The sequence below is a fragment of the Betaproteobacteria bacterium genome (assembly GCA_016720925.1).
Taxonomy (GTDB): Bacteria; Pseudomonadota; Gammaproteobacteria; order Burkholderiales; family Usitatibacteraceae; genus UKL13-2.
The window spans coordinates 1-57,671 of the sequence record JADKJR010000012.1; the positions used below are offsets into that span (position 1 = coordinate 1).

56 protein-coding genes, 1 tRNA gene and 4 pseudogenes (1 of these 61 running past the window's edge) are annotated in these 57,671 nt (G+C 56.3%); 40 read left to right on the forward strand and 21 right to left on the reverse strand.

Translation table 11 applies throughout. The features are described from left to right. From IPP88_15880 to IPP88_15930, 11 genes and pseudogenes are all read right to left on the reverse strand, one after another. A pseudogene (locus IPP88_15880) lies at positions 1 to 879 on the reverse strand (ATP-binding cassette domain-containing protein). A 151-nt stretch (positions 880 to 1,030) separates the two neighbouring features. Further along, complete coding sequence (locus tag IPP88_15885) at positions 1,031 to 1,549, reverse strand: hypothetical protein (protein MBL0124132.1); 519 nt, start codon at positions 1,547 to 1,549, stop codon at positions 1,031 to 1,033. A gap of 250 nt (positions 1,550 to 1,799) precedes the next feature. After that, positions 1,800 to 1,964 carry a hypothetical protein gene (locus tag IPP88_15890; protein ID MBL0124133.1) on the reverse strand — a complete coding sequence of 55 codons (165 nt, stop codon included), beginning with the start codon at positions 1,962 to 1,964 and terminating at the stop codon, positions 1,800 to 1,802. A 174-nt stretch (positions 1,965 to 2,138) separates the two neighbouring features. Continuing rightward, entirely contained in the window at positions 2,139 to 2,663 is a 525-nt protein-coding gene (locus IPP88_15895) for an HlyD family efflux transporter periplasmic adaptor subunit (GenBank protein MBL0124134.1), read from the reverse strand. Next, entirely contained in the window at positions 2,623 to 3,390 is a 768-nt protein-coding gene (locus tag IPP88_15900; GenBank protein ID MBL0124135.1) for a biotin/lipoyl-binding protein, read from the reverse strand. The genes IPP88_15895 and IPP88_15900 overlap by 41 nt, the downstream gene beginning before the upstream one ends. 241 nt (positions 3,391 to 3,631) lie before the next feature. Beyond that, positions 3,632 to 4,192 carry a hypothetical protein gene (locus IPP88_15905; protein MBL0124136.1) on the reverse strand — a complete coding sequence of 187 codons (561 nt, stop codon included), beginning with the start codon at positions 4,190 to 4,192 and terminating at the stop codon, positions 3,632 to 3,634. Beyond that, positions 4,189 to 4,575, reverse strand: coding sequence for a transglutaminase domain-containing protein (locus IPP88_15910; GenBank protein MBL0124137.1), 387 nt, complete (start codon positions 4,573 to 4,575; stop codon positions 4,189 to 4,191). Before IPP88_15910 ends, IPP88_15905 begins: the two co-directional genes overlap by 4 nt. A 167-nt stretch (positions 4,576 to 4,742) precedes the next feature. Continuing rightward, entirely contained in the window at positions 4,743 to 5,258 is a 516-nt protein-coding gene (locus IPP88_15915) for a DUF3857 domain-containing protein (GenBank protein MBL0124138.1), read from the reverse strand. Between the two features lie 610 nt (positions 5,259 to 5,868). Continuing rightward, positions 5,869 to 6,168: a hypothetical protein gene (locus tag IPP88_15920; GenBank protein ID MBL0124139.1), complete on the reverse strand. Its 300-nt coding sequence runs from the start codon at positions 6,166 to 6,168 to the stop codon at positions 5,869 to 5,871. Between the two features lie 52 nt (positions 6,169 to 6,220). Then, positions 6,221 to 6,385, reverse strand: coding sequence for a hypothetical protein (locus IPP88_15925; protein ID MBL0124140.1), 165 nt, complete (start codon positions 6,383 to 6,385; stop codon positions 6,221 to 6,223). Positions 6,386 to 6,495: 110 nt separating this feature from the next. Then, positions 6,496 to 6,870 (reverse strand): hypothetical protein, encoded by a 375-nt coding sequence (locus IPP88_15930; GenBank protein MBL0124141.1) that lies wholly within the window; start codon positions 6,868 to 6,870, stop codon positions 6,496 to 6,498. Positions 6,871 to 8,147: 1,277 nt separating this feature from the next. Between IPP88_15930 and IPP88_15935 the strand changes: the two genes are divergently transcribed. After that, positions 8,148 to 8,348: a hypothetical protein gene (locus IPP88_15935; GenBank protein MBL0124142.1), complete on the forward strand. Its 201-nt coding sequence runs from the start codon at positions 8,148 to 8,150 to the stop codon at positions 8,346 to 8,348. A gap of 17 nt (positions 8,349 to 8,365) precedes the next feature. Here the strand turns inward: IPP88_15935 and IPP88_15940 are convergent, their stop codons facing one another. The 4 genes from IPP88_15940 to IPP88_15955 all read right to left on the reverse strand — a co-directional run bounded on the left by IPP88_15940 (position 8,366) and on the right by IPP88_15955 (position 10,386). Beyond that, the gene (locus IPP88_15940) at positions 8,366 to 8,650 is read right to left on the reverse strand and encodes a hypothetical protein (GenBank protein MBL0124143.1); all 285 of its coding nucleotides are present in this window, start codon (positions 8,648 to 8,650) and stop codon (positions 8,366 to 8,368) included. Positions 8,651 to 8,669: 19 nt separating this feature from the next. Beyond that, positions 8,670 to 9,002, reverse strand: coding sequence for a hypothetical protein (locus tag IPP88_15945; GenBank protein ID MBL0124144.1), 333 nt, complete (start codon positions 9,000 to 9,002; stop codon positions 8,670 to 8,672). 330 nt (positions 9,003 to 9,332) lie between these two features. Further along, a complete protein-coding gene (locus IPP88_15950) occupies positions 9,333 to 10,226 on the reverse strand; it encodes a HAMP domain-containing histidine kinase (protein MBL0124145.1) in 894 nt (297 codons plus the stop codon). After that, a complete protein-coding gene (locus IPP88_15955; protein MBL0124146.1) occupies positions 10,219 to 10,386 on the reverse strand; it encodes a response regulator transcription factor in 168 nt (55 codons plus the stop codon). Before IPP88_15955 ends, IPP88_15950 begins: the two co-directional genes overlap by 8 nt. 550 nt (positions 10,387 to 10,936) lie before the next feature. On the opposite strand from IPP88_15955, the gene IPP88_15960 reads away from it, so the two are divergent. The 24 genes from IPP88_15960 to IPP88_16075 all read left to right on the forward strand — a co-directional run bounded on the left by IPP88_15960 (position 10,937) and on the right by IPP88_16075 (position 33,825). Further along, positions 10,937 to 11,332 (forward strand): ATP-binding cassette domain-containing protein, encoded by a 396-nt coding sequence (locus tag IPP88_15960; protein MBL0124147.1) that lies wholly within the window; start codon positions 10,937 to 10,939, stop codon positions 11,330 to 11,332. A 1,186-nt stretch (positions 11,333 to 12,518) separates the two neighbouring features. After that, positions 12,519 to 13,070: a hypothetical protein gene (locus IPP88_15965; protein MBL0124148.1), complete on the forward strand. Its 552-nt coding sequence runs from the start codon at positions 12,519 to 12,521 to the stop codon at positions 13,068 to 13,070. 70 nt (positions 13,071 to 13,140) lie between these two features. Next, a complete protein-coding gene (locus IPP88_15970; protein MBL0124149.1) occupies positions 13,141 to 13,440 on the forward strand; it encodes a hypothetical protein in 300 nt (99 codons plus the stop codon). Continuing rightward, positions 13,406 to 14,344: an HD domain-containing protein gene (locus IPP88_15975; protein ID MBL0124150.1), complete on the forward strand. Its 939-nt coding sequence runs from the start codon at positions 13,406 to 13,408 to the stop codon at positions 14,342 to 14,344. Before IPP88_15970 ends, IPP88_15975 begins: the two co-directional genes overlap by 35 nt. Before the next feature lie 86 nt (positions 14,345 to 14,430). Further along, positions 14,431 to 15,180 (forward strand): triose-phosphate isomerase, encoded by a 750-nt coding sequence (locus IPP88_15980; GenBank protein MBL0124151.1) that lies wholly within the window; start codon positions 14,431 to 14,433, stop codon positions 15,178 to 15,180. A 29-nt stretch (positions 15,181 to 15,209) separates the two neighbouring features. Next, entirely contained in the window at positions 15,210 to 15,611 is a 402-nt protein-coding gene (gene secG, locus IPP88_15985; protein ID MBL0124152.1) for a preprotein translocase subunit SecG, read from the forward strand. A 137-nt stretch (positions 15,612 to 15,748) separates the two neighbouring features. Then, positions 15,749 to 15,833 (forward strand) — tRNA-Leu (locus IPP88_15990). A 116-nt stretch (positions 15,834 to 15,949) separates the two neighbouring features. Beyond that, positions 15,950 to 16,318 carry an NADH-quinone oxidoreductase subunit A gene (locus IPP88_15995; protein ID MBL0124153.1) on the forward strand — a complete coding sequence of 123 codons (369 nt, stop codon included), beginning with the start codon at positions 15,950 to 15,952 and terminating at the stop codon, positions 16,316 to 16,318. A 141-nt stretch (positions 16,319 to 16,459) separates the two neighbouring features. Continuing rightward, complete coding sequence (locus IPP88_16000; protein MBL0124154.1) at positions 16,460 to 16,936, forward strand: NADH-quinone oxidoreductase subunit B; 477 nt, start codon at positions 16,460 to 16,462, stop codon at positions 16,934 to 16,936. Between the two features lie 6 nt (positions 16,937 to 16,942). Next, the gene (locus IPP88_16005; protein ID MBL0124155.1) at positions 16,943 to 17,539 is read left to right on the forward strand and encodes an NADH-quinone oxidoreductase subunit C; all 597 of its coding nucleotides are present in this window, start codon (positions 16,943 to 16,945) and stop codon (positions 17,537 to 17,539) included. Between the two features lie 3 nt (positions 17,540 to 17,542). Continuing rightward, positions 17,543 to 18,796: an NADH-quinone oxidoreductase subunit D gene (locus tag IPP88_16010; protein MBL0124156.1), complete on the forward strand. Its 1,254-nt coding sequence runs from the start codon at positions 17,543 to 17,545 to the stop codon at positions 18,794 to 18,796. Further along, positions 18,793 to 19,281: an NADH-quinone oxidoreductase subunit NuoE gene (gene nuoE / locus IPP88_16015; protein ID MBL0124157.1), complete on the forward strand. Its 489-nt coding sequence runs from the start codon at positions 18,793 to 18,795 to the stop codon at positions 19,279 to 19,281. Before IPP88_16010 ends, nuoE begins: the two co-directional genes overlap by 4 nt. After that, the gene (nuoF, locus tag IPP88_16020) at positions 19,281 to 20,618 is read left to right on the forward strand and encodes an NADH-quinone oxidoreductase subunit NuoF (protein ID MBL0124158.1); all 1,338 of its coding nucleotides are present in this window, start codon (positions 19,281 to 19,283) and stop codon (positions 20,616 to 20,618) included. Before nuoE ends, nuoF begins: the two co-directional genes overlap by 1 nt. 29 nt (positions 20,619 to 20,647) lie before the next feature. Next, positions 20,648 to 23,017 (forward strand): NADH-quinone oxidoreductase subunit G, encoded by a 2,370-nt coding sequence (locus IPP88_16025; GenBank protein MBL0124159.1) that lies wholly within the window; start codon positions 20,648 to 20,650, stop codon positions 23,015 to 23,017. Positions 23,018 to 23,033: 16 nt separating this feature from the next. After that, positions 23,034 to 24,176: an NADH-quinone oxidoreductase subunit NuoH gene (gene nuoH, locus IPP88_16030; GenBank protein MBL0124160.1), complete on the forward strand. Its 1,143-nt coding sequence runs from the start codon at positions 23,034 to 23,036 to the stop codon at positions 24,174 to 24,176. A gap of 2 nt (positions 24,177 to 24,178) precedes the next feature. Further along, a complete protein-coding gene (gene nuoI / locus IPP88_16035) occupies positions 24,179 to 24,670 on the forward strand; it encodes an NADH-quinone oxidoreductase subunit NuoI (GenBank protein MBL0124161.1) in 492 nt (163 codons plus the stop codon). Positions 24,671 to 24,706: 36 nt separating this feature from the next. After that, positions 24,707 to 25,342, forward strand: a complete 636-nt coding sequence (locus tag IPP88_16040) for an NADH-quinone oxidoreductase subunit J (GenBank protein ID MBL0124162.1) — start codon at positions 24,707 to 24,709, stop codon at positions 25,340 to 25,342. Then, positions 25,339 to 25,644, forward strand: coding sequence for an NADH-quinone oxidoreductase subunit NuoK (gene nuoK, locus IPP88_16045; protein ID MBL0124163.1), 306 nt, complete (start codon positions 25,339 to 25,341; stop codon positions 25,642 to 25,644). Before IPP88_16040 ends, nuoK begins: the two co-directional genes overlap by 4 nt. 123 nt (positions 25,645 to 25,767) lie before the next feature. Beyond that, entirely contained in the window at positions 25,768 to 27,771 is a 2,004-nt protein-coding gene (gene nuoL / locus IPP88_16050) for an NADH-quinone oxidoreductase subunit L (GenBank protein MBL0124164.1), read from the forward strand. Between the two features lie 30 nt (positions 27,772 to 27,801). Then, on the forward strand, positions 27,802 to 29,289 hold the full coding sequence (locus IPP88_16055) for an NADH-quinone oxidoreductase subunit M (GenBank protein MBL0124165.1): 1,488 nt from the start codon (positions 27,802 to 27,804) through the stop codon (positions 29,287 to 29,289). 30 nt (positions 29,290 to 29,319) lie between these two features. Beyond that, entirely contained in the window at positions 29,320 to 30,765 is a 1,446-nt protein-coding gene (gene nuoN, locus IPP88_16060) for an NADH-quinone oxidoreductase subunit NuoN (protein ID MBL0124166.1), read from the forward strand. Next, entirely contained in the window at positions 30,743 to 31,339 is a 597-nt protein-coding gene (locus IPP88_16065) for an NUDIX hydrolase (protein MBL0124167.1), read from the forward strand. Before nuoN ends, IPP88_16065 begins: the two co-directional genes overlap by 23 nt. After that, the gene (gene glpD, locus IPP88_16070; GenBank protein ID MBL0124168.1) at positions 31,336 to 32,844 is read left to right on the forward strand and encodes a glycerol-3-phosphate dehydrogenase; all 1,509 of its coding nucleotides are present in this window, start codon (positions 31,336 to 31,338) and stop codon (positions 32,842 to 32,844) included. Before IPP88_16065 ends, glpD begins: the two co-directional genes overlap by 4 nt. 177 nt (positions 32,845 to 33,021) lie before the next feature. Then, complete coding sequence (locus tag IPP88_16075; protein MBL0124169.1) at positions 33,022 to 33,825, forward strand: HAD-IIB family hydrolase; 804 nt, start codon at positions 33,022 to 33,024, stop codon at positions 33,823 to 33,825. A 45-nt stretch (positions 33,826 to 33,870) separates the two neighbouring features. Here IPP88_16075 and IPP88_16080 read toward each other — a convergent pair whose 3' ends face one another. Then, positions 33,871 to 36,135, reverse strand: coding sequence for a response regulator (locus IPP88_16080; protein ID MBL0124170.1), 2,265 nt, complete (start codon positions 36,133 to 36,135; stop codon positions 33,871 to 33,873). 268 nt (positions 36,136 to 36,403) lie between these two features. Between IPP88_16080 and IPP88_16085 the strand changes: the two genes are divergently transcribed. The 3 genes from IPP88_16085 to IPP88_16095 are packed head-to-tail and all read left to right on the forward strand — an operon-like array spanning position 36,404 to position 39,005. Next, the gene (locus IPP88_16085) at positions 36,404 to 36,790 is read left to right on the forward strand and encodes a diacylglycerol kinase (GenBank protein MBL0124171.1); all 387 of its coding nucleotides are present in this window, start codon (positions 36,404 to 36,406) and stop codon (positions 36,788 to 36,790) included. Between the two features lie 45 nt (positions 36,791 to 36,835). Then, entirely contained in the window at positions 36,836 to 38,563 is a 1,728-nt protein-coding gene (gene hutU, locus IPP88_16090) for a urocanate hydratase (GenBank protein ID MBL0124172.1), read from the forward strand. A gap of 1 nt (position 38,564) precedes the next feature. After that, positions 38,565 to 39,005: a DUF4288 domain-containing protein gene (locus IPP88_16095; protein MBL0124173.1), complete on the forward strand. Its 441-nt coding sequence runs from the start codon at positions 38,565 to 38,567 to the stop codon at positions 39,003 to 39,005. A gap of 195 nt (positions 39,006 to 39,200) precedes the next feature. Here the strand turns inward: IPP88_16095 and IPP88_16100 are convergent, their stop codons facing one another. Beyond that, positions 39,201 to 40,892: an EAL domain-containing protein gene (locus IPP88_16100; GenBank protein MBL0124174.1), complete on the reverse strand. Its 1,692-nt coding sequence runs from the start codon at positions 40,890 to 40,892 to the stop codon at positions 39,201 to 39,203. Positions 40,893 to 40,942: 50 nt separating this feature from the next. On the opposite strand from IPP88_16100, the gene IPP88_16105 reads away from it, so the two are divergent. From IPP88_16105 to miaA, 3 genes are all read left to right on the forward strand, one after another. Continuing rightward, positions 40,943 to 41,146 (forward strand): hypothetical protein, encoded by a 204-nt coding sequence (locus tag IPP88_16105; protein MBL0124175.1) that lies wholly within the window; start codon positions 40,943 to 40,945, stop codon positions 41,144 to 41,146. 1,035 nt (positions 41,147 to 42,181) lie between these two features. Continuing rightward, complete coding sequence (mutL, locus tag IPP88_16110) at positions 42,182 to 44,011, forward strand: DNA mismatch repair endonuclease MutL (protein MBL0124176.1); 1,830 nt, start codon at positions 42,182 to 42,184, stop codon at positions 44,009 to 44,011. After that, positions 44,011 to 44,964, forward strand: a complete 954-nt coding sequence (miaA, locus tag IPP88_16115) for a tRNA (adenosine(37)-N6)-dimethylallyltransferase MiaA (GenBank protein ID MBL0124177.1) — start codon at positions 44,011 to 44,013, stop codon at positions 44,962 to 44,964. The genes mutL and miaA overlap by 1 nt, the downstream gene beginning before the upstream one ends. Positions 44,965 to 45,082: 118 nt before the next feature. Here the strand turns inward: miaA and IPP88_16120 are convergent, their stop codons facing one another. Together IPP88_16120 and IPP88_16125 are read right to left on the reverse strand one after the other, a co-directional pair. Next, positions 45,083 to 45,310, reverse strand: a complete 228-nt coding sequence (locus IPP88_16120) for a dodecin domain-containing protein (protein MBL0124178.1) — start codon at positions 45,308 to 45,310, stop codon at positions 45,083 to 45,085. A gap of 75 nt (positions 45,311 to 45,385) precedes the next feature. After that, positions 45,386 to 46,829: pseudogene (locus IPP88_16125) on the reverse strand (exodeoxyribonuclease VII large subunit). 497 nt (positions 46,830 to 47,326) lie between these two features. Here IPP88_16125 and IPP88_16130 point away from each other — a divergent pair. The 8 genes and pseudogenes from IPP88_16130 (at position 47,327) to IPP88_16165 (ending at position 55,264) form a co-directional block, all read left to right on the forward strand. After that, positions 47,327 to 47,929: pseudogene (locus IPP88_16130) on the forward strand (MotA/TolQ/ExbB proton channel family protein). Continuing rightward, on the forward strand, positions 47,929 to 48,357 hold the full coding sequence (locus IPP88_16135) for a biopolymer transporter ExbD (protein ID MBL0124179.1): 429 nt from the start codon (positions 47,929 to 47,931) through the stop codon (positions 48,355 to 48,357). The pseudogene IPP88_16130 and the gene IPP88_16135 overlap by 1 nt, the downstream one beginning before the upstream one ends. Before the next feature lie 24 nt (positions 48,358 to 48,381). Next, positions 48,382 to 49,443, forward strand: coding sequence for a tetraacyldisaccharide 4'-kinase (locus IPP88_16140; protein MBL0124180.1), 1,062 nt, complete (start codon positions 48,382 to 48,384; stop codon positions 49,441 to 49,443). A 2-nt stretch (positions 49,444 to 49,445) separates the two neighbouring features. Beyond that, positions 49,446 to 49,634, forward strand: a complete 189-nt coding sequence (locus IPP88_16145; protein ID MBL0124181.1) for a Trm112 family protein — start codon at positions 49,446 to 49,448, stop codon at positions 49,632 to 49,634. A gap of 3 nt (positions 49,635 to 49,637) precedes the next feature. Then, positions 49,638 to 50,397, forward strand: a pseudogene (gene kdsB / locus IPP88_16150) (3-deoxy-manno-octulosonate cytidylyltransferase). A gap of 80 nt (positions 50,398 to 50,477) precedes the next feature. Continuing rightward, positions 50,478 to 51,131, forward strand: coding sequence for an adenylate kinase (adk, locus tag IPP88_16155; protein MBL0124182.1), 654 nt, complete (start codon positions 50,478 to 50,480; stop codon positions 51,129 to 51,131). A gap of 123 nt (positions 51,132 to 51,254) precedes the next feature. After that, positions 51,255 to 52,511 carry a 6-phosphofructokinase gene (locus tag IPP88_16160; protein MBL0124183.1) on the forward strand — a complete coding sequence of 419 codons (1,257 nt, stop codon included), beginning with the start codon at positions 51,255 to 51,257 and terminating at the stop codon, positions 52,509 to 52,511. 248 nt (positions 52,512 to 52,759) lie between these two features. After that, positions 52,760 to 55,264, forward strand: a complete 2,505-nt coding sequence (locus tag IPP88_16165; protein ID MBL0124184.1) for a sodium-translocating pyrophosphatase — start codon at positions 52,760 to 52,762, stop codon at positions 55,262 to 55,264. A gap of 88 nt (positions 55,265 to 55,352) precedes the next feature. On the opposite strand, the gene IPP88_16170 is transcribed toward IPP88_16165, so the two are convergent. Beyond that, a complete protein-coding gene (locus IPP88_16170) occupies positions 55,353 to 56,987 on the reverse strand; it encodes a long-chain-fatty-acid--CoA ligase (protein MBL0124185.1) in 1,635 nt (544 codons plus the stop codon). Positions 56,988 to 57,056: 69 nt separating this feature from the next. Between IPP88_16170 and IPP88_16175 the strand changes: the two genes are divergently transcribed. Continuing rightward, a complete protein-coding gene (locus tag IPP88_16175) occupies positions 57,057 to 57,461 on the forward strand; it encodes a hypothetical protein (protein ID MBL0124186.1) in 405 nt (134 codons plus the stop codon). Positions 57,462 to 57,518: 57 nt separating this feature from the next. On the opposite strand, the gene IPP88_16180 is transcribed toward IPP88_16175, so the two are convergent. Further along, positions 57,519 to 57,671 carry the 3' end of an alpha/beta hydrolase gene (locus tag IPP88_16180; GenBank protein MBL0124187.1) on the reverse strand. Its footprint extends 747 nt past the window's final position, so only the last 153 of its 900 coding nucleotides appear in the window; its start codon lies off the right edge, out of view; it ends in the stop codon at positions 57,519 to 57,521.

Below are 57,671 nucleotides of genomic sequence, written 5' to 3' on the forward strand. Positions count from 1 at the left end.
GCGCGTGAGGCTAAGTCCGCGCACGGCATCGTTAACCGCCTTTTCCTTTTTGATGTCAAGCGCGGACGTTGCTTCATCCAGAAACAATACCTTTGGCTCTTTGTACAGCGCCCTGGCCAACAAGATGCGCTGCCGCTGTCCGCCGGAAAGCGCTGAACCCATATCGCCAATCAGCGTGTTGTACTGCATCGGCATCGCCAGTATCTCCTCGTGAATAGCAGCGAGTTTTCCGGCATGTTCGATTTTATCGTGACTGGGCGTGGGGTCGAAGAAGCTGATGTTGTCGGCAATCGACCCGGCGGAACAACTGGTCGTCCTGCATCACGGTGCCAACGATATTGCGATATTGTCGAATACCCAGCTTGTGAATATCGACGCCGCCAAGAATGACCTTACCATCGGTGGGCTTGAGCAAGCCCAGCATGATCTTGAGCAACGTCGTTTTTCCACAGCCGGAGGCACCAACTATCGCGACCGATTCGCCTGGTTCGATTTTGATCGAGCATCCGTTCAACACAAATGGCTCGGTGTCCGAATAGCGGAAACTCAGATCGCGGATTTCAGCGATGTATCCGCCAGCGCAGGCATCGTGCTTTGCGCGGTATCTGGTTCGGACTCGGTGAGTACGATATCCGCTAGTCTCTCGCCCTGCACCGTCAGCATCTTCATTTCGATGAACTTGTCGATCAAACCGGATATGCGGGCGGCGAACTGCTCCTTGTAGGCTACGAATGCGAACAGCATTCCGACCGAGAATGCATTGTCCAACACCAAACTCGCACCCAGCCACACCACCGCAATCTTCTCGGCGCCGAAGACGAACGCATTACCTGAGCGAAAGGCAAGCCCCAGTTTTTGTGTCGACACGTCGCCGTTCATGGTGTCTACAACCAAATTGAGCCAGCGGCTCTTGCGCTCTTCCTGGCGCCCGAAGAGTTTGATCGACTGCACGCCACGAATGGTTTCCAGGAAATGACTTTGCTGCTTCGAGCTATGGATCAACTGTTCCTCGTGCGCGCGTTTGAACGGTTCATAGAACACCCAGCGCAACACGCCGTACAGCGACACGGCGACGATTGTGATCAGCGTCAACATCGGGCCAGATCAGCATCATCGCCAAGGTTGCCATTGCCATGAGGCCATCGATGATGGCCTCACAAAAGCTGGTCGTAAGCGTGCGCTGAATGGAAGAGACGGAATTGAAACGGGAGACGACATCGCCGATGTGGCGTTTCTCAAAATAGCCGATGGGTAGCTTCAACAGGTGACTGAAAACATTCGCGAGCCATTGAAGGTTGAGCGACGTACTCATGTAAAGCACCACCCACGAGCGCAACGCGGTTACCGCAGTTTGAACCGCAACCAATAACAAAAAACCTATGCCCAGTGTCGTCAGCAAATCGCGATCCGACGACACCACCGCGCCGTCCACCACCCATTGCATGTAGAACGGAGTGACCAGCGCGAACACCTGCAAGACCAACGCCAGCAGCAAAATTTGCCAGAGCGAGCGCTTTACGCCGGTCACCTTGCCCATCAATTCGCGCAACTTGACCTGCTGTTTCTCTGTTTTCCTCTCGAAGGACGCGGTTGGCGTAAGTTCAATGCGATACCGGTGAAATGCTTTGAAAGCTCGGAAAGTTCCAGTTTGCGAATGCCGTAGGCAGGATCGTGAATGAACGCGTGCTTTGTTGTAGCGTGCTTCAATACGACAAAATGATTCATGTCCCAGGAGGATGCATGGCATTTGCAGCTTGGGAAGTTCATCCAGTTCCAGCCGCAATGGACGAGCAGCCAGATTAGAGCTGACCCGCCGCCTGCATCACATATGCCAGCGTCGCCCCCTTCATCGAAATCCCAAAGCGCCGGCGTAATGTTGCGAGGTCAGTAACAAGGCCATGAAAGCTCGCAACCATGCCGAGACTGGCCAGACCGCACTCCGCGGCCTCGGTTTGCAGCAGCATCGGCAGCTTATTGGCGGCGCGGAAAAACGGGCACGTGTGCAATGTTTGTCATCTGTTTCACCAATTTCAGGTTGAGTGATCCCGTGGCGATCAAGATCGCGATCGAGGCGGGGGTGTTTATTTGTGAGGCTGCGTCGCGTGACGACTAGCGAGAATCCGGTTTCGGAGCTGACATCAGGTATGTGCCTTCTTGCTGAGGCTGAATATGGGCTCAAAAACCCATTCGATCAGTCTCCTGCGGTCTAGCAATATATCTGCTTCAACCTGCATGCCGGCCACCAGGTTTTGCGGTTTGCCATAGGCGTCCACGCTCTGGGAGTCAAGCGCGACGACAATTCGATACATGGGTTCTCGCACAAATTCGGTTGAACCGGGCGGAATCTCTCCAGGTGACAGGGCCGTTTTGGACACGGAAACCACCTTTCCCGAATATTGGCCAAATTTTTGGTATGGAAAGGCCTGGTATCGCAGCAGCACTTCACGGCCCGGGTCGACAAAACCAATCGCACGTGAGGGTGCGTACAGCGTCGCATGCAAATTGCTGCCGGCGGGCACCAGCGAGGCAAGCGCTGCATTGCCCGCTACGGTGTGGCCGACATCGGCTTGAATGGCGGTAATGGTGCCATCTTCCGGTGCTCGTACGATGTACCGCGGCGCATCATCGATCGCCGGACTCCTGCCGCAGACTGGCGAGCGCACGATCCAGTCCGGCGCGATCACGCATCGCTCTTACCGGCAACTCGCGCGCTTCCTGTGCTAACGCCGCCAGCTCGCGTTGCGCGGCGAACTGGCTACGGGCGATCGCTTGGGTGCGAGCCACTTCATTTAGCCAGTCAGCCTGCTTTTGTTCCAACTGCGTGGGGGATACAAAACCTTTGTCCGACAATTCCTGCACGCGCTTGTTGGCAAGTTCGGCCAGGTGGACGCGTTCAGCCTGCGTGCGGGATTCCACTTCAAGCTGCGCGAGTTGATGCCGGCTTTCCGCAGCCCGGCGCGTGACAGCCTGGAGCTGTTCGCGTAGAAGGCGATCCTGCGCAGCCAATTCGCTCGTCAACGCCGCACGGCGCGAAACAAGCTCGGTCGAGGCGATCGCGTTCGCATCACTGCCGGATGCCGCGATACGCTCTGGTGCCAGCGCGAACAGAATGTCGCCCGACTTTACTTGCTGCCCCTCCTTGATTCGCATATCACGTACCAACGCACTTTCCCTTGCATACAGCTTCACCACGCCCGTTTCAGGGGTCAATTGCCCGGTTACCCTTGCCTTCTTGGTGTACTCACCCCATCCAAAAAAAACAACGACTGCGATTGCAACCATCAAGGCGAGAAGCGACAGCGCCGCGAACGAGATGGGGCGAATGAGAACGATGGTTCCCAGCCAGGTGGTTTGCTTGTGGGCGAGGGCTTCGGGGCGGAAGAGGGACATTTGTGTCAGCCTTATTGGATAAGTATTTGGGCTTTGCTGTCGCGAATGATCGCTGTACGTAGAAGCTCAACCTCTGTCCAGTCCTCCTTGGCACACATGGCAGCCGGCCTCTCCCGCTTGAGCACGCGCCTTACGACAACGCTATTGCCTTTCTGTTCGTATGAAGAAGAAAAACGCTGCGTCTTGCTCTGAAAATTCGCGCCCTTAGGCAAGGCCAATATCTTGAATTCGCCGGGGACGACTATTTCGTAGTTCTCTTCATAGGCGTCGCTTGCGCATCGAAAATCGGTCTGCCGATTGGCGACTCGCGCCCCTGCGCAACCCCACTAATTGCAAAAGGGTTGAATCCAAGCGGGACTGTAATCGCACCAGGACTTTGAAAGTACACTGCGTCTTCCAGCTCGTAGGCTGCCTGAATCTCAAATGCCTTCGACAGGTCTGCGGGGCTCGTGAATGAAAGGCTACCGGCACCGCGTTGCTGGGACTGTGACAAGGTCTCGGCTACCACTCGCGGCAAGATGTTTGGCGCCATGTTAGAAAATTGCGAGCGGAGCACGTTGTCGAACTTCCCGTTTGTGACAATTTTGGTGGTGGCCTTGGACATCCCGTCGCTCTTGAGGTCGAACTTCGTGACCACGAAGATATTGTCGTGAGTGGCCGACGGCGCGGGAAGCTTCAGCAGCGCACCCGACTTGGTGGAAAGCGCCTGCTTTCCTTGCAAGATGCTCGGTATCGCGCCAAATCGCGCGTAGCTGGACGTACCGTCGAGGAACAGTTCGTATTTCGGTACGTGAAGGATCACGTGGTCAAACGCGCCAAGCGCGGCCACTCCCGGCGGTTTGAAAGTCGCGTGGGTAAGATTGACAAGCAGAGGACTGGAATCAACGCCTCTGGCTGCAAGCAGGCCTGCATCAGGGTCGTGTAATCTTTGCAATCGCCGTATTTTGTATCGATGATTGTTTCTGCCGCGCGCGGCACCAGCGGGCCGGTGCCAAGATGCAACGCGACGTAGCGCACGTTGCGAATGGCCCATTCGTAGATCTTGCGTACTTCGTCCCTTTGGTCGGTCGCACCCTTGGTCAATTCCTCAGCCAACTTGCGAATTGACGGTGTCGCCGTCGCCTTGGCGGCGGCACGACTTTCGTAGGCACTACCCAATGCCCCCCAGTTGGCAAAGGTACTCACGGCGAGGCTAGGCGCGTTGTCCCTATCCGCCACCTCAAGTGCTTCGACAGTGCGGGGTGCGAGATTCCGGTGAACCCACGTCAGCGTGCGTTTTCCGTCGGTATGACTATCAGTGGCGGGGCCTAGTCCCTGTTGCCAGGTACGTAGCGGAAGGTCAACCGGCGTAATTACCGTAACCTTGGCATCGTCGATCTTGTCGGTCGTGGAGAAAGGCTGATAGAGACTGAAATTATCGGGGAAATGCGCTCAAGCCGCGTCAGCCGATACTTGAACGTGACAGCCGTGTTCACCGCCACATCGGGAAACACCACAAAACGCAATTTTTGGCTGTTGAACATCGGCGCATTCGACGCGACCGGCGAGGCTTGCGTGAAGATGGCGTCATTCTTGACATCGACTCGTTCGCCGTTTGCCTTGACGGTAAATGCCTCCAGAATCTCGAGCGTTTCCTGTCCCTCGTTCACCGGAATCGGAATCTGCGCGTTTTGTCGCGCAGCTTGCTCGGTGTTAAAACGGATCGTACGCTCCGCCGTGTGGACATAGCTGCCGTCTCTGTTCACCTCAAAGGTATCGTACTGGCGCTCGTAAGTGTAGGCGGTTTTCCCAGGTTGAGCAGGTTGCGCGTTCGCGGAAAAATGCGTTAGACAACAGACGAGCGATAGCAGTAGTGAAGTCGATTTCATGATGGTTCGGAGTTCCTGTATTTCGTATTGTGGTCAAACCAATGTTCTGCGGTTGTGAGTAGTTGGTCGTTTTCAAAAATGCGGCGTCGAGAACTTACTGCCACTTTTGCTCCTTCTTTGAGTTCTTGAGAGTTCGATTAGCCGCTCATCATATCTATCGTCGTGACACAATATGCCGACTAACAGAGCTCCAATACCAGCAGCCATTCCGCTGGCGAGGATAGTGCCATTCAAAAACAATGCCAACACTAGCGAAACTGCGCCGATGCACCAACATTTTTTCCTTCATTGGGCCCCATTTTTCCTTTCCAGTAAATTTTCTCGGGCTATGCGCCGTCGCGAAAATGCTTTCGCGGCGGCGCAGTTCAACATAGCTAGCCTACGCCATTACAATCACCATGACCCGCCTTGCAAGAGGTTGTTGCGTTTGCGGCGCACTGATCCGCAATGGATTGCCCCAAGTAGCGCCGCGTTTACGGAAACCACCAGCCATCGCACCGGCCGGACCCCCAACCACAAAGCCCACAACCGCCGGCCAATCCACCGATTCGACTGCCCAATACTTCGCAACCGCCTCCCCCTGAGATAGTTTCCACTTCGCTAGATGCAATCAACCTTCGTCGCTGCTTTCTCTTTTGTCATGATATTTCCTTTTCAATTGTTTGTGCTGCGGATTTTGTAGAGCGAATTGCGGGCGAAAAGCTAGATGCGCCCCGCTTGCCGCCGTTGCAAATACTGTTCTCGCCGAACTAGCAAGGTAGTCCTCGTATGGCGCAGGCGGAAGCGGATCCGGAAATGGGAACGGATTCAGATACGGCCAACCCGGCTGTGGAATGCAGCCGCCCTCCGGCGTGGGCATAACGCCGCCTGAAATTTCGTTTACTTGATTGTTGTCGAGTTGCTTTGGCATGGTGATCTCCTGTGTTGGAAAAGATACGTGGTATGTGGTGTGCGCTGCAGTGTCAGACTGGAAAGAGCGGGCCATCCGGATTTGGGCCGTCCGGGTTGTATGGTGGGGTGCCGCCGGGATTGCCGGGCCAGAGGCCGTTTTCGAAGATTTCGCCGAGTGTCCCCGGAAGCGCGCCGCCGGAAATTTCATTTACCTGCTCAACTTTTACATCTTTCATCGCTGTAACTCCTTCAGGGTGGGTGTTTGCATCGGTTGCTTCATTACCGCCGGGTCGATGCATGCCTGGCGGGTTGTCCAAAAAACGGGTTGGCGGATTCTTGGAGCGTTTCAGTGGAACATGGGATTCGGCCAGTCCCATACAGGCAAGTTTGTCGGCTCGGGTGCAGGCGCCGCTGGTGGCGAATCCCACCAATCGCCTTCAAACCAATTTGGCTCCCGTTGCGGAATGGGACCTGGTATGCGACTCGTAGTGGGAAAATCGAGATAGGAACTCATGGCTGTCTTCATGTGTATTTGATCCGCCGGGAACCGCGCTACCAGGCGAGGCTCGCTGCGGATACTGCGCGATAGTTGCAGCATCTCCGCCAAATAGCCTTGCTCCTGTTCCGCTTGGCTGATATCTGCAAGCATGACGTCGTAGTCGAGAATCTCTGGGCGACCGCCGGAAATGTTGAGTACGTCGCGTTGATCAAGCTCTCTCATGTTCGTCTCCATTCGGTGGAAGATGCGGTTCGTCGATGGAGTGCATCGTAGGGCCGAGCGAATCGCGCGGCCAGTGAGAATCGGATAAACAAAAGTCCAATTTTCCTGTTGAAACGGTATATGAAAGTCGGATAAATTTGAGGGTTTGCTCGTGACTCCGTGTCGGCGACGCGCGAATGAGCATTGCCGGGATAGAGTGGTCGATGCGGTGCCTGGCTACTCGCGGGAGCGGCGTGATTGCAGTGTGCTGATCCGCACTGACGAGGGGGTGATTGGCCTCACGCGGCGGCGATTCACCGGCAAGTCCCAAATTTCGTTATGCGCGCGTGCCGGCGGAGATCCGAATCAATGTGACTTTGCGACGCAGATCAGAACTTCGATTCCTGCCGCGACCAGCGGAAGTCGCATGGGATGCGCGAGCGGCAGTAACCGTGATTCGATAAAACGCTAGCATCGGCGCGGCTCGCGGGCCAAAAATGACTGGAAAAGCGCGCCAGTGCTAGTTTCTACAGGTTATGAAGGCCGGCAAATTGTCAAGGCGACAATTGGACCTTTCTTGCTCCCGATTTTGACGATGGGTGCAAGAGTTCAAAAGTTATGATGCCGCCATTGTCAATTTGAAGGATGAGTGATTGCAGAACTTACTACCGTGTTCGACCGAGTTGCCTCCATCTATCGATCGACGCATTCAATTCCGCCTCCTTGGGCTGGGACTAAGCCGTTGGGCGATTCCAATCCAGGATTGGCAGCAGCGCTTTCGCGGCTTGGAAAAATGGCTTACCTTGGGCCACAGGTCGCCGATGTTGACGATTCTCGGCCTGCTCGGTCGCTATCAACGAGCGAGGGTGTGCCCCCGTGACGAGTTAGTCGCGACCGATCTTGCGCATCTGGATTTCAATTATTGGCATGCTCGTTGGCCACGTTGGGTGACACTGGGGCAGCCGATGCGCTGGCAGCCACTGGAATCCACGTTTTCCGACTTTGAACGGCGATTTTCAGGCGGAAGCGTGCCGCAGGTTTGGGCTTCAGATTCGCCAGTTGTCGACCCGTCTCAAGCTTCATTGCACATGCTCGGGTTGTTACCAAGTGCTGGGTCCGATGAAATCGAAAACCCTGGCTCGCGCAATACGTAAGTTGCTAGACTATGCGCAGTGAATCAATTCTAACTTTGGATTACCTTGCGATGAGTACACCCTCGATTGCGTACGTTTACGTTGGTACGGACGGAAAGGTTGCCGCCCATGCGGTCGACGTTCGCAGTTTTTGTGAATCGGTACTTGGGCAAGCACAAAAGTTTCGCACTGGCTTGGGCGCAGTTCGACAAGCGCTGCCTGTTCGCGCGCTATGCGACTTCGCCGCATGAGCTTTTGGAGGTTGTTATCCAGCAGACTAGCCAAATTCCGGATCTCTACCGCGACGCAGTGAGGCGAGAGGCCCAACGAATCGCAGACTGGGGTGAATTTGATGCGCGCCGCTAAATTCGCGGGTGGGAAAACTAAGTGGGCAATAGCAGAATTCGATCGACCTCGGAAGTAAAGGCGCTGAACCAGGTTTCTGGCGTTTCCAGTCCCACGGACACTCGATCTCTATAGTCGCAGAGCCGTGCAAGTGACGTGTATCCGGCGAGGTAAGCAGAAGACTTCAAGTTGTGCGTAAGTGCAATGACGCCACTTTCATCAGACGCATTCATCCGCTCATAGATCGCCAGAACGTCATTTGGCAAATGGATCAGGATCGCCGCCTGAATATCTTTTACGACGTCTCCAAGACCTTGGGGCATGTCCATGTCGCCGAAGCGCTCAGCGATTGGTGTGGCTCCCGCCGGGGCCTGGCTTTGCAAGAAAGAAGTGAATAGAACTCCTTCGCCTGCAGTGGTTTTGAAGCAATCCTCCGACTTTGTCTTCAACACCCGCGATCATCGCCGGTGTAATGGTGTCCGCTGACATGAGTATCACCCACGGTGGATCAAAGGCAGAGTCCAAGAATTCCGTTTCGAGTGCGGTGAGAATTTCGGCTGCAGTGCGGTTTGGCAGGTAGTAGTCAAGCAAGACGGTATCGAAATTGCTGTCCGGAGATTTCAACAGCATTAGCGCGTGGTCGCCATCAGACGAGTACGCAATCAGCACCCGCATTGGTCGCCAATAGTTCGCATAGCCGTAGGTGTTCGCGATTGTCGTCCACGATTAGGACACGTTTGCCCCTTAGCACGTCCGTGCGCCGCGCCTCGAGGTCCGGCATTCGGCGCGAATCGTTGGCGAAAAGAACTTGTTGGGCAAGAACAAACGGTAGTTGTTCTTCTAGCCGTTGTATCGATAGCGTACCGTTGAAACCCTTCCTCGCCCAGTCCTCAGCAGCATTGGCTTGCGGATTCCGCAGAAGTGCGAGACAAATGGCTTGGCGCCCATCTGGTGCGCCTAATACGCCGCCTGCCACCAGCGCCTTTCCGCAGTCTGAGTCGACGTCTACCAGCAGCACTCTTGGACAATCCGATCCGAATGCTGCCAAGAAATATTCGTCGACCGACCGGGAAGCAACCCGCTGTTCGCGACCGCAATATGTGCCACTCTTGAACAACGCCTTGAGGAATCACCAAGATGTTCGTCGTTCGATACCAGCACGATACTCATTTCTTCTGCGAAGGCAGGCGGAAATGCCTGCGCCATTTCGGCTGGAATGGTGATCCCGAAATAGGCTCCCGCTGCATCGGCACGGTTATGTGCGATCAACGTACCGCCGACACTGCTCAGCCATTGAGCCAAGCTGGCGAGCCCAATCCGCTCGCCGGTGGCTGCGGTAATACTATCGCCCGGAATGACTCCACGCGCGATCGAGTTTTGCTCCTCTCGCGTCAGCCCGAATCCATTGTCCATTACCCCAAATGAAACGAGACATTTGTCACCGTCATTACAAACAGGCTTATTCACGCTTGCGGTGATCAATATGGTGCCGGCAGGCGAGTATTTGATGGCGTTGTCAATCAAGTTGAGAAGTGCCCGCACTACTCTATTTCTGTCCAACAAAACGCGCCCGTCGAAGCCGTCTATGAATATATGGGTACGAAGGCCTTTGCTTCGCGTTGCGGCGCTCAAACTGGTGGCGGCAGAATGAAGGATTGTTCCAAGATCGCACGCCGTGCGCGGGTTTGAGTGGGGATCCTCGATTAGCGCCGAGCTGAGAATATGCTGTAGCTCAATGGAGGAGCAGGACAGGGAATTCACCCATTCCAGCGCGTGCAGCGGTAGGCTTTCGCGTTTGAGCTGATCCACCGCAATTCGGATGGCGGCAACCAAGTTCTTGGCATCGTGAACGGCGGCTCTGGAAAAACCGAATTCGCCGTTGTTTCTCGCTTCAGTCATATTTGGAGAGGCGCTTGAATTCCAGAACCGCCTCGGTTCGATTGGTGACGCGAAGGGCCTTGAACAATCGCTGCGTGTAGACCTTTACTGTATTCGGCGAAAGGCCCATGTCCTTTGCGATGGTTTTGTTCGCCTTCCCTTTCGCAAGCAGTTCCAACACAGTTCGTTTCCTGGCCGGAGATCGATGCAATCGATTCATTTGCAGCCTTCTTTGTTGCGACGAGGGGCGCATGACTGACGCCGTGTTTCACGACCAATGTCAGGAGTGTCGCGAGCGCCTCGGCAGAAACGGTCTTAGTCAGGTAGGCGCACGCACCATGTCGCGCCGCGGATTCAATCAGGTCTGCATCGGTTGAACCGGATAGCACCGCACAGCGTACGCCTAGTCGGCTGCAGGAAGACAAAATCTCGAAGTCTGGTTCATTGCCACCAAGATGGAGGTCCGACAAGACAAAATCGAAGGGGTTCTGTTTGAGTAGTTGTAATCCTTCCGCGCAGGACTTCGCGGTAAATACTTCACACATTTCGAATCGACGATCTGTAACACCTTCTTGATGGAAAGGAGGATCAGCTCGTGATCATCAACAATCAGTACGCGCATTGCGGTTAGGCTCAGAACATGGCTAGGAAAAGCAAATGATATGACATTACCGACGCGTCAGCCTGAATGACGATGGTGCATAGAATATCGTGCACGGGTGGGCGCGGTAATGCAGGACGATCAGCTTTTTGTCGGAACCATCGAGGACAATATCAGTTTCTTTGACGCCGACCACGATCCCGAGAGGGTCCGTGCATGTGCGCGTCTTGCGCAAATTGATACTGAAGTTTCGGCAACTCCGATGGGCTACAACACCATCGTGGGATCTTTGGGGATGAGTCTGTCGGGCGGTCAAAAGCAGCGCGTCATGTTAGCCCGCGCGTTATACCGGCGTCCGTTAATACTATTTCTGGATGAAACCCTGGACCAGGTCGATGCGTCGCAAGAGACGGCAATCAACCAACAAATATCCAGCAGGATCCTGAGTACTGTGTTCGTCAGTCATCGGGCTGAATCGGTTAGTGGGGCGAGGGTGATTAATCTTGTGGTGACTTCGGCGACTTAGAACAAGACACCGGCTTGGCCGCCACCGACAAGTGCCAGAGACAGATCGTCGAGTTTGATCATTTCAGGCTGGATCGCGATTTCCGAGTTTTCGGTAACGAGGGTGTCAACAACATTCAGTTCTTTGCTCATGATGTGCTCCAATAGGTAAAGGATTGTGCGGAGAAAGGGTTGGTATCTGTTAGAACAAGACACCGCCTGGGCCGCCACCGACAAGTGCCAGAGACAGATCGTCGAGCTTGATCATTTCAGGCTGGATCGCGATTTCGAGTTTTCGGTAACGAGGGTGTCAACAACATTCAGTTCTTTGCTCATGATGTGCTCCAATAGGTAAAGGATTGTGCGGAGAAAAGGGTTGGTATGCTGTTAGAACAAGACACCGGCTTGGCCACCACCGACAAGACACAGGGCCAGATCGTCAAGCTTGATCATTTCAGGCTGGATTGCGACTTCGGGGGTTTCGGTAACGAAGGTGTCGACAACATTCAGTTCTTTGCTCATGATGTGCTCCAATAGGTAAAGGATTGTGCGGAGAAAGGGTTGGTATGCTGTTAGAACAAGACACCGGCTTGGCCACCACCGACAAGTGCCAGAGACAGATCGTCGAGTTTGATCATTTCAGGCTGGATCGCGATTTCCGAGTTTTCGGTAACGACGGTGTCAACAACATTCAGTTCTTTGCTCATGATGTGCTCCAATAGGTAAAGGATTGTGCGGAGAAAGGGTTGGTATGCTGTTAGAACAAGACACCGGCTTGGCCACCACCGACAAGTGCCAGAGACAGATCGTCGAGTTTGATCATTTCAGGCTGGATCGCGATTTCCGAGTTTTCGGTAACGAGGGTGTCAACAACATTCAGTTCTTTGCTCATGATGTGCTCCAATAGGTAAAGGATTGTGCGGAGAAAGGGTTGGTATGCTGTTAGAACAAGACACCGGCTTGGCCGCCACCGACAAGTGCCAGAGACAGATCGTCGAGTTTGATCATTTCAGGCTGGATCGCGATTTCCGAGTTTTCGGTAACGAGGGTATCGACAATGTTCAGTTCTTTGCTCATGATGTACTCCTTCAGGTTTAGTTGCATAGAATGGATCGAATTGTGAACTAGTTCACAGTTTTGTCGAGCATACTGTGGCTGTATTATGCTTTGCAAGGGGTTTTTTGCTAATGGATTCGGCGAATTCAATCTTGGAATCGGAAGACAAAGCGCTTTTTAATCAAGCAAATAGCGTCATCACGCTCGCTCTTCGTGAGGGGGTTTGTCCTGATCTGCGGCTGATGGAAGCGCTTGCCCTTCAACTCGCGAACATCCGGATAGATGTACCCGCGCAGTTGAAGCTCATGCTTGACGCTGTGAGGTTCCTTTATGTATCGGGACAAGCATTTCGTGCGATTCCGATTGCCCAAAAAGCACGAGCGCTTGGCTTGGAAACTTCGCAGCCCAAAGCAACGCTCGATGCCCTCATTGCATTGGGAATTTGTTCTGCCGACTCTGGGGGGCTACCAGATGCTATGGAAGCGTATGCGGACGCATTATCCTTGGCGCAGGGGCTTTCAGATACGATTGGCCAGGGTAAGGTATGGCTCAATTTGGGGGCTGCTTTAATTTATAGTGGACTGTATCGCGAGGCATTAGCCTGTTTCGAAAAGGCTGATGCGTTCGCTTCTGTTGAGGGCGGTTTGGCCGCCTCGCCCGATAATCTTCGCCAACATTGCACTTTGCCATTTGAATCTCGATGAAATTCGCCACGGCCTTACTGCAATTGAGAGGGCCGTCGAGTTGTCACGGGAACCAAAGGACGCGCCCGCCATGCTCAATCGCGCACTTGCGGAAAACCACTACACCCGCCTTTTGTTGGAGGTGAACAACTACGAGGGAGCGAAGGAGCATGCCAAACTCGCCCGGCAGTTTGCGGCTGAATCCAAATCGCCACGCGCGGATATTTCCGCAGCGATTGCAGAAGGCCTTACTGAGGTGTTTGCCGGCCAAACGGATGTTGGCATTACGCGGCTGACAAATACCCTCGACCGTGCAAGAACGCTGAAAAATCACCACACGGGAAGTTTTGGTTGCATTGGTCAAGGCATTCGAGTTTGTCGGCAAACCTGATCAGGCTTTGTTTTACCTGCGACAGCTACTGGAGTTTCAAAGCGCCACGCAGAAACAAAACGTACTTCAGCACGTAAAGCTCCATCTTGAACAGCTTCATCCCGCACTTGAAGATGAAGCAAATGCAATCCGCCGTCTGACCACGCGCGAGGAAGTTCTCGAAGGCAGAATCGCCAAGCAGGCGCTGTTCAAGGCGCAGGTCGAATCGATGGAGCGCATGGCCGTGGTCGCGGAATTGCGCGACGACTCCACCGGCGCGCATTCATATCGCGTGGGCAGGCTTGCTTCCCTGCTTGCGAAAGAGTCGGGCTGCGATGAAGAAACCATTTTCATGATCGATATCGCGGCACGCCTTCATGACATCGGCAAGGTTGGCATTCCGGATGGCATCCTGCTGAAACCGGCAAAGCTCAACGCCGCCGAGCGTGAAGTGATGAAGACTCACACCACGATCGGGGCGGAAGTGCTTGCCAACAGCAATATCGCGCATATGCAAACCGCCGAGGAAATTGCCCGGCATCATCACGAATGGTGGGACGGAACCGGATATCCACATGGCTTGTCCGGGACAAACATACCACTGGCAGCACGCATTACAGCGCTGGCTGATGTATTTGATGCGCTTGCACATAAGCGACCGTACAAGGAAGCCTGGACGCTGGATAGTACACTGACTGAAATTCTGGCACTACGTGGGCGCCAGTTTGATCCGACATTGACAGACATATTTCTTGGTCTGGTCGCGAATCTTCGCCGCGAGCATCTTGATCTTGACGCGTTTCTCGGTGAAGCGGCGCTCGCGTCCCCATTTCTTCAGGCGCGCGACAAGATTAAGAAAACCCTGCAGCACATTGACAACCCTTTCGAAGAAGGGGCTGAAAGCCGCCTCGACCTGCAACGCTAGGTTCAGGTCGCGCACGCTTTCATTGTTTACCCGGTGCGCCGATACGGTCTATAATTGCAGACTTTGTCAGCCTCATGGATATCCACGTGCGCAACCGCTTTGTCATCGGCAACTGGAAACTCAACGGTAGCCTCACGTTCAACGTCGGCTTGTTGAATTCCCTTGCTGCCGCCGTCAAACCAACTGCGGGAAAATTCTGTGGTGTATGCGTGCCGACGCCTTATCTGGCTCAGGTTGAAGTGCTGTTGGGCGGTTCAGCGGTGGGGTGGGGATCACAGGATGTCAGCCGGTTTGACGCGGGGGCATACACTGGGGATGTTTCCGCAAGCATGGTGGCGGAATTTGGGAGCCGCTACGCGATTGTCGGACATTCGGAGCGGCGTGCAATTTTTGGCGATACGGACGCCATGGTGGCCGAGAAATTTGGCCGGGCCAAAAAAGCCGGACTGACGCCCATTTTGTGTGTGGGGGAGAGTTTGGCAGAGCGTGAGGCCAATCAGACTGACCGCGTGGTGTCGCAGCAGTTGAAGAGTGTCGTTGACGTACACGGGATTGAGTCCCTCAACGGGGCAATTCTTGCCTACGAACCGGTGTGGGCAATAGGTACGGGCAAGACCGCGTCGCCGGCGCAAGCGGAAGAGGTGCATGCATTTCTTCGTAGTTTGGTGAAGGGATGGGATGCAGGCGTTGCGGATGCGTTGCCTATTCTGTATGGCGGTAGTGTCAAGAAGTCCAACGCGGCTGAGCTTTTTGCAATGCCGGATGTTGATGGTGGACTTATTGGCGGTGCGGCGTTGATCGCCGATGATTTTTTGGGCATTTGGAATGCGCTGTAGGGCATTCAATATAGGTTAAGGAAGCGTTCATGTTGGCAAATATTGTTTTAATTGTGCATGTAATTGTCGCGGTGACCATCATCGTGCTGGTATTGCTGCAGCATGGCAAAGGCGCCGATATGGGGGCGGCCTTTGGCAGCGGCTCGGCGGGAAGTCTTTTCGGCGCATCCGGGGCGGCAAATTTTCTTTCGCGTTCAACAGGTGTTTGCGCCGCGGTGTTTTTCGCAACCTGCCTGACGCTGACGTATTTTCATGCACCCAAGTCAGCAACCGGCGTGATGAGCGGTGGTGTGATGCAGGATGCGCCAGTGAGCACGGATGGTGGCGCCAGCAGCATCCCGGCCCCATCGACCGCGCCGGCGCCAGCAGTTCCCGTTCCGGCAAACGCGCCTGTTTCGGGCGATTCTAAGTCTCAGCAGATCCCGAAGTAAATCCGCAGTAAAATTCGTTGTTTGTTTCGTAGGCCCGAGGTCGTTTTGTTTTCGGGCCCTCCCTTACTTGGTCACTCTCACCAAGTCATAGGGGGAGGAAAGTGCAATATCGCATCATTGGTGCGGAAATTCGCAAAGCCGTCGTGGTGGAATTGGTAGACACGCTGTCTTGAGGGGGCAGTGCGGAAACGCGTAAGAGTTCGAGTCTCTTCGACGGCACCAGTTGTGTGAAAAAAGCAAGATTCAGTATTCTTGGTTTGTTCTAGATCAAGACAGTGCAGACAAATACGGGATGAAATGTGGCTATTCGTGTTGTTCTCAACACGGCACTCTAAAATATGCTCGAAAACTACTTTCCTATTCTCATATTCATCGCCGTAGGCATTTCGGTCGGCGTGGGGCCGTTGGTCATGAGCAAGGTTCTGACGATCCTGCTCGGCGACGATAACCCTGACCCTCAAAAACTGTCCCCTTACGAGTGCGGATTTGAAGCATTCGAAGATGCGCGCATGAAATTTGATGTCCGCTATTACCTCGTTGCCATATTGTTCATATTGTTTGATCTGGAAATCGCGTTTTTTTTCCCGTGGGCAATCGTCTTGCAGGAAATCGGCTGGTTTGGTTTCTTGGCAATGATGGTGTTTCTGGGGATTCTCGTTGCCGGATTCATCTACGAGTGGAAAAAAGGAGCGCTGGATTGGGAATAAGCAGCCTGATGTCGGCTGGCGCGATTTTGTGTCGGGTGCCGTGTAGCGATCCGGACCAGATTGATATCGAAGCTGCTTTGGCTACGCCGGCAGTCGACGTCATTGTTTCCGGTGGATTGAGTGGTATCAATGGAGTCACCTATGCCTGAAGGCGGAATTTCCAATCAAGGGTTTGTGACGACGCAGGTCGATAGCCTGCTTAACTGGGCACGTACGGGATCGATGTGGCCGATGACATTCGGTCTCGCCTGCTGTGCCGTCGAAATGATGCAGGCGGGTGCCTCGCGTTACGACCTCGACCGCTTCGGCGTGGTGTTTCGCCCGAGCCCTCGACAATCCGACGTGATGGTTGTCGCGGGTACGCTATGCAACAAAATGGCGCCAGCGATGCGAAAAGTTTATGACCAGATGGCGGAGCCGCGCTGGGTAATCTCGATGGGTTCCTGCGCCAATGGTGGCGGGTACTATCACTACTCTTATTCGGTGGTGCGTGGTTGCGATCGCATCGTTCCGGTGGATATATACGTTCCTGGTTGTCCGCCGACGGCTGAGGCTTTGCTCTACGGCATCATCCAGCTGCAAAACAAGATCAAACGCACCAACACCATCGCGCGCTGAATCGACATGTCCGCAAAACTCGAAAAGTTGAAATCCAGTCTGAGTGCGATCCTCGCCGACAGGATGGTTAGCCTGAAGGAAGAAAAGGGCCAGCTTGTTATTGAGGTCAAGGCTTCGGAGTTGACCTCGGTGATGACAACCCTACGTGATGACCCTGCGCTGGCCTTCAATCAGTTGATGGATGTCTGTGGCGTGGATTATGTCGAGTATGGCGGCAACTGGAACGGCGCGCGATATGCCGTCGTTTATCCGTTGCTCTCGCTTCAGTACAACTGGCGCGTGCGGGTACGGACATTCTGTGCTGACGATGCATTCCCAATGGTCGATTCGATGATTGGTCTCTGGTCATCGGCCAATTGGCACGAGCGTGAAACGTTTGATCTTTTCGGTATCGTGTTCAATGGACACCCGGATTTGCGGCGCATCCTGACCGACTATGGATTTGTCGGCCATCCTTTCCGCAAGGATTTCCCGATGGTCGGTACGGTCGAAATGCGCTACGACCCGGAGCAGAAGCGGGTGGTTTATCAGCCAGTGACGATTGAGCCGCGCGAAATCGTGCCGCGGGTCATTCGCGAAGAAAACTATGCAGGGCGCAAGTAGGCCATGAACGAGATCAAGAATTACACAATGAACTTTGGGCCGCAGCATCCGGCCGCTCATGGTGTTTTGCGCCTCGTGCTGGAGCTTGACGGCGAAGTTGTACAACGTGCCGATCCGCACGTCGGATTGCTGCATCGGGCGACTGAAAAGCTCGCCGAGACCCGCACTTTCCTGCAAAGCGTTCCATATATGGATCGTCTCGACTACATGTCGATGATGGTCAACGAGCACGCGTATGTGATGGCAATTGAGCAATTGATGGGGGTAAAAGTGCCGCTGCGGGCACAATACATCCGCGTCATGTTCGATGAAATCACGCGCATCATGAATCACCTGCTGTGGATTGGCGCGCATGCGCTTGACGTGGGTGCAATGACAGTTTTTCTCTACGCGTTTCGCGAGCGCGAAGACTTGATGGACGCATACGAAGCGGTTTCCGGCGCGCGTCTTCACGCCGCCTACTATCGTCCCGGTGGCGTATATCGTGATTTGCCTGAGCGGATGCCGAAATACGAGTTCATGCAAAGCCACAATGCGAATGCCATCAAGCAAATGAACGAGAATCGCCAGGGTTCTCTGCTCGATTTCATTGATGATTTCACGCGGCGTTTCCCGGGATATGTTGACGATTACGAAACACTGCTGACGGATAACCGTATCTGGAAACAACGCTTGGTCGATATCGGCATTGTTTCTCCCGAGCGCGCGATAAACCTCGGATTTACGGGGCCGATGCTTCGCGGATCAGGGGTCGCCTGGGATTTGCGCAAGAAGCAGCCTTACGAAGTCTACGACCGCCTCGATTTCGACATCCCGGTGGGCACGAATGGAGACTGCTACGACCGATATCTGGTCCGCGTGCAGGAATTTCGCGAATCCAACAGGATCATCAAGCAATGCGTGGATTGGCTGCGAAAGAATCCTGGCCCGGTGATAACGGACGACCACAAAGTCGCTCCGCCTTCGCGTGAAAACATGAAGGCCAATATGGAAGAGCTGATTCACCACTTCAAGCTCTTTACCGAAGGTTTCCATGTGCCAGCAGGCGAGACTTATGCCGCAGTTGAGCATCCAAAGGGTGAGTTCGGGATTTATCTCATGTCCGATGGCGCCAATAAGCCGTACCGCCTGAAAATCCGTCCCCCCGGTTTTGCGTGTCTGGCGGCGCTCGATGAAATGTCGCGCGGCCACATGATCGCCGACGTGGTGACGATCATTGGAACGCAGGACATTGTGTTTGGGGATATCGATCGATGAGTACGACGGCAATTTTGTCCGACGCGGCCAAGCGCAAGATTGACCGTGAAGTGACCAAGTACCCTGCTGACCAGAAGCAATCTGCCGTAATGTCCGCGCTTGCCATTGCGCAGGATGAACATGGCTGGCTACCCAATGAATTGATGGATGATGTCGCGACATATCTGGGCATGCCATCCATTGCCGTGTATGAAGTAGCGACGTTTTACAACATGTACAACCTGAAGCCGATGGGCAGGCACAAGATTTCCGTGTGCACCAATTTGCCGTGCGCGTTTTCAGGTGGGGTGGAAGCGGCCGAGTATCTGAAGAAGAAGCTTGGCGTTGGCTGGAAGGAATTGACCGCAGACGGCAGAATCACGCTGGTAGAGGGCGAGTGCATGGGCGCGTGTGGAGATGCGCCGGTATTGCTGGTCAACAACAAGCGGATGTGCAGCTTCATGTCGCCTGAAAAGCTCGACAAGTTGATCGAGGAGCTCAAGTAATGGCCATGATTGACTACGGCCCTGACGCCATCATTCTCAAAGGCCTCGATGGCAGCAACTGGCGCCTCAAGGACTACGAGGCGCGCGCGGGCTATCAGGCGCTGAAGAAGATCCTGAAAGACGGTGTCAAACCTGAAGATGTTACGGCTGAAGTGAAGAAATCTTCGCTGCGCGGTCGTGGCGGCGCGGGCTTCCCAACCGGTTTGAAGTGGAGCTTCATGCCGAAAGCATATCCGGGCGCCAAGTATCTCGTGTGCAATACCGACGAAGGCGAACCTGGTACGTTCAAGGATCGCGACATCATCCGCTACAACCCGCACATACTGATCGAAGGCATGATCATCGCGGCATATGCGATGGGCATCGAGGTAGGCTACAACTATATTCACGGTGAAATCTGGGCGGAGTACGAGCGTTTCGAGGAAGCGCTCGAGGAAGCGCGCGTTGCCGGATATCTCGGCAAGAATATTCTGGGCAGCAATTTTTCGTTCGAACTGCATTCGCATCACGGATTCGGCGCGTATATCTGTGGTGAAGAAACCGCCTTGCTTGAATCCATTGAAGGCAAGAAAGGGCAGCCGCGCTACAAACCGCCGTTCCCGGCGAGTTTTGGTCTGTATGGCAAGCCAACCACAATCAACAACACGGAAACTTTCGCGGCGGTGCCATACATTCTTCGCGAAGGTGGCGAGGCATTCCTGAATCTCGGCAAACCGAACAACGGCGGCACCAAGATTTTCTCGGTCGCGGGTCACGTTACCCGGCCCGGTAACTATGAAATCAGGATGGGTACGCCGTTTGCCAAGCTGCTTGAAATGGTCGGCGGTGTTCGTGGTGGCAAGAAGCTCAAAGCCGTCATCCCTGGAGGGTCTTCGACGCCGGTAGTCAAGGGCGACCTGATGATGACCCTCGACATGGATTACGACTCAATTGCGAAGGCAGGCTCGATGCTCGGTTCCGGCGCGGTAATTGTCATGGACGAGACCGCCTGCATGGTGCGAGCCGCCGAACGACTTGCCTATTTCTACTTTGAAGAATCCTGCGGCCAATGTACGCCGTGCCGCGAGGGTACCGGTTGGTTGTATCGGATTGTCCATCGTCTAGAACATGGATTGGGCCGAATGGAAGATCTTGATCTGTTGTTGAATCTTGCTGATCAGATTCAGGGTCGGACAATTTGTGCGCTCGGTGATGCTGCAGCGATGCCGGTGCGGGCGTTTGTAAAGAATTATCGCGAAGAGTTCGAGTATCACGTCACGCACAAACGCTGTATGGTTGGCCCCGGTGGGTTTTCGACGGCGTCGGGTAATGAACCGATGGCCATGGCGGCAGAATAAGCGACCAGGTAAGACAAAAAAAACGACAAATGATCAACTTAGAGATAGACGGCAAAGCCGTCCAGGTAGAAAACGGTGCAACGGTGATGGATGCGGCCAACAAGGTCGGCACCTTCATTCCGCATTTCTGCTATCACAAGAAATTGTCGATTGCGGCGAACTGCCGCATGTGCCTGGTGCAGATCGAAAAAGCGCCCAAGCCCATGCCCGCTTGCGCGACCCCTGCAAGCGAAGGCATGAAAGTGCAGACCAATTCCGAATATGCCAAGACCGCGCAAAAAGGTGTAATGGAATTCCTGCTGATAAACCACCCGCTCGATTGCCCCATCTGCGATCAGGGTGGCGAATGCCAGTTGCAGGATCTGGCAGTGGGCTATGGCACTTCCGCTTCGCGTTATCAGGAAGAAAAGCGCGTGGTGGTGAACAAGAATCTGGGGCCACTGATTTCCACCGACATGACGCGCTGCATTCATTGCACCCGCTGTGTTCGTTTCGGCCAGGAAATTGCCGGCGTGATGGAACTGGGCCAGGCGGGCCGCGGCGAGCACTCGGAAATCCTCGCCTTTGTTGGCAAGACGGTCGACTCGGAATTGTCCGGCAACATGATTGACTTGTGCCCCGTCGGCGCACTGACCTCGAAGCCATTCCGCTATAGCGCGCGCAGCTGGGAATTGTCCCGCCGCAAGTCGGTATCGCCGCACGACGGACTGGGTTCCAACCTGGTGGTGCAGGTCAAGCAGGATCGCGTGATGCGCGTCTTGCCGCTTGAGAATGAGGCGATAAATGAATGTTGGTTGTCAGACAAGGACCGTTTCTCGTATGAAGGTCTGAATTCTGAAGGTCGCCTCACCAAGCCAATGATGAAAGTCGGCGATGTGTGGTCCGAGGTGGATTGGCCGATTGCCCTGCAGGCCGCCGCTGAAGGTTTGAAATTGGTGAAAGAAAAGCATGGCGCCGAATCGGTTGGCGCATTGGCTTCGCCGCACCAGACGCTGGAAGAGATCTATCTTTTTAACAAGCTTGTTCGTGGGCTGGGATCGAACAGCGTCGATACGCGCCTGCGTCAGGCAGACTTTAGTGCTGACGGTAAGATTGCCGGTGTGCGCTGGCTTGGCATGAAGTTCGCCGATATAGGCGGCCTGCAAAGTGTGCTGGTGGTCGGGTCCACGCTACGAAAAGAACACCCGCTGATAGCCAATCGCTTGCGCCAGGCTGCAAAGAAGGGCTTGCAAGTCAATATCGTGCATATCGCCGATGATGACCTGTTGATGAAAGTTGCCAACAAGTCGGTGGTTCGTCCCAGTGAAATGGTTGCTCTGCTGGGTGCAATCGCCAAGGCGTTGGTGGAAATCAAGAAAGCGTCACTACCGAGCGACGTGGCCAGTGCCGTTGCCGGGCTTGTCATCTCATCGGATGCCAAAGCCATCGCACAAAGTCTCGCCGACAAAGAAAAAACGGCAGTGGTGCTCGGTAACTTTGCGCAGCATCATCCGCAGTACGCGCTATTGCATGTCCTGGGCCAGGAAATCGCTCGTTTGTGTGGCGGCACTTTTGGCCTGCTAAGCGAGGCCGCAAATAGTGTCGGTGCCGCGGTGGTTGGTGCTGAGCCAGGCAAAGGCGGATTTGATGCGCAAGGCATGGTTGACCAGTCGCGCAAGGCATATGTGCTGATGGGGGTTGACCCTCAATTGGATTTCGGTAATCCCGTCGTAACGATGGCAGCACTTACGACTGCGGAATTCGTGGTGTCGCTCGCCACGTTCAAGGGAGAGTCGGCAGATTTTGCGGATGTCATATTGCCGATTGCGCCATTCACCGAGACTGCGGGTACTTTCGTCAATGCCGAGGGAACCGTGCAATCTTTCAATGGCGTGGTGAAACCGCTGGGTGAAGCGCGTCCGGCATGGAAAGTATTGCGTGTCCTTGGTAATTTATGTGGGCTGCAGGGTTTCGATCAGGAGAATGTCAATTCAATCCGCAATGAGATTGCTCCCGATTTGCAGGTTTTCGTCAATTCGCGGCTCAACAACACGATCAGCGGTGTCAAGTTGGAGATTCCCGCATCGGCTTCTGGTATTGAGCGTGTTGCGGATGTGCCGATCTATGCCGCGGATTCACTGGTTCGCCATGCGGTGAGCCTGCAAAAATCCACTGACGCCAGAAACGCGAAGCGCATCCTGCTCGCCGGGGACGTTGCGGAAAAGCAGGGCATTCGTGACGGGATGGTTGTGCGCGTCACCCAGAATGGAAACAGCGTGACGTTGATTGCAGCAATCGATGTTGGGTTAGCGCCCGGATGCGCGCGCATTGCGGCGGCGTTGCCCGAGACGGCAGCCCTCGGCCCGATGTTTGGTTCAATCAGTATTGAAAAGGCGGCGATGGCTGCCGCGGCGGAATAGGCGAGCAACGAACTCCATGGACGCACTCCTGCAAACCCTGAAACAAACTTTCATGAGCACACTCGGTAACGAGTGGGGGCAGCCGGCGTGGGCGTTGGTCTCGGCAAGCGTGATGATCGTGATGATCGTCGTGCCATTATTGACTTTCGTACTGTATTTTCAGCTCGTCGAACGTTGGGTAATCGGCTGGATGCAGGTGCGCAGGGGCCCGAATCGCGTCACATTTTTCGGCATCAAATGGCTGGGCGGTTTCGGTCAACCGGTGGCTGATGCCATGAAGCTGATGCTCAAGGAGCAAATTGTTCCGACGGGTGCGAACCGGTGGATGTTCCTGATTGCGCCGGTGCTATCGGTCACGCCGGCGATGGCAGTTTGGGCCATGATTCCGTTTACGCCAACCTGGGTGGTTGCAAACGTGGATGCGGGATTGTTGGTGATACTTGCGATGGCCTCGATGGGTGTCTACGGCGTTATCGTGGCGGGCTGGGCATCGAATTCCAAATATGCCTTTATCGGTGCGATGCGCTCGGCCGCACAAGTGGTTTCATACGAAATCGCGATGGGCTTCGCGCTGGTCTGCGCGCTGATGGCCGCGCAGAGCATGAATCTCACCCAGGTTATTGCGCGACAGGACGGGCCCTACGGCGCGCTTGAGTGGTTCTGGATTCCGCTGTTCCCCATGTTCATCGTTCAGTTCATTGCCGGAGTCGCCGAAACCAACCGGCATCCGTTCGACGTGGCGGAAGGCGAGTCCGAAATTGTCGCCGGGCCGCTGGTGGAATACTCGGGCATGACCTGGTCGCTGTTCTTTCTGGCCGAATACGCCAACATGCTGATGGTCGCGACGCTTTCGACCATTCTGTTCATGGGCGGCTGGCTGACTCCCATTCCACACAGTGTTGTGGAGTTGATCCCGGCGGGCTTGCTGAGAATGCCGTTTGATTCTGGCATTCACTGGATGTTCATCAAGATGATGGCGCTGATGATGATCTTCGTCTGGATTCGTGCCTCGTTCCCGCGCTATCGCTACGATCAGCTAATGCGTTTGGGTTGGAAGATCTTAATTCCCATCACAATCGTGTGGATTGTAGTGACCGGCGTCAGGTTGACGGAGGCGATCAATAATCTGCCAGTGATGAATTGGTGGTTTGGAAAATAGCCATGTGGGATAGAACCAAAGAATTTCTGGGAAGCCTGCTGCTGGCCGAATTGGTGCAGGGTCTGAAATTGACCGGACGACACCTGTTCGCGCGCAAGATCACTGTGCTGTTCCCGGAAGAGAAGACCCCGCAGAGCCCGCGTTTCCGCGGACTGCATGCGTTGCGCCGTTACCCGAACGGCGAGGAACGCTGCATCGCCTGCAAGTTGTGCGAAGCAGTGTGTCCAGCCTTGGCGATCACGATCGAATCCGAGCAGCGCGAAGATGGTTCACGCCGCACCACCCGTTACGACATCGATCTCATGAAGTGTATTTTTTGCGGCTTTTGCGAAGAATCGTGTCCGGTGGATTCGATTGTCGAAACACATTTACTGGAGTATCACGGCGAAACACGCAGTGATCTTTACTACACCAAACCCATGCTGCTGGCTATTGGCGACAAGTATGAAGCCGAGATTGCCAAGCGACGTGCAGAGGACGCGGCCTACCGTTAAGAACAGGTGAGAGGCCTCGTTCCTCACATTCAAAAAATGAACTTTCAATCCATTATCTTTTACGCCTTTGCCGCCATGCTGATCTTTTCAGCTTTGCGTGTCATCACGGCCCGGAACCCGGTGCATGCAGCCATGTTCCTGGTGCTGTCCTTTTTCACCGCCGCGGCGCTGTGGCTGCTGATCTACGCCGAATTCCTCGCGATCACGCTGATTCTGGTTTACGTCGGTGCGGTGATGGTGCTGTTCCTGTTCGTGGTGATGATGCTCGATATCAACTTCGACAAACTGCGCGAAGGTTTCTGGAAACATCTGCCGGTTGCGGCAACGGTCGCGGTGTTGATGGCGGCACAGATGGCGTTGCTATTGTGGGGAAGCGCGCTCAAGTTGCATACGGTTTCGCCCGGTGCGCCCGCGGCGACGGTGTCGAATACCAAGGCGTTGGGACGACTGTTGTATTCCGAGTATCTGCTGCCGTTCGAACTCGCGGCGGTCGTGCTACTGGTGGCGATGGTGGCGGCCATCGCGCTGACGTTCCGCGGCCGCAAGGACGTGAAATCGCAGAACATTGCTGCTCAGGTACGCGTGAAGAGTACGGATCGTCTGAAAATCATTTCCATGCGTGCTGAGGTGGAACCGCCGGATGAGCCGAAGAATGAGGAGAAGCAAGCGTGATTGTCTTGTCCGACTACCTGATGCTATCGGCCGTGCTGTTCGCGATTTCCATCGCCGGTATTTTCCTGAACCGCAAAAACATCATCGTACTGCTCATGGCGATCGAGCTGATGTTGCTCGCCGTGAACATGAACTTCATAGCCTTCTCGCATTTCCTGAATGACATTCACGGGCAGGTATTTGTATTTTTTATCCTGACAGTCGCGGCAGCAGAGTCGGCGATTGGCCTTGCGATTCTGGTGGTGCTGTTCCGGAACCACAGGTCAATCAATGTCGATGACATCGGCACCCTGAAAGGCTGACGAGGATGGGTTTACTCGGGACACAAATTGAAATGCAAACTCCCCTATTGGCGGGCGTTTCAAGGCATTATTGCCACGAAAGCCGCGCCAGTGCTAGAGTTTGTCTAAAGTGATCGAATGACAATGATCGAAAACAAACTCGTCCTGCTCGCGGTTCCGCTACTTCCGTTGCTGGGTGCCGTGCTGGCCGGCTTTCTGGGACGCACGCTGGGCCGGACGTTTGCCCATACGGTTACCATCTTTGGCGTACTTGCTGCGTTCATTCTCTCTGTTCTCATTTTCCAGGACGTTCAGGCGGGCAAGACCTTCAATGGCGCGATTTACACCTGGCTGGTGACGGATGGCATCAACCTGCAAATCGGCTTCCTGATCGATTCACTTACAGTCACGATGATGATGGTCGTGACCTTTGTCTCTCTGATGGTGCACGTCTATACCATCGGCTACATGGCCGAGGATGACGGGTACACGCGCTTCTTCGGCTACATCTCGCTATTCACCTTCTCGATGTTGATGCTGGTGATGTCGAACAACTTCCTGCAACTGTTCTTCGGTTGGGAAGCGGTAGGGCTTGTGTCTTATTTGCTGATCGGTTTCTGGTACACACGGCCGACGGCGATCTACGCAAACCTGAAAGCATTCCTGGTCAATCGCGTTGGCGACTTTGGTTTCCTGCTCGGTATCGGATTCGTATTCGCCACCTTTGGTTCGCTCGATTACGCGACAGTATTCAAACTTGCCCCCAATTTCGCCGATGCGCTGATCGAAGTCGTTCCCGGCTGGCACTGGTCGCTGCTGACTGCGATCTGCATTTGCCTGTTCATTGGCGCGATGGGCAAGTCCGCGCAGTTCCCGCTGCATGTGTGGCTGCCGGATTCGATGGAAGGCCCGACACCGATCTCCGCATTGATCCATGCGGCAACCATGGTGACGGCTGGTATCTTCATGGTGGCACGCATGTCGCCGCTGTTCGAGATGTCGCAGGCGGCACTGTCGTTTGTGTTGATGATCGGTGCGATCACTGCGTTCTTCATGGCGCTGATCGCCATCGTGCAATATGACATCAAGCGCGTCGTGGCCTATTCCACGCTTTCTCAGCTCGGGTTCATGACGATGGCTCTAGGTGCGGGCGCCTATTCAGCCGGCATCTTCCACTTGATGACGCACGCGTTCTTCAAGGCGGTACTGTTCCTCGGTGCCGGTTCGGTGATCATCGCCATGCATCATGAGCAGGACATGCGCAAGATGGGCGGTCTCCGGAAATATATGCCGATCACCTATTTGACGATGTTGATAGGCGCGCTGGCCAACGCGGGCTTCCCGCCGTTCGCCGGCTTCTTCTCCAAAGATTCGATCATTGAAGCGATTCACGCTTCGCATACGCCGGGGCATGCTATCGCTTACTACGCCGCGCTGGGCGGCGTATTTGTCGGTGGCTTGTATTCGTTCCGCCTGATATTTTTCGCATTCCACGGCAAGGAACGATTCGCGGAACATAGCCACGACGCGCACGGCCATGACGAGCACGATGCCCATCACGGTTTGCCGCCCGGCCAGAAACCGCATGAAACTCCGTGGGTGGTATGGTTTCCGCTGATCTTGCTCGCGATTCCGTCGGTCGTGATCGGTTGGATGACGATTGAACCGATGTTGTTTGGTACCTATTTCGGCGATGCCATCAAGGCGACCGAGACGATGGCTGACCTGAAGAAAGAATTTCACGGCGCGGGCGCAATGGTCATGCACGGGCTGACTGCGTGGCCATTCTGGCTGGCATTGGCCGGCGCGGTCACCGCGTGGTACTGCTACATCATCAAGCCAGAACTGCCGGGCAAGATTCGCACCGCGTTGGCGTTTCCCGTAAAAATTCTCGAAGACAAATACGGCTTCGATCGCTTCTACAGCTGGTTTTTTGCCTCGGGCGCTCGCAAGCTCGGCCAGGGTCTGTGGCGATTCGGCGATGTCACCATCATCGACGGCATCATGGTTAACGGTACGGCGAAACTGATCGGCTGGTTCTCCGGCGTGGCGCGCAGCGTACAAACCGGTTATGTGTACACCTATGCATTCACCATGATCTTCGGGGTGTTCGTGGCCCTCTCACTCGTTTACATGAAGCTTGGCTGATCCAAAAATCAGGGACGCGAAAAGCAAAAAATGCAAAGCAGCTCGATCATTCTTAGTCTGACAATCTGGGTGCCGATTCTGGCGGGCATCCTCACGCTATTCCTGAATGGCGACCAACAGAAATCGTCCGCACGCTGGGTGGCGTTGGTGGGTAGCGTACTCGGCTTCGCCGTCGCCATTCCGCTGTGGACCGGCTTCGACAACGCCTCCGCCGCCATGCAATTTGTCGAGCGCACGCCATGGGTGTCGCGTTTCAGCATCAACTACGCGCTCGGTGTCGACGGTATCTCAATGCTGTTCGTGGTGTTGAACAGCTTCATCACGGTCATCGTCGTGATCGCGGGCTGGGAAGTGATCAAGGAGAAGGTTTCGCAGTACTTTGCCGCATTCCTGATCATGTCCGGTCTCGTGAATGGCGTCTTTGCCGCCACCGATGCCATCCTGTTTTATTTGTTCTTCGAGGCGATGCTGATCCCGATGTTCCTGATCATCGGTGTCTGGGGCGGCCCGAATCGTGTCTACGCCGCCGTCAAGTTCTTCTTGTACACCTTGCTGGGCTCGCTGCTGATGCTGGCCGCGTTCATCTATCTGTACAACGTCACCAATGGCAGCTTTGATATTCTCGACTACCATCGTGTACCGCTCAGCAAGGACGTGCAGATCATGCTGTTCTTCGCCTTCTTTGCATCGTTCGCGGTAAAGGTGCCGATGTGGCCGGTGCATACGTGGTTGCCGGATGCTCACGTCGAGGCGCCCACGGGCGGTTCTGTGGTGCTGGCGGCCATCACGCTGAAGATCGGCGCATACGGCTTCCTGCGTTTCAACCTGCCGATCACGCCGGACGCGAGCCACGTGTTAACCGGCTTCATGATCACGCTGTCGCTGATTGCGGTCGTGTACATCGGCTTGGTGGCACTTGCCCAGACAGACATGAAGAAGCTGGTGGCATATTCGTCGATTGCGCACATGGGATTTGTGACGCTGGGATTTTTCATCTTCAATGTGCAGGGGATGGAAGGCGGGTTGGTGCAGATGGTTTCGCATGGCTTTGTGTCCGCAGCCATGTTCCTGTGCATCGGCGTGCTGTATGACCGCGTCCATTCGCGGGAAATATCCGCCTATGGTGGGGTGGTGAACACCATGCCGAAATATGCATTCTTCGCGGTGTTCTTCGGCATGGCCAACGCGGGCTTGCCGGCGACATCCGGTTTTGTCGGGGAATTCATGGTGATCCTGGGCGCCATCAAGGTGAACTTCTGGTATGCATTCCTGGCCGCGACGACGTTGATCCTCGGCGCTGCTTACACACTGTGGATGGTGAAGCGCGTGATCTTCGGGGAGATCGCCAACGATCATGTGCGCAAACTCACCGATATCAATGGCCGCGAAATGCTGTTCCTCGCGGTGCTGGCGGCAGCGGTGCTGATCATGGGTATCTATCCGCAACCGATGACGGAAGTGATGCACACAACGGTTGACGCGCTGCTGAAGCATGTCGCAGCCGGAAAACTGAATTAGCAACATAAGCAGAATGAAGAAAGCGATGTCATGACGGTTTCATCCCTCAATCTTGCACTGGCGGCACCAGAGATCTTCCTGCTGGTCATGACCTTGATCGTGATGATCGTGGATCTGTTCTCTGCCGCGGAAAAGCGTGAAGGCCGCTTGTTCTTCCTGTCGATCTTTACCCTGATCCTGGTGGCATTGAGCCTGTATGCGCCGCTGGATGCGCCACGCTACGGCTTCAACGGCATGTTTGTCGTCGACGGCATGGCGGTGATTTTGAAAGCGGCGATTGTGGTTGCCGTTGCCCTGGTCATCATCTACAGCCGAGCCTATCTGGTCGCGCGCAACCTGTTCACCGGTGAGTTCGTCCTGCTCGTGCTGTTCGCGACCCTTGGCATGATGGTCATGGTCTCGGCCAATCACTTCGTGTCGCTCTATCTCGGCCTGGAATTATTCGCGCTCTCCACCTATGCGATGGTCGCGCTCAATCGCGATTCAGCCACCGCATCCGAGGCGGCGATGAAGTACTTCATCCTCGGCGCCCTCGCGTCGGGATTGCTGTTGTATGGCTTGTCGATGATCTACGGCGCGACCGGTTCGCTCGACGTGGCCAAGGTCGCCAAGATCATTGAAGCCAGCCGCGCCAACGATCCGCTGATCACCTTCGGCTTGGTGTTCGTGGTGGCGGGGCTCGCGTTCAAGTTGGGCGTAGTGCCGTTTCACATGTGGGTGCCAGACGTTTATCAAGGTGCGCCGACGGCGATGACGCTGTTCATCGGCTCTGCGCCGAAAATCGCCGCGTTTGGGTTCATCATGCGCATTCTGGCGGATTCCATGGGGGGCGCGGTCGGTGACTGGCAGGGCATGCTGGTGATCATGTCAGCGCTATCGTTGGCACTCGGCAACATCGTCGCCATTGCCCAGACCAATTTGAAACGCATGCTGGCGTATTCGACGATTTCACACATGGGTTTCATGCTGCTGGGTATTCTGGCCGGCACCAAGAACGGTTATTCGGCGAGCATGTTCTACAGCATCAGCTACGCCCTGATGACACTGGTCTCCTTCGGCATGATCATGCTGCTGTCGCGTGCCGGATTCGAAGCGGAGAACCTTGAGGATTTCAAAGGGCTCAACCAGCGCTCGCCGTGGTACGCCTTCCTGATGCTGATCGTCATGTTCTCGATGGCGGGTATTCCGCCGTTCCTGGGTTTCTGGGCGAAGTTGACGGTGCTCGAAGGCGCGCTCAATGCTGGCTACACGTGGCTGGTCGTATTCGCGGTGCTGATGAGTGTCATCGGGGCGTTCTACTATCTGCGTGTCGTCAAGCTGATGTATTTCGATGCGCCCACCGATTCAACACCTATCGTCGCAGCCGCCGGTTTCCGCAGCCTGCTCGCCGTCAACGCATTCGGCCTGCTGGCCCTTGGCCTATTCCCCGGCGTCCTGTTGACGGCATGTTTGAATGCCATCCAGCGCTCCTTCTAGTTTCCCCGACCTGACCGAACACACACTATCCAGCGAACGCCTGCTGGATGGGAAACTGATTTGCGTGCAGCGCGATCGCGTGAGCCTTCCCGACGGCAGTGAATCGTGGCGGGAATATGTGCTGCATCCCGGTGCGGTCGTCATTGCCGCGTTTGTGGACGATGACACCCTCATCTTTGAACATCAGTACCGCTACCCCGTGCGTCGCCATTTCATTGAGCTGCCCGCTGGCAAGATCGATCCGCACGAGCCCCATGGCGAGACCGCGCGGCGCGAATTGCTGGAAGAAACCGGGTATACCGCGATCCACTGGCAACACGGCATTACCATGCACGCCGGAATCGGCTATTCCAACGAAACGATCGAGCTTTACGTCGCGCGGGATTTGAGCCACGTCGGGCATCAGCGCGATGCAGGGGAATTCATGGAGGTATTCACGATGTCGCTCGATGAGGCGGTTGAAAAGGTCGGGACAGGCGAGATCACGGATACCAAGACGGCGTTTTCGCTGCTTTGGCTGGATAAGTTTCGTCATCGTCTCATTTCAACAATGTCTACAGGCCTGCCCACATGAGCGAACCCCTCTACGACCTCGCCATCATTGGTGGCGGCATCAACGGCTGCGGGATCGCCCGTGACGCCGCTGGACGCGGCCTGAAGGTCCTGCTGGTTGAGCAGGATGACCTGGCATCCGCCACCAGTTCCTGGAGCTCCAAACTCATCCACGGCGGCCTGCGGTACCTCGAACAATACGAGTTCGGCCTGGTGCGCGAAGCGCTGCAGGAACGCGAAGTCATGCTGCGGATTGCCCCGCACATCATCCACCCGCTGGAGTTCATTCTGCCGCACGACAAGCACATGCGGCCCGCGTGGATGGTGCGCATGGGGCTCTTCATGTACGACCACATCGGCGGCAAGATTACGCTGCCCGGTTCGCGCACCGTCATGTTTCCCGACGAAACGTATAGTGCCGGATTGAATCCCGCCATCCGCCGCGGATTCTTCTATTCCGATGCGCGGGTAGACGATGCACGTCTAACGATACTGAACGCCGTTTCCGCGCGAGATCACGGCGCCGACGTTCGCGTTCGTACACAGTTGGTCAAGGGCACTCGTGCCAACGGTGCGTGGGAATTGACGCTGCGCGATGTCGATCGCCAGACCGATGCGGTGGTCAAGGCGCGTGGCGTGGTCAATGCCGCCGGTCCGTGGGTGAAACAGTTGCTCGACGACGCCCTTAAAGTGCAGATGGACGCGACTGTCCGTCTTGTGAAAGGCAGCCATATTGTCGTGCCGCGCATCCACGACAAGGCACATGCCTACATCCTGCAGAACAGCGACAAACGTGTCGCGTTCGTGATTCCGTTTGAAGAAAAATTCAGCCTGATCGGTACCACCGATGTGAGCGTCGAGCGGATCAGTGATGCAACGGGAATTACGCCGGAAGAAACGCGTTACCTGGTGCAGGCCGTCAACCGTTCCCTTGCCAAGCCGATACACGAATCCGACGTGGTGTGGAGCTATGCCGGCGTACGCCCCTTGTACGACGACGGCAGCACGAACCCGTCAGAGATCACGCGCGATTACGTGCTCAAAGTCGCCGATGAAGGCGGCAAGCTGCCGCTGCTGTCGATCTTTGGTGGCAAGATCACCACCTATCGGCGTCTGGCCGAACACGCGTTGCGGGAGCTGCAGACGTACTACCCGTCGATGTCCGCCGCGTGGACCGACAGTGAAGCATTGCCGGGTGGCGATATCGATTCACTCGATGAGGTCGTGAATGCGGCGAGCAGGAAACATCCCGGCTTGCCGATCGATTACCTGCGCCGCCTCGCGTCGCGCCACGGTTCACGCACGGAGCAGGTGCTAGCGGGCGTGCGCTCGATGTCCGATCTGGGGGAATTGTTTGGCTCCGGCGCGACGCTGTTGTCCGAGCGCGAAATCGATTTCTGCATGAAGGACGAGTGGGCGCGGATGCCCGATGACATTCTGTGGCGGCGTACCAAGTGCGGATTGCACATGGATGCGGCGGAGCGGGAACGGGCGGCGAATTTCATTCTAGACAAGGCAAAAGTCTAGCATCCATGAGACTTTTCGAGCATAAATGGCCTGGAAGCCGCGCCAGTGCTGGTGTTTCATGTATGCGACAAACAAAGAATGCTAACCACACGACAGAGACCGCGGAGAAATTCACACGGCCGCCTCCTTTTTCTCCGTGTTCTCTGTCGTCCCGGTGGTTCAGCGCATTTGTCTCCGATGAAATCGCTATCGGAATTTCCGGTCGCCGATCTGCGCCAGATTCGCGGCGTGCTGTTCGACATCGACGACACGCTCACCACTGACGGGCAACTCACGCCAGACGCCTACGCCGCGATGGCGTCGCTCAAGTCCGCCGGCTTCATCACCGTCCCCATCACCGGTCGACCCGCCGGCTGGTGCGACCACATCGCGCGCATGTGGCCGGTCGATGGGGTCGTCGGTGAGAACGGCGCGTTCTATTTCCATTTCGATTCCGTCGAAAAAAAGCTGAAACAGCGCTTCATCAAGGATGACGCCACCCGTCAGCGCGACCGCGAGCAACTCACTGCCGTCGCCACGCACATCCTGCAAGCCGTCCCCGGCACCGCGCTCGCCTCCGACCAGCGCTATCGCGAAGCCGACATCGCCATCGATTTTTGCGAGGACGTGCCGGCGTTGCCGCGCGCGGAAGTCGAGCGCATCAAGACGCTGATGGAATCGGCCGGGCTGACGGCGAAGATCAGCTCGATTCACGTCAATGGCTGGCTGGGCCGCTACGACAAACTCTCGACCACGCAGCTATTCATGAAGGAGCGTTTCGGCATCGACCTGGATGCGCACAAGAGCGAATTCGTGTTTGTGGGCGATTCGCCGAATGATGCGCCGATGTTTGGCTGGTTTCCGCACTCGGTTGGGGTGGCCAATGTTCGTGATTTTTTCGACTTGATGGCGTCCCGACCTGCTTATGTTACGGAGGCAAGCTGCGGCAAGGGATTTGCGGAGTTGGCAAGTCGTCTGATCGGCGGAAAAAGAACACGTTGATCAATGCCATGACTTGTTCATCGCGGTATTCGGTCGACCATCAGCCTACGCCGTCGCCTTCACCGGAATCAACCCCGCCACCTTCTGCAGCAACACCTCTTTCTCATACGGCTTCGTCAGCATCCCGCTGAACCCGAACTCGACCGCCGAGATATCCTCTTCCACCGCGAGCAGCACTGGAATCGATGTCGAGGTCAGCGCGAACTTTTCCTGCAGGCGGTCGGCAATGCCTTCGATGCCGAGTTCGGCAAAACCTTTCGCTGTCGGGTCGATGATCACCAGGTCGAACACGTCCTGGCTGAGCTCCGTGTAGGCCTCGTCGGCGGTATCGGTATGCACGACGCGGTAGTCTTTCTTCCGCAGCGCGCCGATGGCGACGATGGCGTGTTCGCGATTCGGGTCGACGATGAGCACGCTGCCGGCCTTGGCTTCACGCAGCGAGTGGCGCGTGATCAGTGTCGATGTGGCTTCGGCATCATCGTCCTGCGTGCCCATCACGGCCGAGATGGCCTCGTTGATCTGGTTGGCGGCAATCGGGTGGCGCAGGTAGGCGCTGATGCCATTCTCGCGGCAGGCGATGGCGTCGCCGGGCTTGCCGCCTTTTGCCAGCATCATCACTGCGGTCTGCTTCAGGCGCGCGGAATGCCTGATGCGAAATCCCAACAGAAAACCGTCCTGGATCGGCAGTTGATTCGAGGTAATCACCAGTGGAATCGGGCTGAATTCAAACGCCATGCGCGTGAGCAGCTGCAACGCGAAGCCTGCGTTGTCTGCTTCGCGCGGGTGCATGCGCCAACTGCGCGCGAGATCCGCCAACTCCTTGCGTTGCACCGGGTCCGCGCTGACGATCAATACCGGCAAACCGGTGAGCGTGACGAAGGTCGGGCGCGTACGCGGCTCCTTCACGGCGCGGTAAGGGAAAACGGCCGTGAACTGGTGAATGGTGGTTTCTTTCTTCTCGCGCACCTCGATCTTGCCCGCGCCCCCGCTCCCCATCGCGCGCACGATCTGTCGTGCCAGCGACAACTGCATCAGCGCGGTCGCCGACGTGTTCTTCTGGCGGGCGCCGCCTTTGGGGGGGATGGTCTCGACGCGAAAACTCAAGTGAATTTGATTCTCCGCCGAGTACTCGGGCTCCACGACCAGCGCCAGTTCACCGCCACCTTGCGCGCTCGACATGCCCGCCTCAAGCAGACTGCGCAGGACCAGCATCAAACGCGCACCGTCACCAATCAAGAGATCGGGAACATCCTGTTCGACGGCGAGGCGAAACGGGATGGATCGTTCCTCAACCATCGGCACGATGCTCTCCAGCATGTTCGCGATGCGGTCGCGCAAGTGAAATTCCATCGATTCCAGTTTGAGTTCGCCGCTTTCTATCTGCGGTAAATCCAGCAAGCCGGCAATTTCGGAGAAGGCCGATTGCGCGGCGGATTCTACGCGCCGGAAATTCTCAAGCACGGCCACCGGCAGATCCAGTTGTTCGGCGCGATGGATCGCGTTGCCCGCGCTTTCCAGTGCAATCGCCAGGCTGCGTGCAATCTTCTCGACCAGCTGCGATTTTGCCGCAATGGTGGCCGAGCCTGCTGGTGCGACCGCACTTGCTTCCAGCGCACGAAAAATATGCAGGCGGCCCGCAATGCCGTCCTCACCGGAGACGGGCATCGAGTGTTGCTTTGCCCGTTTGCCGCCGGCGAAAGTGAACTCGAAATCATCGTGCTGTTCCGAATCCAGCGGAAAATAAATCGGCGCGACTTTCTGCTCCGTGGCGTCGGAAGCTTGTGCAAAAAGTTCGCGGCAGGAAATACCCACCAGCGATTGCGGCGCGGCTTCCACGCGGAACAGTTCGCAGAATGCCACGTTGACCATTTCGATGGCGCCCTGGCCATTCTCCACTACGCACGCGTCGGAGACATTCTCAACCAGGTCCAGCAGGTGGGTGCCTTGCACGTTGGCCGCGGCTTCCTTGGCCTTGTCCATGCTGATGTCGCGAAACCAGCCGGCGACAGTGGCGACTTTGCTGCCCCCGCGCTGGCTGGACGCCAACTTCAATTCAACCGGCACCTGCGCGCTTTCTGTCGTCAATGTGACTTCGAGCAGGGCGGTCGCGGTCTTGCCCTCGAGAATTCGCGTCAGCGTTTGTTTGAAGCGCGAGCGATCTTCCGGTGCGAGGACGTCGGCGATCGCATAATCCGTCTCGCGTCCGACCCATCGCGCGAGCGCCGCCGTGGCGTAAACAACACGACCGTCCGCATCGATTTCGAATACGGGTTCGTCGAGGGCTTTGATGAGTTGTTCCTGGGTCGACACGATGCAATGTTGCCAATGGAGTGATAGCCGATTATAGCCTCCGGGGTTTACTGAACGGCCCGTCACTATTGTCAGACGGTAAACATTAAAAACCCTAGCGCTGGCGCGGCTCGCAGCGCGAAAATGTCCCGGGAGCCGCGCCAATGGGCGACCTTCGCGGCGGCGCGCGGGGACACACGCAAACGAAAATCCGCCGATGCCAAATCCATCGAATACACGGATGCTCGATACAATGAGTGGTGGCTGAACAAGATAACGGGAGCACAGTTTGAAAAGCACGCACAAGAGCAAAAGTGGTTTGCAGCGAATCTGGCGCGCGATGTTCTATTCCATGGCGGGATTTCGCGCGGCGCTCAAGAACGAACATGCCTTTCAGCAGGAAGTCTTTCTGTTCGTGGTGTTGCTGCCGCTCGCGCTGTGGCTGCCGTTGACGCCCCTGGAGCGCGTGATGCTGATTGTTTCGCTGTTGCAGGTATTGGCTGTGGAACTGCTCAATTCGGCCATCGAAGCAGTCGTTGATCGCGTCAGCCTGGAAGATCACGAACTATCGAAGCAGGCCAAGGATTTTGGCAGCGCGGCGGTATTTGTGAGTCTGACCATTGTGGTGGTCGCGTGGGCCCTGATTGCCGGCCCGGCGCTCGCGAAATTGATGTAGCCGCTGACGCGCAAAATTCCGGATCCGCGAAAGAAAGGAACAATCATGAACGATCTATCCGCCCCCAAACTTTCTCCCTTGGCAATCGACCCGCACCACGACGCGTCGCGCGTCATTCGCGCTCCGCGCGGCACGACGATCACCTGCAAGAACTGGTTGATCGAAGGCGCGTACCGGATGATTCAGAATAACCTTGACCCCGACGTGGCCGAACGTCCGCAGGATCTTGTCGTGTATGGCGGTATCGGTCGTGCGGCGCGAAACTGGGAATGTTTCGATGCCATTCTGGTGGCATTGAAAAAGCTCGAACCGGACGAAACGCTGCTGATTCAATCCGGCAAACCCGTTGGCGTATTCCGCACCCATGAAGATGCGCCGCGCGTGCTGCTGGCCAATTCAAATCTGGTGCCGCACTGGGCGACGTGGGCGCACTTTCACGAGCTCGACCGCAAGGGCCTGATGATGTTCGGGCAGATGACGGCGGGTTCGTGGATTTATATCGGTTCGCAGGGCATCGTGCAGGGCACGTACGAAACTTTCGTGGAAATCGGGCGCCAACATTTCGGTGGCAATCTGAAAGGCAAATGGATTCTCACGGCCGGCCTCGGTGGCATGGGCGGCGCGCAGCCGCTGGCCGCGACCATGGCGGGCGCCTCGATGTTGGCGGTGGAGTGCGATGAGACACGCATCGATTTCCGTTTGCGTACACGTTACGTCGATGCCAAGGCGCGATCACTCGACGAGGCATTGCACATCATCGATGTCGCGCATCAGAAGGGCCAGGCGATTTCGGTAGCCTTGCTCGGCAATGCCGCGGATGTGTTTCCTGAAATCGCCAGGCGCGTGAAAGCCGGCGATGCCAGGGCCCGGCCGGATGTGGTGACTGATCAAACCTCGGCACACGATCCGCTCAACGGATATTTGCCACAGGGCTGGACCATGGAAAAGGCGGCATCATTGCGCGTGAGCGACCCCGATGCTGTGATCCGCGCCGCTCGCCGCTCGATGGTGGGCCACGTGCAAGCCATGCTCGCGATGCATCACGCCGGCATCCCCACGCTCGACTATGGCAACAATATTCGCCAGGTTGCCATGGAAGAGGGCGTTGCCAACGCCTTCGATTTTCCCGGCTTCGTCCCGGCCTATATCCGCCCGCTGTTCTGTCGCGGCGTCGGCCCGTTTCGCTGGGTGGCGCTGTCGGGTGACCCCGAGGATATTTACAAGACCGATGCCAAGGTCAAAGAACTGATCCCCGATGACAAACACTTGCACAACTGGCTGGACATGGCACAGCAGCGCATCGCGTTTCAGGGTCTGCCGGCGCGCATCTGCTGGGTGGGATTGGGGCAGCGGCATCGGCTGGGGCTGGCGTTTAATGAAATGGTGAAGTCGGGCGAATTGAAGGCGCCCATTGTCATTGGGCGTGATCATCTCGATTCGGGATCGGTGGCGTCACCCAATCGCGAAACCGAAGCAATGAAGGATGGATCGGATGCGGTGTCGGATTGGCCGCTACTGAATGCGCTACTCAATACCGCGAGCGGGGCGACATGGGTGTCGTTCCATCACGGTGGCGGCGTGGGGATGGGGTTCTCGCAGCATGCGGGGGTGGTGATTGTTTGCGATGGCACCGACGCGGCGGCGAAACGCATTGAGCGGGTGTTGTGGAATGATCCGGGGACCGGCGTGATGCGGCATGCGGATGCGGGGTATGAGGAGGCTCAGGTTTGTGCGAGGGAGATGGGGTTGATGTTGCCGATGGAGATTCGCTGATATGGGCTACCTGCCGAAGGACGCGCGCTGGTTCATTGCGGAGCTCGTAATAAAAATTGAAGTCGAGGGAGAGCCACGGAATGTAGTTCACGTAAATTCGGTTTTGGTCAACGCCGATTCGGCGGAACATGCATATGAACGTGCGATTGAGCTTGGTGTTGCGTACGAATCGACCGATGAGAATGAGGCGGGAAAAGCAATCCAAACGTCCTTCGTCGGGCTTAGCGATCTTTACGTGATGTACGATGAACCTGCACACGGTGCGGAGATATTTTATGAAGAGAGAATTGGTGTTGAACAAGAAGAGCTGAAAACACTCGTAAGAAATAAGGCGGTATTGACTGTGTTTACGCCATGGGAGCCGCCATTAGCCGACAAACCGGACTACGCGATTGGACGGATCGTGCGCGACATGCGTGAGGACTTGAAAAGCAAGTCTTAGTGCAGCGCTTCAACTAAGCGATGAGTGGGCCGGCATCGGTATTGGCCCGCGCAGATGCCGGCGTGACTTGCGGGAAACTTGGATTCCCGTCTTCACGGGAATGACAGATTGGTGAGAAGGGCAAACTCAAGCACTGGAGCGGATTCCAGGCCGAAAAGCCGCCAAACACCTCGCCAAATGGCGTTCTACGCAAAATTACGCAGGTAAAGTCGCCACCCGTTGCGACTTCAGCAGCGCCGTCGTCTCCGTCGTCGTCAACGGCTTGGCGTACAGGTAACCTTGATAAGCATCGCAAGCATTGGTGCGCAGAAAATCAAGTTGCGCCTGCGTTTCCACGCCTTCGGCGACCACGCGCAAATGCAGGCGTTTGGCCATGGCGATGATGGCTTCGGTGATCGAGCAGCTGTTGGGGTCGTCGGGAATCTGCGAAATGAAGCTGCGATCGATCTTGAGTGTTTGCGCGGGCAGGCGGCTCAGTTGGCCGAGTGACGAATAGCCGACGCCGAAATCATCGATGGAAATCGTCGCGCCGATACGTCGCAGTTCGGTGAGGATTTCGATTGACTGCTCGAGGTTTCGCATCGCCACCGTTTCGGTGATTTCCAGGTCGATGCGCCGGGCATCGATGCCGGTTTCCAGCAGCGCGGATTTCATCGATGGCAGCAGTTTGCGCGAAATGAACTGGCGCGGCGAAAGATTCACCGATATGGTCAGGTCCTTGTAGCCTTCATAGTCCCAAAGCTTGATCTGCTGGCAGGCGGTGCGGAATACCCATTCGCCGAGCGGAACGATGAGGCCCAGTTCTTCGGCGATGGAAATGAAATCCTTCGGATAGATCTCACCCTGTTGCGGATCGTTCCAGCGCAGCAACGCTTCGACGCCGATGATGCGCCCGCTTTGGACGTCAACTTGCGGCTGGTATCGCAGGAAAAATTCGCTGCGCTCGATGCCTCGGCGCAAGCGTGATTCCACTTCGAGGCGTTTAGAGAGCAGGAAATTCAGATCGCTGGTGAAGAAGCGCGCCGTATTGCGGCCGGCGTCCTTGGCCTGATACATCGCCGAATCGGCGTGCTTGAGGAGATGTTGAATGTCGGTCGCGTCGTTCGGATAGTGCGAAATGCCGATGGATGCGGTGACAGTCAGTTCGTGCCCCGAAACATCGATCGATTGGGATAGCTCATGGAGTATCTTGTTGGCGACCAGTTGCGCGGATTCCGGTTTCTCCAGATCCGGCAGGATGATGACAAATTCGTCGCCGCCTTCACGCGATACCGTGTCACCTTCGCGCACCACTTTCATCAGGCGCTTGGCGATATCGCGCAGCACATAATCGCCGGCCTCGTGTCCGAGCGTGTCGTTGACCAGCTTGAAGCGATCCAGATCGAGGAACAGCAGCGCGACATGGGTCTGGTTGCGCCGCGCCTGCAGGATGGCCTGGTTGAGGCGATCCTGCATCAGGCGGCGATTGGGCAGGCCGGTCAGCGCGTCGTGGTGCGCCATGTAATGAATGGTGCGCTCGGTATTGAGCCGCTCGGTGATGTCCTGCACCAGCGAGGCCACACCGATGACTTTCTGATCGTTATCCACCAATGGTGTGTTGTACCACTCGGTGTGAATGATTTCGCCGCGCTTGGTTTTGTTCGCCAGCGTGACGCGCGTCGAGCTGCGCGATTGCTGCAATTCCATCCACATGGCGGCCATGCGTTCGCTGTCCTGCACGCCTTCGACGAGCATGTAGCCGGATTCGCCGATGGCTTCCGCAGCCGCATAGCCGAAAATGCCGTCAGCGGCCGGGTTCCAGGTGGTAATGCGAAATGCCGGATCCCATTCGATGACGCCGAGCGGTGTGCGTTCCAGATGCAGGCGAAGGCGCTGCAGCGCCAGCAATTCCGCGCGTTCCGCCTTGCGGCGTTCGGTTGTTTCAACGTAAGCGCGTGATGGGCCTTTTCGACACGCAGCTTTTCTTCTTCCAATCGCATCGCGATGAGCAAATTGTCGAAGCGCGCGGTCAGCGAGTCCATCAGCGCCTTGTGTACCTTGCTGTGCACGGCGACCAACAGGCCCGCGAACATGATAATCGACGCGCCAACGGCGGAACTGGACCGGTCGCCAAAGCCAAAGTTCATCACGCCCATGGGTAATAGGGACGCCATGGCGGTGTAGAAAAATAGCGTCCTGTGCGGTGAGTAATAGGCGACGGAGCCTAACGTAAGCAACGCCACAAGCATCATTACCGGCATTTGGGTCGGGCCGGATTTGGGCAGCAATAGCGAGCCCATTACGCCCCACAGGAGGCCAATCACAATGCTGCCGATGAAAATGCGTCGCTCCCAGACGGGCAACTTTTCCGGACGCGGATTGGCCCGGATAAACCATTTGTAGTTGCCGTAGCGCAGGATCATCACCACAAACATCGCGGTAAACCAGGCGAACAATTCAGGTCGCGTGCCGAGCGTGTCCCACAAAATGACGCCCAGCAAGAACGTGACAATCAATTCCGCCAGGTAGCCCACCAGCGAAAAGCGGTAAAGCAGCCGAACCTGCTCTGAATAAATATGCTTACCAACAAAGGCGCGATCTTGCGCGGCAACGGGAGCGGCCAGCGAGAAGGTGTCCGCATCGAGTGCCAGCACGGATGGCCGGGACGCGATGAATTCGGACGTTAAGTCGGGCGATTCAGATTCAGATAGGGGTTTGCTGCTCACGCAAAAATCTCACTATGACTGCAACGGACCACACACAAATTCTCGGGTTAGTCACACGCGATGCCTGACGCAATCCCACAGTCTTCAAATGACCGCACTGAATGCCACCGAACAAAAAACGCGACGACGTACCGACCCCTTACCGAATGAAGCGCAGAAAGCTTGATGTCCCGCCCACGTCAAGCTATCCATTTTCTACATTTTCATTGTATCTATTTGTTTTTGTTTCACTAACCTTAGACACAACCAGCGGTTTCGTCAAGTAATGTAATCGGCCTCTCATCTTGCCACAACGATTCGCCACCGGGCCAGGCAGTACAAGTGCAACGACGGCGGTTTATCCCGGTGCTGCGCGCCGGGCAATTTTCAACTGGCGTGGTCGCATCTTGAGCCGGCAGGCTAGAATTCCAACCTTGACTGACCGTCATGAATTGTATCTTGCCTTCACGTCTTTGCCGGCATCAAGGCCCAATGTCCACTCATTCCGCCATCAGAATTCTCCCTGAGCAGCTGACCAACCAAATCGCCGCGGGCGAGGTGGTGGAGCGTCCGGCTGCGGCCGTCAAAGAGCTGCTGGAAAACAGTCTTGATGCAGGCGCGCTGCGGATCGATATTGACCTGGCACAGGGCGGAATCAAGCGCATTCGCGTGGCCGACAATGGCGCAGGCATCGCCGCCGATGAGTTACCGTTGGCACTGGCACGCCATGCAACGAGCAAAATTCGAACACTCGATGATCTTGAGCGCGTGGCCAGCCTCGGCTTTCGTGGCGAAGCGCTGGCGAGCCTGGCGGCCGTGTCGCGTCTGTCAATTGCCACGCGCCAGTCGATTGCGCCGCACGGCACCCGCATTGAGGCGGTGGGCGGTGCGCTATCCGCGATGGAGCCGACCGCGCTTGAAAGCGGCACGGTGGTGACCGCCGAGGATCTGTTTTTCAACACCCCCGCGCGCCGAAAATTCCTGAAAACCGATAGCACGGAATTTGGCCACTGCGAGGACGCAGCATTACGCATTGCCATGGCCGTGCCGCACGTGGCCTTGACGCTGACGCATAACGGACGCCGCCTCTGGCAGTTCGACGCCGGAGAGGCGCGCGCGCGGGTCATTGCCATTCTGGGTGAAGAGTTCATCGGGGCCAGCACCGGCATTGATGTAAGCGTGCCCGCCTTTGGAATTTCCGGCTGGGCGGGATTGCCGCGCTATTCGCGTGCCGGGCGCGATCAGCAATACCTGTTTGTGAATGGCCGCTTTGTTCGCGACAAGTTGCTGAATCACGCGATTCGGGAAGCGTATGCCGACGTACTGCACGGTCACCGTCACCCGGCCTATGCACTATTCATTTCGCTCGACCCGACCATGGTCGATGTGAATGTGCATCCGGCCAAGGCCGAGGTGCGTTTTCGCGATTCACGCGCGGTGCATCAATTTGTATTCCACGCCCTCAATAAGGCGCTTTCCCAACCCGCCACGGCGGCGGCCACACCCGCCGCGAATCCATTTGATTGGGTGAGTGGCAATGCGGCGGTGGAAAATCGGTCGCAGGCATCGCGTGCCGCGCCGGCATCTGGCGCATGGCAGGGTGCGCGCCAAGCGACCTTTGGCGCGTTGGCGGCAAATGAACCGCATGCTTTCTATGAACGTCTGCGCGGCACCGATACCGAAAGCGCTGGCGGCACGATTACGTCGTCTGAACGCGAGGTTTCGGCCCGCACGGATATTCCACCGCTGGGATTCGCCCTGGCGCAGTTGCATGGCGTCTACGTTCTTGCGCAGAATACGAACGGCTTGGTGCTGGTGGACATGCACGCCGCGCACGAGCGCATCGTCTACGAAAAGCTGAAATCAGCGCTCGATTTGAATCAGCTCGCTTCGCAACCGCTAATTTCACCGATTCCGGTACCGCTCGGCGAGCGTGACATGGCGCTGGTGGAAGCACACCTTGAGTTCTTTGCGCGATTGGGATTTGATCTGGCGCCACTTTCGACTCGCGAAATAGCCATTCGCGCGGTGCCGGCCATGTTGCCGAGTCTCGATGCGCCCGCGATGCTGCGGGAACTGTTAAGCGACCTTGCCGAACACGGTGCATCGCGGGCGCTCACTGAAAGACGCGACGAAATACTCGGCACCATGGCCTGTCATGGCGCCGTGCGCGCCAATCGTATGCTGACGGTTCCGGAAATGAATGCGCTCTTGCGTCAGATGGAGGAAACCGAGCGTTCGGGCCAGTGCAATCATGGTCGTCCGACCTGGTATCAGTTTTCGGTGGCGGATCTGGACAAGTTGTTCATGCGTGGTCGCTGATGCCGACGGCGCCGATGAGCGGCCCGCCGGCGATCCTGTTGCTCGGGCCTACTGCCGCCGGGAAGACCGCGCTGGCAATGCATCTGGCGGATCGTTTTCCGGTGGAAATTATCAGCGTTGATTCCGCGCTGGTCTATCGCGGCATGGATATTGGCACCGCGAAACCGGATGCCGCTACACGCCAGCGTTATCCTCATCACCTGGTCGACTTGATTGACCCGACCGACTCGTATTCGGCGGCGCGGTTTTGCGCTGATGCAAAGGTGGCGATGACCCAGATCGTGGCTCGCGGCAAGGTACCGCTTCTGGTCGGCGGTACCATGTTGTATGCGCGGGCGCTACTTGGCGGGCTCAGTGATTTACCTGAGGCAAATGCCAGCGTGCGCGCGGAACTTGAATCGCGGGCTCTGAAGGTCGGTTGGCCGGCGATGCACCAGGAGCTTTTGCGTGTCGATCCACAAACTGCGCAGAGGCTGAAGCCTGCGGACTCGCAAAGAATTCAGCGCGCTCTCGAGGTATTCATGATCACTGGCAGGCCAATTTCGGAACTCCAGATCCGCGCCGCCCAGCCGACACGCTTTGCGTATCGCACACTGATAATCGGCCTGATACCGGGCGATCGTGCGGTGTTGCACCAGCGCATCGCCGATCGCTTTGATGCGATGCTTGCCGAGGGGATCGTCGACGAATTGCGAACACTGCGTGACCGCTATCCGTTGTCGGCGGACATGCCCTCCATGCGTTGCGTCGGTTATCGTCAGGCGTGGGAATTCATCGATGGCAATGTCGACGCGAAATCGCTCCGGGAAAAGGGCATCGCGGCAACGCGTCAACTTGCCAAGCGGCAGATGACATGGCTGCGTTCGATGCGGGACGTTCAGAATGTCGATTGCCTGCACCGCGAACTGACAGGCGTTGTCAGCGAGTGTTGCCTGGAATTCCTGAGTAATTGACGACTCGCCGGGCACCAAAATGGCGCACCGGATGGTGTCGCGCGCGGATGCCAATTTCGGTTGGCGCGGAAACGTGCACCCGCGCGATTGCATTTCGACGAACTAATGCGGCGAACTACTACTCGCCGTGATATTTGAAAGAAAGTTTCATTTTGGCGCGAAATTGAATTTCGCCGGTCTTGCCAACCTTGACATCCAGTTTGGACACTTCCGCGACGCGAATATCGCGCAGTGATTTGGATGCGCTCTTGATCGCGTTGCGGGCCGCGTCTGCCCATGAATCGCTGCTGGTGCCGACGAGTTCGATCACCTTATAGACTGACGAACCTTTTTCTTTCTTGGCCATGTTGTCCTCTTGATTGTTTGCGTTATTCGGACAATCAAATTTACGCCTCGATCGCGCAACTGGCAAGCGGTGCCGTCATTTCCGGGGCGATGACTTTCCGGTTTCAGTTTGCGTGCCGGTGGGCGCGGAGGTGACAGATGCCTCCAGCGTTCCATGCGCGAGGCGAATATTCAGCAGATCCCCGGTCGCTACGCGGCCCGCGTCGCGTAGCACCATGCCCTGATGTTCGACGATGCTATAACCGCGTTCAAGCACGCGTGCCGGATCCAGAAACATCAATGCCTGGTGCGCTGCAACGAATTGCGATCGTATGGAGGCCATTATCGTGGTTCTCACCTGGGTAATTTGTCTTTGCCTTTGTTCGAGGTTGGTTCGCAAACGCCTGATATCAATAACGTTGGCCACAAAGCGCTGACGCAGGATTGCCCGTTGAAATTGGGATGATTCAAGTTGCGTGCGGACGGCACTCCGGGTGCGCGCCGCAATCAGCGCCAGGCGATCATGTTCGCGATGCAAACGCTCGACAGGGGAAATCAGGTTGCGCGCCGCACGATCAAGGCGCTGGCCGGCCGCATCAAGCAAACGGCGCAACGTGCGAGCAAGCGCGACCCGCATGGCGATGGCTTGTGTTCGTAGCTCGACGACATCCGGCGAAACGAGTTCGGCAGCCGCGGTCGGCGTGGGAGCGCGCTGATCCGCGACAAAATCGCAAATCGTGAAATCTGTTTCATGTCCGACACCGGAGACCACGGGAACTCCCCCGTCGTCCTGCAAACGCACGATGGCTCGCGCGACTATTTCCTCATTGAAAGACCAAAGGTCCTCAATGCTTCCACCGCCGCGACAAATAATCAGCGCCTCAATTCTGTCGACGCTCAACCGTGTTCGCACGCTATCGATGGCTGCCGCGATTTCCTGGGCAGATTGTGTTCCCTGCACCGAAGCCGGATAAACGATCACCTGAATCATTGGTGCGCGTCGTTGCAAGGTAGTCAGCACATCACGCAGCGCGGCAGCCTTCAGCGAGGTGACAATGCCCAGCACACGCGGAAACGACGGTAGCGGAAGCTTGCGTTCCATGCCGAAAAGTCCTTCGGCCTGTAGCCGGGCCTTCAGCTGTTCGAAGGCTTCATACAAAGCGCCAAGCCCGGCGCGACGCATGTTTTCCACGCCGAGCTGGAATTCACCTCGCGGCTCATATAGCGAAGGCAGGGCGCGAACTTCCACTTGCATGCCGTTCTCCGGCGTGAATCCGATCGCGGCCGCGCGATTGCGGAACATCACGCAGCGCACTTGTGCGGCGGCATCCTTGAGCGAAAAATACCAATGGCCGCTGGCCGCCCGCATCACATTCGACAATTCCCCCTGATACCCAAAGCAATTCCAGGCTGGCCTCAAGCATATGACGCACCCGCCGGTTTAACTCGGAAACGGCGATCACATTGCGTTGGCGTCCCGCTGTGGCGGCGGGTGCTTGAAACAACGGATAGTCGGCGTCGGAGTCAGGGACAGAAGGCATACGCGATGGTATCACTCGCGCAGTCGATATGAATTGGATAGTGAGCACTTCGGAATTCGGCTGTATCGAAAAACAATCTTGGACGCGACATTGCCAATCGACAGGCTGGAACTCTTTAAGTGTTTGAAAAATATATATATTTCGGGAGTGCAAAATTTAGGCGAAGAAGAAAAAACCGTTACAGTTTCAAGACTTAGGTGATCTGCACCGATGCAATGCACAGAGTTATCCACAGCCACTGTGGATGAATTCTCCGCAATGAGCGTACGCAATTGCTGAGCTTTGTCAGCATTAGTATTTACCAGCCGCGGGCTCGGAATTTGCGTCAACAATTGACGACAAATATTTGTCTCCATTGGAAAAGTTCAGCTTTTCTCGGGGATTTTTTTCGGGGCCAAATTGCATTCGCTACTTGTGAAGGCGGCACGGGTTACGCTAAAGTGCGTGCACTGTTTCCAGCTTTGCGCAGTTACATCCTTTACAAATGGAGTCCGAATTTGCTCACTCTCATTCAAGCGGCCGGTTGGCCCATATGGTTCATTCTTCTGTGTTCGGTTATCTGCGTGGCAATTATTGGCGAACGATTCTGGACGTTGCGCCGTTCCGTTGTCCTGCCCCCGACCTTGTTTCAGGATACCGTGCAGGCTTTTCGCACGCAGGGTCCAAGTGCGGATCTGATTGCCAAACTGAATGAGAATTCTTTTTTGGGGCGCGTATTCGCCTCTGGCCTCGCGAACGTCAAAAGCCCGCGTGAAGTGATGAAAGAATCCATGGAGTAAGCGGGTCGTGCGGTGCTTGTCGATATGGAACGATTCCTGAACGGCCTGGGCACGATTGCGACGGTCTCTCCACTGCTTGGCCTGTTCGGAACCGTGATTGGCATGATCGATATCTTCGGTTCCTCCGGTGCGCAATCACAGAACCCGGGCCAGCTCGCACACGGCATCTCGGTCGCCCTTTACAATACCGCCGGCGGCATCGCCGTGGCGATACCGGCGCTGATTTTTTATCGTCACTTTCGCAGCAAGGTCGATGTAATGGTCGTGGACATGGAGCAGCAGGGCATTCGCCTGGTTGAAACGCTGCACGGTGAGCGATAGTGAACTTCAAGAAAGGCCGTAGCCGCGAAGAGCCGGAAATCAACTTCATTCCGTTGATTGACCTGCTGCTTGTCATCCTGATTTTCCTGATGGTGACGACGACCTATTCGAAATATGCGGAGTTGCAGATCAATTTGCCCGAGGCGTCGGCGGAAAAGGTTCCAGATCGGCCGCAGGTGATCAATATCGGCGTTGATGCCAACGGTAAGTATTCGGTAAATGGCAATGCGACTCCGTTCGCGGGCGTGGATGCATTCGCCAACATACTCAGGGACACCGCCGCCACCGGCAATATGAAAGACCCGGTTATCGCCATTGGAGCTGACGCGGGAGCGACCCATCAGGCCGTGGTCAACGTCATGGAAGCGTCGCGGTTGGTGGGCTTCACCAAGATTTCCTTTACCACTCAGGGCAAGCCCGGCAAGTAGTTTCCGCTGCATCCATTCCATCCCATGGAAGCGTGGCTCCTTCGCGAGTGGCAACGCCAGAGTCCCTGGCAAATATTGCTGCGTCCGATGTCGTGGATTTTTGCCGTGCTGGTTGGTGTGCGAAGCGGACTCTATCGCGCGGGGCTTCTGAAAAATGCGCGCATCACAGTCCCCGTTATTGTTGTCGGCAACATTTCTGTTGGCGGCACCGGCAAGACGCCGGTGGTGCTGGCGATTGCGCAGATACTTGCGCGGTCTGGTCACCGTTGCGGGCTCATTTCTCGCGGCTATTCGCGGCGCGTCGCCGCGGATGTCAGGCACGCGCACGCCGCGAATGTGATTGAGGTCGTTGCCGATAATGCGGGATCCGCCCTGATAAGCGATGAAGCGCAGCTACTGGCGCGGCGTTCCGGCGCACCCGTCTACATTTCGGCTGATCGCGCCAACGCGGCGCAATCATTGCTGCGTGACCATCCTGACGTCGACGTACTTGTTTGCGATGACGGTCTTCAGCACTATGCCCTGCGACGCGATATCGAGATCTGCGTGATTGATGCCACACGCGGCTTTGGCAATGGCGCAATGCTGCCGGCCGGACCGCTGCGCGAACCGACGACGCGGCTGGCGCGGGTCGATGCCATCATCGTCAATGGTATTGCCGCGCTGGAGCAATTTAGTCTCGACGATCTGGCACCCGACGTCCCCGCTTTCCAAATGAAGCTCGGTAGTGAGTGGCTGGTGCATGTACGTGACGGCACTGTCATTTCGATTGAACAAGGACTCGCCGAATTTTCCACCAAGCGCATTCTTGCCTGCGCGGGCACTGGAAATCCTGCGCGCTTTTTTTCGCATCTGGGGGACCTCGGATTCAACGCGGTCGAAACCCGCGCCTTTGGAGATCATCACCCGTTTGTCGAATCTGATTTTGCCCGGCAGAATGCCGAGATAATCGTGATGACGGAGAAGGACGCGGTAAAATGTGGTGCATTCGCCGATGACCGTATGTGGTTCATGCGTGTGGACGCGATCCTTCCCGAGGCGTTTGCTGAATTTGTCATCAAACGATTGTCTGAACTGAAAAAATAGCCATGTCACTTGATCCCAAGCTGCTTGAAATCCTGGTTTGTCCCGTCACCAAGGGGCCGCTGACCATGTCGCCCGACAAGACCGAACTGTTCTCTTTTTCCGCGCGGCTTGCTTATCCGATTCGCGATGGAATTCCGGTGATGCTGGCCGATGAAGCACGAGAATTGCGGGTCGATGAAGTGCGTGGCTGATTGATGTCAGGCAGTTTCATTGCGGTCATTCCCGCGCGGTTCGCGAGTACGCGCCTGCCCGGCAAGCCATTGGCCGACATCGCCGGCAAGCCCATGGTGGTGCGGGTCGCCGAACAGGCTGCAAAGAGCGGCGCACAGCAGGTGCTGATCGCCACGGATCATTCCGACGTGAAACGGGTGGTGGAGCAACATGGCTGGCGTGCATTGATGACGCGCGCCGACCATTTGACGGGCACGGACCGGTTGGCGGAGATCGTCGCACAATTGCAGCTCGGTCACGATGCCGTCGTGGTGAACGTGCAAGGTGATGAACCGCTGGTCGATCCCAACCTGATTCGTGCCGTGGCGGATGCGCTCGGCGAGAATCCGGAGGCCGCGATTGCGACCGCCGCGCACCCGATCAACGACGCACGCGAATTTTTCAACCCCAATGGTGAAAGTGGTCTGTGACGGCAAGGGTTTCGCGCAATATTTCAGTCGTGCGCCCATTCCCTACGCGCGCGACGCGTTTGCATATGACAAGTTGGCGCTGCCGCAAGACTTTCCAGCCCTTCGCCATATTGGCATCTACGGCTATCGGGCCAGCTTCCTGAGGCAATATGCCGCCTTGACGCCCGCGCCGGCCGAGCAATTCGAGGCGCTTGAACAACTGCGTGCCCTCTATCACGGCTACCGAATTGTCGTGACTGTGTGGCATGATGCGTTGCCGCCAGGCGTCGATACGCCTGATGATCTCGAAAGAGTGCGCGCATTGTTCTCCTGACTCGGCGCAATAACCCGGCAAAGCGTGGGCCGATTACCGGTAAAATGGCGCATTCTTAAGAAAACAGGCGAGTGCCGACGATGCGATTGATTTTATTGGGCGGGCCCGGGGCGGGCAAGGGCACTCAGGCGACGTACATCACGGAAAAATTCGGCATTCCGCAAATATCGACCGGTGACATGCTGCGGACGCATGTGAAAAATGCAACCGCACTCGGCGTCGCGGCCAAGAAGATCATGGACTCCGGCAGGCTCATATCGGACGACATTATTATCGGCATGGTCAAGGAGCGCATCAATGAGCCGGATTGCGCAAAGGGCTTTCTGTTCGATGGCGTCCCGCGCACCATCCCGCAAGCCGATGCCATGAAGCAAGCCAGCATTAAAATCGACTACGTGGTCGAGATCGCGGTCGAGGACGCCGAAATCATCGAGCGCATGGCCGGCCGCCGCGCGCATTTGCCATCGGGGCGCACTTATCACATCAAATTCAATCCGCCAAAGGTCGCAGGGAAGGATGACGTGACCGGCGAGGACCTGGTTCAGCGCGAGGACGACAGTGAAGAAACGGTGAAAAAACGCTTGACGATTTATCACGAGCAGACCGAACCCCTGGTTGCGTACTATCGTAAATTGGCGGCAGGTGGTGAGTCCGACGCGCCAAAATATGTCAAGATTCCGGGCGCAGGCAAGGTTGAGGAAATTCGCGACAGAATTTTTGCCGCGCTCAAATAGGCAGGTTCAAATAGGTCGGTTCAATTAGCGGGAACTGCCATTGGCAGTGAGAACATGCGGCTTACAAAATGGTCCCTTGCGTTGCGCTGAGTTCCCCTTGTCAAGATCTTCTCTGGAGTGACTGTGGCTCGAAATGCTTTCTACGCACAATCCGGTGGCGTCACCGCTGTGATCAACGTGTCCGCGCAGGCGGTCATCGAGACCGCGCGCAAGTACCCGAAAAAAATCGGCAAGGTCTATGCGGGACGCAACGGCATCATTGGCGCGTTGACCGAAGACCTGATCGATACCAGCAAGGAACCGCTGGCTAACATCAAGGGACTGGGTCATACGCCTGCAGGTGCGTTTGGCTCATGCCGATACAAGTTGAAATCGCTGGAGCAGAATCGCCGCGAATACGAGCGCCTGATCGAGGTTTTCAAGGCGCACGACATCGGCTATTTTTTCTATAACGGCGGGGGTGATTCCGCCGACACCTGCCTGAAAATTTCGCAGTTGTCCGAGGCGATGGGCTACCCTCTCATCGCAGTGCACGTGCCCAAGACGGTCGACAACGACTTGCCGATTACCGATTGCTCACCGGGATTTGGCTCGGTCGCGAAATATGTGGCGGTATCGATGCGCGAAGCCGGCCTTGACGTGGCCTCGATGGCCAAGACGTCGACCAAGGTGTTCGTGCTCGAAGTCATGGGCAGGCACGCGGGGTGGATCACGGCGGCTTGCGGCCTGGCGGCGGAAAAACAGGGCGATGCACCGCATATCCTGTTATTTCCGGAAATCGTTTTCGATCCTCAAAAATTCCTGGCTAAAGTTGATGCGACCGTGCGCAAGCATGGCTTCTGCGCGGTTGGTGTGTCGGAAGGCCTCCACAACGCCGATGGCAAATTTGTTTCCGAAACAGGTCTGGTTGATGCGTTCGGCCACGCCCAGCTTGGTGGTGTGGCGCCGGTGATTGCCGACCTCGTCAGGAAAGAGTTGAAACTCAAATATCACTGGGCCGTGGCGGATTATCTACAGCGCGCCGCGCGGCACATTGCGTCGAAAACCGACGTCGAGCAAAGCTACGCCTTGGGCAAGGCGGCCGTCGAGTACGCAGTCAAAGGAATGAATGGCGTGATGCCGGCAGTCAAGCGTCTGACTTCGAAACCGTACAAATGGGAGATCATTCCGGCACCGCTCACCGAAGTCGCCAATCGAGAAAAGAAAATGCCGCGGGATTTTATTACGCCGGACGGATTTCATATCACGCAGAAATGCCGCAACTACCTGCAACCGCTGATTGCCGGGGAGGCGTATCCGCCGTATGAAAATGGCCTGCCGCGCTATGTGACCTTAAAGAATCCCGCTGTCAGGAAGCTACTGAAGCCGTTCGCTTTGTAGCAAACCCTAGCATTGGCGAGCTTCTTGTGGCGAAAGTGCCCGGAAAGCCTCGTCATTGCTGGAGTTTTGCCTTTTAGAAGTCAACGTTGCATTGCTGTGGCTGCCGTGTTTCGACAGTCTAAAAGCACTCGATTGAAATTCCTTCATCTGTTAAAATTGTGCGTTTTTTCACAGCTTTAGCTTCATCAAAGACGGCAGATCCTCAAGCATTTGCGTCGAATCGCAACAACCTCACTGGGAGTGAATAAATGGACAACGGACTAATCTTCGCCCTGGCCTGCGCGCTGTTGGCGCTGGCGTATGGTGCCTGGCAGACCAAATGGATCCTGTCGCAACCCGACGGCAACGATCGCATGCGTGAAATCGCGGCGGCGATTCAGGCCGGCGCGCAAGCGTATCTTAATCGTCAGTACACGACTATCGGCATGGTCGGTGTGGTGCTATTTGTGGTGATCGGTTTCCTGCTCGGCTGGACGACGGCGGGTGGCTTTGCCATCGGCGCGATCGCCTCGGGCCTTGCCGGCTACATCGGCATGAATGTATCCGTGCGCGCCAACGTGCGCACGGCGGAAGCTGCTCGCAACGGCGTGAATGCAGCGCTCAACATCGCTTTCAAGGGCGGCGCAATTACTGGCATGCTGGTGGTTGGCCTGGGCCTGATGTCAGTGGTGGGCTTCTACTATTTCCTGGTAGGTAGCGGCGCGCACGGCGCCAAATTGAGCGACCTCATCAAGCCGATGATTGGTCTCGCCTTCGGCTCATCGCTGATCTCGATATTTGCGCGTTTGGGTGGTGGTATTTTCACCAAGGGCGCGGACGTTGGCGCCGACCTGGTCGGCAAAGTCGAAGCCGGGATTCCCGAGGACGATCCGCGTAACCCGGCGGTGATCGCCGATAACGTCGGCGACAACGTCGGCGATTGCGCGGGCATGGCAGCGGACTTGTTTGAAACCTACGCGGTGACCATTATTGCGACGATGGTTTTGGGCGCTTTGCTGATTCCCGGTACATATGCGGTCAATGCAGTGGTCTATCCACTGGTGCTGGGCGGATTCGCGATCATTGCTTCCATTATCGGCACCTGGTTCGTCAAGGCTTCCGACGACAAGCACATTATGTGGGCGTTGTACAAAGGCCTCATTGTTGCGGGCGTTATTGCGCTGGCGGCGTTCTATCCGATCACGAAATGGGTCATGGGTGATGTGGTCTCGCAAAGCCCGCTCTACAGCGTGATGAACCTGTGGCTTTGTTCGGTGGTAGGCCTTGGACTCACGGCCTTCCTGGTATACGTGACGGAGTACTACACCGGTACGCAATTCGGTCCGGTGCAGCACGTCGCCGAAGCGTCAACCAAAGGGCACGCGACCAACATCATTGCCGGTATCGGTGTGTCCATGCGTTCGACCGCCTGGCCAGTGCTGGCCGTGTGTGTGGCGATTTTCGCCGCGTATACGCTTTCCGGTTTGTATGGTATTGCGATTGCTGCGACCTCCATGTTATCCATGGCCGGCATCATCGTCGCCCTTGACGCCTATGGCCCGATCACCGACAACGCCGGCGGTATTGCTGAGATGTCGGCGATGCCGAAGGAAGTGCGCAATGTGACTGATCCACTGGACGCGGTCGGCAACACCACCAAGGCGGTGACCAAAGGCTACGCTATCGGCTCGGCCGGTCTTGCTGCATTGGTGCTGTTCGCGGATTTCACGCACAAGTTGGAAGAAACCGGTCGCCATCTGACCTTTGACCTATCCGATCCGGCGGTCATTATCGGCCTGTTCGCGGGCGGCATGATTCCTTATTTGTTCGGCGCCATGGCGATGGAAGCGGTCGGCCGCTGCGCGGGTGCGGTGGTCGAGGAAGTTCGCCGCCAGTTCCGCGAAATCAAAGGCATCATGGAAGGCACTGCCAAGCCGGATTACTCCCGGGCGGTTGACCTGCTGACCAAGGGCGCGATCAAGGAAATGATCATCCCCTCGCTGCTCCCGGTGCTGGCGCCGATTGCGATCGTCGTGATCGTTGGTGGTGCAATGGGTCTGGATAACGGCATCAAGGCACTGGGTGGCATGCTGATGGGCACCATCATCACCGGCTTGTTCGTCGCGATTTCGATGTGTACCGGCGGCGGTGCATGGGATAACGCAAAAAAATACATTGAAGAAGGCAACCACGGCGGCAAGGGCAGCGATGCACACAAAGCCGCAGTGACTGGCGACACTGTTGGCGATCCGTACAAAGATACGGCCGGACCAGCGGTGAATCCTCTGATCAAGATCATCAACATTGTCGCGTTGCTGATCGTGCCGCTGTTTGGCACGGCGGCAGATCATGCGCCGAAGACGGTAGTCCCCGTAAAGGTTGAAGCCAAGGCCCCGCCAGCCGCTACGATTGCCGCCGTGCCTGCCGCTGCAGTCGCAGTTGCGCCCGTTATGTCCTCGCCCGCCGCGGCCAAGCTCTATTTCGATTCAGGCAAGACGGAATTGAGTGCGGACGCCACCAAGGCTCTCGATTCGATCATTACTTTCGCGAAAGCGAATAGTGGTGCCAAGCTGGCGATTTCGGGTTTCCACGATGCAACCGGCTCACTGGAAAAAAACCAGGAAGTCGCCAAGGCCCGCGCGTTGGGCGTGCGTAGTGCGCTCAAGGCCGCAGGGATTGCCGAAGATCGGGTGGAAATGAAGAAACCGGAACAGACCCAGGGTGGTGCGGACAATGCAGAAGCGCGACGCGTTGAAGTGAGTGTCGTCAAGTAAGGTTTCACTCAAGCGATATAAAAAACGCCGGGCTTGCCTGGCGTTTTTTTATGCCATCCGTGCGGCACGGCAGCTGTTGTCGAGTGCACTATGTAGACGGCAGCTTGTATGATTTGAATTCTTCACGCAGTTTGGTCTTCAGGAGTTTCCCGGTCGCCGTATGCGGCAATTGGTCCACAAACACGACGTCGTCGGGCATCCACCACTTGGCGATCTTTCCCTGCAGGAACCCAAGTAACTCTTCCTTCGTCACTTCGGCGTCCTTCTTCTTCACAACAATCAATAGCGGGCGCTCGTCCCATTTCGGATGAGCAACCCCGATGACGCCTGCCTCAAGCACGGCGGGATGTGCGACCGCAACGTTCTCCAGATCGATCGAGCTAATCCACTCCCCACCGGACTTGATGACGTCCTTGGAGCGATCAGTGATTTGCATGAAACCATCGGCATCGATCGTGGCCACATCGCCGGTAGCAAACCATCCGTCCTGAAGCGCGGTTTCTGTTTCCCTGAAGTAATGTTCCACAACCCAGGGACCGCGAACCATCAAGTTGCCGAAGGCCTTGCCATCGTGAGGCAGCGCCTTGCCTTCACCGTCGAGAATCTCCAGTTCCACGCCAAAGATCGGACGGCCTTGTTTGACCTTGATGGCAAACTGCTCGGCCGCGCTGAGTTTGAGATGCTTGCCTTTCAGCCGGCACATGGTGCCCAGCGGTGACATTTCAGTCATGCCCCAGGCGTGGACGACTGTCACGCCGTAGTCTCGTTCGAAGGATTCAATCATTGCCGGTGGGCATGCCGATCCCCCGATGATGGTTTCGCGGAAGGTGCTGAACTTGAGGTTGTGCGATTTGACATGGTTTAGCAGCCCCATCCACACCGTCGGCACACCCGCACTCACAGTCACGCCTTCTTCTTCAAACAGGCGGTGAAGACTTGCGCCATCCAATGCCGCGCCGGGCATCACCAGTTTGGCGCCCGCCGCCGCACAGATGTAGGGGAGTCCCCATGCGTTCACATGGAACATGGGGACAACAGGGAGCACGACATCCTGCGATTTGAGGCAAAACGCGTCAGCGGACATCGCACCCATGGTATGAAGGAGCGTCGAACGGTGTGAATACAGCACGCCTTTCGGGTTGCCCGTGGTACCCGACGTATAGCACAGGCTGGACGGCGTGGTCTCATCGAATTCGGGCCACGCGAAGTCGTCACTTTCTGCCGCCAGCAGCTCTTCGTAACACAACAGGTTGGGGATGTTGCCTGACGGCATGTGCGCCCGATCTGTCATGGCCACGAAGCCTTTCACCCCTTTGAGCAGCGGCGCGAGTTTTTCCACCAGCGGCGCGAAAGTGAGATCGAAAAACAGATACTGGTCATCGGCATGATTGGCGATGTAAGTTATCTGCTCTGGAAACAGACGCGGGTTGATCGTGTGGATCACGGCACCCATGCCGGAAACGCCGTAGTACAACTCGAAATGCCGGAAACCGTTCCAGGCCAGCGTGCCGATGCATGCGCCGCGCGTAACGCCCAGTCGGGTAAGTGCATTGGCCAGACGCTTCGCGCGTTGCAATGCTTCACGGTAGCCATAGCGATGCAACTCAAAATTCGCGCCACCTTCCACCGTGCGAGAGACGATTTCAGTGCCGGCATGGCAGCGCGCGGCATGTTCTAGAAGCGACGAAATCCGCAGCGGGTGCTGCATCATGCTGGATAACATATTTCCCCCCGTCCAAGTCTTTCAACGTATTGTGGCACAGGTGCACGCTCGAATTTGGCTGGAGTATGCATGCATAAAATTCTGCAATGTAGTGTATTGATCGCAATCGAAATTGCGCTTTCATTGAACAGCGGTGCTTTGCGCGCGGGCGATATCGCGATTTCCGTGATACCACCGGTGTACGCCGGCAGGAATCTGTCGTTTGACCCGATTGTCCTCCCGCCACTTGAGCCGTCAGTTGCGCGTGCCACTTCGAAGTCTTACCAGTCATTGTTGCTGAACTGCAACAAGGTTGATCAAGCTCGCCAGAGCTTGAGTGAGGCCCAGCAAAACGGCGCGCGACAAATTCCCGTGGCTTCTGGCTTTGGCTCCTTGTCCGTCAACCCACCTTCACAGGATGCGCTTTATCATATCGCCCGTAACCAGGAACGATTCAACACGCTTTCACAGCGCTTCCAGTGTCTGGCGCGGTAGCCTGTTTCGTATATTGCGTTACCAGTGCGCCGCGCGCAACGGTCCGTCAGATGGGGCTCAGAATATTGCTGCCACGCCGGGCTGCGCGGCAAATGCGAGTGACCACTGATCCAAGGCCGGTGGCAATGAGAATTGCACCTCATCACGAAGGAAATCGACGGTCGCATTGATGACGCCAGAATCGCGCAGCACCTTGCGGTGACCAAGTCC

Bases quoted from the DNA above. Each gene is read 5' to 3' on its own strand.
- secG (MBL0124152.1), top strand. From the start codon at position 15,210: ATGTTGGCAAATATTGTTTTAATTGTGCATGTAATTGTCGCGGTGACC.
- nuoH (MBL0124160.1), top strand. From the start codon at position 23,034: ATGGACGCACTCCTGCAAACCCTGAAACAAACTTTCATGAGCACACTC.
- IPP88_15930 (MBL0124141.1), bottom strand. From the start codon at position 6,870: ATGAGAGAGCTTGATCAACGCGACGTACTCAACATTTCCGGCGGTCGC.
- IPP88_16120 (MBL0124178.1), bottom strand. From the start codon at position 45,310: ATGGCCAAGAAAGAAAAAGGTTCGTCAGTCTATAAGGTGATCGAACTC.
- IPP88_16005 (MBL0124155.1), top strand. From the start codon at position 16,943: ATGTCCGCAAAACTCGAAAAGTTGAAATCCAGTCTGAGTGCGATCCTC.
- IPP88_15940 (MBL0124143.1), bottom strand. From the start codon at position 8,650: ATGCCCCAAGGTCTTGGAGACGTCGTAAAAGATATTCAGGCGGCGATC.
- miaA (MBL0124177.1), top strand. From the start codon at position 44,011: ATGCCGACGGCGCCGATGAGCGGCCCGCCGGCGATCCTGTTGCTCGGG.
- IPP88_16165 (MBL0124184.1), top strand. From the start codon at position 52,760: ATGGACAACGGACTAATCTTCGCCCTGGCCTGCGCGCTGTTGGCGCTG.
- IPP88_15890 (MBL0124133.1), bottom strand. From the start codon at position 1,964: ATGCTGCTGCAAACCGAGGCCGCGGAGTGCGGTCTGGCCAGTCTCGGC.
- IPP88_16075 (MBL0124169.1), top strand. From the start codon at position 33,022: ATGAAATCGCTATCGGAATTTCCGGTCGCCGATCTGCGCCAGATTCGC.
- IPP88_16175 (MBL0124186.1), top strand. From the start codon at position 57,057: ATGCATAAAATTCTGCAATGTAGTGTATTGATCGCAATCGAAATTGCG.
- IPP88_15950 (MBL0124145.1), bottom strand. From the start codon at position 10,226: ATGACTGAAGCGAGAAACAACGGCGAATTCGGTTTTTCCAGAGCCGCC.
- mutL (MBL0124176.1), top strand. From the start codon at position 42,182: ATGTCCACTCATTCCGCCATCAGAATTCTCCCTGAGCAGCTGACCAAC.
- IPP88_15900 (MBL0124135.1), bottom strand. From the start codon at position 3,390: ATGTCCCTCTTCCGCCCCGAAGCCCTCGCCCACAAGCAAACCACCTGG.
- IPP88_16010 (MBL0124156.1), top strand. From the start codon at position 17,543: ATGAACGAGATCAAGAATTACACAATGAACTTTGGGCCGCAGCATCCG.
- IPP88_15915 (MBL0124138.1), bottom strand. From the start codon at position 5,258: ATGAAATCGACTTCACTACTGCTATCGCTCGTCTGTTGTCTAACGCAT.
- IPP88_16170 (MBL0124185.1), bottom strand. From the start codon at position 56,987: ATGTTATCCAGCATGATGCAGCACCCGCTGCGGATTTCGTCGCTTCTA.
- glpD (MBL0124168.1), top strand. From the start codon at position 31,336: ATGAGCGAACCCCTCTACGACCTCGCCATCATTGGTGGCGGCATCAAC.
- adk (MBL0124182.1), top strand. From the start codon at position 50,478: ATGCGATTGATTTTATTGGGCGGGCCCGGGGCGGGCAAGGGCACTCAG.
- nuoN (MBL0124166.1), top strand. From the start codon at position 29,320: ATGACGGTTTCATCCCTCAATCTTGCACTGGCGGCACCAGAGATCTTC.
- IPP88_15960 (MBL0124147.1), top strand. From the start codon at position 10,937: ATGCAGGACGATCAGCTTTTTGTCGGAACCATCGAGGACAATATCAGT.
- nuoE (MBL0124157.1), top strand. From the start codon at position 18,793: ATGAGTACGACGGCAATTTTGTCCGACGCGGCCAAGCGCAAGATTGAC.
- IPP88_16065 (MBL0124167.1), top strand. From the start codon at position 30,743: ATGCCATCCAGCGCTCCTTCTAGTTTCCCCGACCTGACCGAACACACA.
- nuoF (MBL0124158.1), top strand. From the start codon at position 19,281: ATGGCCATGATTGACTACGGCCCTGACGCCATCATTCTCAAAGGCCTC.
- IPP88_15970 (MBL0124149.1), top strand. From the start codon at position 13,141: ATGCTCAATCGCGCACTTGCGGAAAACCACTACACCCGCCTTTTGTTG.
- IPP88_16000 (MBL0124154.1), top strand. From the start codon at position 16,460: ATGCCTGAAGGCGGAATTTCCAATCAAGGGTTTGTGACGACGCAGGTC.
- IPP88_16025 (MBL0124159.1), top strand. From the start codon at position 20,648: ATGATCAACTTAGAGATAGACGGCAAAGCCGTCCAGGTAGAAAACGGT.
- IPP88_15925 (MBL0124140.1), bottom strand. From the start codon at position 6,385: ATGAAAGATGTAAAAGTTGAGCAGGTAAATGAAATTTCCGGCGGCGCG.
- IPP88_16055 (MBL0124165.1), top strand. From the start codon at position 27,802: ATGCAAAGCAGCTCGATCATTCTTAGTCTGACAATCTGGGTGCCGATT.
- IPP88_16140 (MBL0124180.1), top strand. From the start codon at position 48,382: ATGGAAGCGTGGCTCCTTCGCGAGTGGCAACGCCAGAGTCCCTGGCAA.
- IPP88_15920 (MBL0124139.1), bottom strand. From the start codon at position 6,168: ATGCCAAAGCAACTCGACAACAATCAAGTAAACGAAATTTCAGGCGGC.
- nuoI (MBL0124161.1), top strand. From the start codon at position 24,179: ATGTGGGATAGAACCAAAGAATTTCTGGGAAGCCTGCTGCTGGCCGAA.
- hutU (MBL0124172.1), top strand. From the start codon at position 36,836: ATGAACGATCTATCCGCCCCCAAACTTTCTCCCTTGGCAATCGACCCG.
- IPP88_15995 (MBL0124153.1), top strand. From the start codon at position 15,950: ATGCTCGAAAACTACTTTCCTATTCTCATATTCATCGCCGTAGGCATT.
- IPP88_16105 (MBL0124175.1), top strand. From the start codon at position 40,943: ATGGGCCTTTTCGACACGCAGCTTTTCTTCTTCCAATCGCATCGCGAT.
- IPP88_15945 (MBL0124144.1), bottom strand. From the start codon at position 9,002: ATGCGGGTGCTGATTGCGTACTCGTCTGATGGCGACCACGCGCTAATG.
- IPP88_16145 (MBL0124181.1), top strand. From the start codon at position 49,446: ATGTCACTTGATCCCAAGCTGCTTGAAATCCTGGTTTGTCCCGTCACC.
- IPP88_16040 (MBL0124162.1), top strand. From the start codon at position 24,707: ATGAACTTTCAATCCATTATCTTTTACGCCTTTGCCGCCATGCTGATC.
- nuoL (MBL0124164.1), top strand. From the start codon at position 25,768: ATGATCGAAAACAAACTCGTCCTGCTCGCGGTTCCGCTACTTCCGTTG.
- IPP88_16095 (MBL0124173.1), top strand. From the start codon at position 38,565: ATGGGCTACCTGCCGAAGGACGCGCGCTGGTTCATTGCGGAGCTCGTA.